The organism is Deltaproteobacteria bacterium, from assembly GCA_012522415.1.
Lineage (GTDB): Bacteria > Desulfobacterota > Syntrophia > Syntrophales > JAAYKM01 > JAAYKM01.
Genome location: JAAYKM010000027.1, coordinates 1 through 41,878 on the forward strand (window position 1 = coordinate 1; position 41,878 = coordinate 41,878).

At 54.8% G+C, this 41,878-nt stretch carries 37 protein-coding genes, 1 tRNA gene and 1 pseudogene; 14 read left to right on the forward strand and 25 right to left on the reverse strand.

The genetic code is table 11. The features are described from left to right. A partial coding sequence (locus tag GX147_02015; GenBank protein ID NLN59484.1) for a response regulator occupies nt 1-2,420 on the forward strand: 2,420 nt, incomplete at its 5' end. A 26-nt stretch (nt 2,421-2,446) separates the two neighbouring features. Here GX147_02015 and rodA read toward each other — a convergent pair. Beyond that, on the reverse strand, nt 2,447-3,550 hold the full coding sequence (gene rodA / locus GX147_02020; protein NLN59485.1) for a rod shape-determining protein RodA: 1,104 nt from the start codon (nt 3,548-3,550) through the stop codon (nt 2,447-2,449). Nucleotides 3,551-3,679: 129 nt separating this feature from the next. Next, a complete protein-coding gene (locus GX147_02025) occupies nt 3,680-4,354 on the reverse strand; it encodes a DUF255 domain-containing protein (GenBank protein NLN59486.1) in 675 nt (224 codons plus the stop codon). A 221-nt stretch (nt 4,355-4,575) separates the two neighbouring features. Between GX147_02025 and GX147_02030 the strand changes: the two genes are divergently transcribed. From GX147_02030 to GX147_02050, 5 genes are all read left to right on the forward strand, one after another. Further along, a complete protein-coding gene (locus tag GX147_02030; protein NLN59487.1) occupies nt 4,576-6,093 on the forward strand; it encodes a DUF1846 domain-containing protein in 1,518 nt (505 codons plus the stop codon). Between the two features lie 129 nt (nt 6,094-6,222). After that, the gene (locus tag GX147_02035; protein ID NLN59488.1) at nt 6,223-6,978 is read left to right on the forward strand and encodes a cytochrome b5; all 756 of its coding nucleotides are present in this window, start codon (nt 6,223-6,225) and stop codon (nt 6,976-6,978) included. Between the two features lie 477 nt (nt 6,979-7,455). Beyond that, the gene (gene queD, locus GX147_02040) at nt 7,456-7,836 is read left to right on the forward strand and encodes a 6-carboxytetrahydropterin synthase QueD (protein NLN59489.1); all 381 of its coding nucleotides are present in this window, start codon (nt 7,456-7,458) and stop codon (nt 7,834-7,836) included. Next, nucleotides 7,829-8,596 (forward strand): GTP cyclohydrolase I FolE2, encoded by a 768-nt coding sequence (locus tag GX147_02045; protein NLN59490.1) that lies wholly within the window; start codon nt 7,829-7,831, stop codon nt 8,594-8,596. The genes queD and GX147_02045 overlap by 8 nt, the downstream gene beginning before the upstream one ends. A 1-nt stretch (nt 8,597) precedes the next feature. After that, nucleotides 8,598-10,667 (forward strand): NAD(+) synthase, encoded by a 2,070-nt coding sequence (locus GX147_02050; GenBank protein NLN59491.1) that lies wholly within the window; start codon nt 8,598-8,600, stop codon nt 10,665-10,667. A gap of 139 nt (nt 10,668-10,806) precedes the next feature. Here the strand turns inward: GX147_02050 and GX147_02055 are convergent, their stop codons facing one another. From GX147_02055 to GX147_02070, 4 genes are all read right to left on the reverse strand, one after another. After that, nucleotides 10,807-11,178 carry an HNH nuclease family protein gene (locus GX147_02055; GenBank protein NLN59492.1) on the reverse strand — a complete coding sequence of 124 codons (372 nt, stop codon included), beginning with the start codon at nt 11,176-11,178 and terminating at the stop codon, nt 10,807-10,809. Between the two features lie 127 nt (nt 11,179-11,305). Beyond that, nucleotides 11,306-11,707 (reverse strand): DUF948 domain-containing protein, encoded by a 402-nt coding sequence (locus GX147_02060; protein NLN59493.1) that lies wholly within the window; start codon nt 11,705-11,707, stop codon nt 11,306-11,308. A 36-nt stretch (nt 11,708-11,743) separates the two neighbouring features. Next, the gene (locus GX147_02065; protein NLN59494.1) at nt 11,744-12,127 is read right to left on the reverse strand and encodes a YtxH domain-containing protein; all 384 of its coding nucleotides are present in this window, start codon (nt 12,125-12,127) and stop codon (nt 11,744-11,746) included. 233 nt (nt 12,128-12,360) lie between these two features. Then, nucleotides 12,361-12,561, reverse strand: coding sequence for a hypothetical protein (locus GX147_02070; GenBank protein NLN59495.1), 201 nt, complete (start codon nt 12,559-12,561; stop codon nt 12,361-12,363). 327 nt (nt 12,562-12,888) lie between these two features. On the opposite strand from GX147_02070, the gene GX147_02075 reads away from it, so the two are divergent. The 3 genes from GX147_02075 to GX147_02085 all read left to right on the forward strand — a co-directional run bounded on the left by GX147_02075 (nt 12,889) and on the right by GX147_02085 (nt 16,022). Then, nucleotides 12,889-13,692, forward strand: coding sequence for a xanthine dehydrogenase (locus tag GX147_02075; protein ID NLN59496.1), 804 nt, complete (start codon nt 12,889-12,891; stop codon nt 13,690-13,692). A gap of 209 nt (nt 13,693-13,901) precedes the next feature. Further along, on the forward strand, nt 13,902-14,816 hold the full coding sequence (locus tag GX147_02080; protein ID NLN59497.1) for a MoxR family ATPase: 915 nt from the start codon (nt 13,902-13,904) through the stop codon (nt 14,814-14,816). A gap of 9 nt (nt 14,817-14,825) precedes the next feature. After that, complete coding sequence (locus GX147_02085) at nt 14,826-16,022, forward strand: VWA domain-containing protein (GenBank protein ID NLN59498.1); 1,197 nt, start codon at nt 14,826-14,828, stop codon at nt 16,020-16,022. 38 nt (nt 16,023-16,060) lie between these two features. On the opposite strand, the gene GX147_02090 is transcribed toward GX147_02085, so the two are convergent. Together GX147_02090 and GX147_02095 are read right to left on the reverse strand one after the other, a co-directional pair. Continuing rightward, on the reverse strand, nt 16,061-16,693 hold the full coding sequence (locus GX147_02090; GenBank protein ID NLN59499.1) for a thioredoxin fold domain-containing protein: 633 nt from the start codon (nt 16,691-16,693) through the stop codon (nt 16,061-16,063). Nucleotides 16,694-16,726: 33 nt separating this feature from the next. Further along, nucleotides 16,727-17,563 carry an EF2563 family selenium-dependent molybdenum hydroxylase system protein gene (locus GX147_02095; GenBank protein NLN59500.1) on the reverse strand — a complete coding sequence of 279 codons (837 nt, stop codon included), beginning with the start codon at nt 17,561-17,563 and terminating at the stop codon, nt 16,727-16,729. Nucleotides 17,564-17,736: 173 nt separating this feature from the next. Here GX147_02095 and GX147_02100 point away from each other — a divergent pair, with 173 nt between their 5' ends. The 3 genes from GX147_02100 (at nt 17,737) to GX147_02110 (ending at nt 21,204) form a co-directional block, all read left to right on the forward strand. Beyond that, a complete protein-coding gene (locus GX147_02100) occupies nt 17,737-19,410 on the forward strand; it encodes a hydantoinase/oxoprolinase family protein (GenBank protein NLN59501.1) in 1,674 nt (557 codons plus the stop codon). Further along, entirely contained in the window at nt 19,407-20,717 is a 1,311-nt protein-coding gene (locus GX147_02105; GenBank protein NLN59502.1) for a histone deacetylase, read from the forward strand. The genes GX147_02100 and GX147_02105 overlap by 4 nt, the downstream gene beginning before the upstream one ends. Before the next feature lie 76 nt (nt 20,718-20,793). Then, nucleotides 20,794-21,204, forward strand: a complete 411-nt coding sequence (locus GX147_02110; GenBank protein ID NLN59503.1) for a 4-carboxymuconolactone decarboxylase — start codon at nt 20,794-20,796, stop codon at nt 21,202-21,204. A gap of 12 nt (nt 21,205-21,216) precedes the next feature. Here the strand turns inward: GX147_02110 and GX147_02115 are convergent, their stop codons facing one another. From GX147_02115 to GX147_02130, 4 genes are all read right to left on the reverse strand, one after another. Then, nucleotides 21,217-22,047, reverse strand: coding sequence for an ABC transporter permease (locus GX147_02115; GenBank protein NLN59504.1), 831 nt, complete (start codon nt 22,045-22,047; stop codon nt 21,217-21,219). A gap of 87 nt (nt 22,048-22,134) precedes the next feature. Continuing rightward, complete coding sequence (genX, locus tag GX147_02120) at nt 22,135-23,061, reverse strand: EF-P lysine aminoacylase GenX (GenBank protein ID NLN59505.1); 927 nt, start codon at nt 23,059-23,061, stop codon at nt 22,135-22,137. A 1-nt stretch (nt 23,062) separates the two neighbouring features. Beyond that, entirely contained in the window at nt 23,063-23,626 is a 564-nt protein-coding gene (efp, locus tag GX147_02125) for an elongation factor P (GenBank protein ID NLN59506.1), read from the reverse strand. A gap of 81 nt (nt 23,627-23,707) precedes the next feature. Continuing rightward, nucleotides 23,708-24,772: a KamA family radical SAM protein gene (locus tag GX147_02130; protein ID NLN59507.1), complete on the reverse strand. Its 1,065-nt coding sequence runs from the start codon at nt 24,770-24,772 to the stop codon at nt 23,708-23,710. 401 nt (nt 24,773-25,173) lie between these two features. On the opposite strand from GX147_02130, the gene GX147_02135 reads away from it, so the two are divergent. Then, complete coding sequence (locus tag GX147_02135; GenBank protein ID NLN59508.1) at nt 25,174-26,319, forward strand: hypothetical protein; 1,146 nt, start codon at nt 25,174-25,176, stop codon at nt 26,317-26,319. Between the two features lie 108 nt (nt 26,320-26,427). On the opposite strand, the gene GX147_02140 is transcribed toward GX147_02135, so the two are convergent. Further along, nucleotides 26,428-26,940: a DUF721 domain-containing protein gene (locus GX147_02140; protein NLN59509.1), complete on the reverse strand. Its 513-nt coding sequence runs from the start codon at nt 26,938-26,940 to the stop codon at nt 26,428-26,430. Nucleotides 26,941-27,071: 131 nt separating this feature from the next. On the opposite strand from GX147_02140, the gene GX147_02145 reads away from it, so the two are divergent. Further along, nucleotides 27,072-27,422 (forward strand): molybdenum cofactor biosynthesis protein MoaE, encoded by a 351-nt coding sequence (locus GX147_02145; GenBank protein NLN59510.1) that lies wholly within the window; start codon nt 27,072-27,074, stop codon nt 27,420-27,422. A 134-nt stretch (nt 27,423-27,556) separates the two neighbouring features. Here the strand turns inward: GX147_02145 and GX147_02150 are convergent, their stop codons facing one another. The 12 genes and pseudogenes from GX147_02150 to GX147_02205 form a co-directional block, all read right to left on the reverse strand. Then, nucleotides 27,557-28,792 (reverse strand): HD domain-containing protein, encoded by a 1,236-nt coding sequence (locus GX147_02150; protein NLN59511.1) that lies wholly within the window; start codon nt 28,790-28,792, stop codon nt 27,557-27,559. Beyond that, entirely contained in the window at nt 28,768-30,960 is a 2,193-nt protein-coding gene (locus GX147_02155; protein NLN59512.1) for a HEAT repeat domain-containing protein, read from the reverse strand. The genes GX147_02150 and GX147_02155 overlap by 25 nt, the downstream gene beginning before the upstream one ends. 544 nt (nt 30,961-31,504) lie before the next feature. After that, nucleotides 31,505-31,579, reverse strand: a tRNA-Gly gene (locus GX147_02160). A gap of 80 nt (nt 31,580-31,659) precedes the next feature. Continuing rightward, a complete protein-coding gene (gene hisD / locus GX147_02165) occupies nt 31,660-32,946 on the reverse strand; it encodes a histidinol dehydrogenase (GenBank protein NLN59513.1) in 1,287 nt (428 codons plus the stop codon). A 1-nt stretch (nt 32,947) separates the two neighbouring features. After that, the gene (gene murA / locus GX147_02170; protein ID NLN59514.1) at nt 32,948-34,198 is read right to left on the reverse strand and encodes a UDP-N-acetylglucosamine 1-carboxyvinyltransferase; all 1,251 of its coding nucleotides are present in this window, start codon (nt 34,196-34,198) and stop codon (nt 32,948-32,950) included. Nucleotides 34,199-34,201: 3 nt separating this feature from the next. Further along, the gene (prmC, locus tag GX147_02175; GenBank protein NLN59515.1) at nt 34,202-35,053 is read right to left on the reverse strand and encodes a peptide chain release factor N(5)-glutamine methyltransferase; all 852 of its coding nucleotides are present in this window, start codon (nt 35,051-35,053) and stop codon (nt 34,202-34,204) included. Further along, a pseudogene (prfA, locus tag GX147_02180) lies at nt 35,050-36,132 on the reverse strand (peptide chain release factor 1). Before prfA ends, prmC begins: the two are co-directional and overlap by 4 nt. A gap of 217 nt (nt 36,133-36,349) precedes the next feature. Continuing rightward, complete coding sequence (gene rpmE, locus GX147_02185) at nt 36,350-36,568, reverse strand: 50S ribosomal protein L31 (GenBank protein ID NLN59516.1); 219 nt, start codon at nt 36,566-36,568, stop codon at nt 36,350-36,352. A 100-nt stretch (nt 36,569-36,668) separates the two neighbouring features. Continuing rightward, nucleotides 36,669-37,916, reverse strand: a complete 1,248-nt coding sequence (gene rho, locus GX147_02190) for a transcription termination factor Rho (GenBank protein NLN59517.1) — start codon at nt 37,914-37,916, stop codon at nt 36,669-36,671. A 903-nt stretch (nt 37,917-38,819) separates the two neighbouring features. Then, the gene (pgeF, locus tag GX147_02195; protein NLN59518.1) at nt 38,820-39,620 is read right to left on the reverse strand and encodes a peptidoglycan editing factor PgeF; all 801 of its coding nucleotides are present in this window, start codon (nt 39,618-39,620) and stop codon (nt 38,820-38,822) included. Nucleotides 39,621-39,777: 157 nt separating this feature from the next. Further along, nucleotides 39,778-40,716 carry an RluA family pseudouridine synthase gene (locus tag GX147_02200; protein NLN59519.1) on the reverse strand — a complete coding sequence of 313 codons (939 nt, stop codon included), beginning with the start codon at nt 40,714-40,716 and terminating at the stop codon, nt 39,778-39,780. A gap of 77 nt (nt 40,717-40,793) precedes the next feature. After that, nucleotides 40,794-41,878: L-seryl-tRNA(Sec) selenium transferase (locus GX147_02205; GenBank protein ID NLN59520.1), on the reverse strand; the 1,085-nt coding region annotated here is incomplete at its 5' end.

The window sequence follows — 41,878 nt, forward strand, 5'->3', positions numbered from 1 at the left end:
GGGTTCTTGACGTACATGCCGGATCACCGGCAAAAGAGGACGGGGACGCAGGATGGACGGAGGCGCTGCCCCTGTTCACGGATGTTTCCGTGGCGGTGAGAAGCGGCCCCCACGTAATCATGGACCTGGCCGGCAATGAGGAAATCTCATCCAGGATAGAAGCGGAAAAAACAGCGGCGACGGAGAGGATCAGCGCACAGGGGACGCGCCTATTCCTGTCCCTGCTGCGTCGGGACCCCCAAAGGGTCAACGGCTCTCCTGAGGGGTGGATTTCGGAACAGGCCACAAAGCTCACGGAAACCGGCGGGGAACTTCGTCATTCCAACAAGCTGAAGGGCCCTTTCATCGCCACTGTGGGCCATGAACTGCGCACCCCCCTCAACGCCATCCTCCGATTTTCCGAACTCCTCCGGGATGATCGCAACGACTCTCTGACGGAAGAACAAAAGGACCATATCGGCCATATTCATGGCGCCGGCACCCATTTGCTCGAACTGGTCAACCATCTCCTGGATCCTTCCAAAATGGAATCCCGCAAGCTCACCCTGCAATACGAGAGGATCCCCTTGGGGAAAATCGTCTCCGACGTGGAAGCGGTCATTCGACCGTTGATGGCCCTGAAATCACAAGAATTTGAGGCCCGCATCGCCGATACGGCTGGTTGCATCCATGCCGACCGGATGGCGTTCATCCAAATTCTTTACAACCTGTTGTCCAATGCCATGAAATTTACAGACCAGGGGGGACACATCACGCTGGAGGCGGACATTCTCGACACCCCGGGGCCTGGTGATGAAGATGGCCCCCCCTCGTTCGAGGGGGAACCGGCTGAAGCATACCTGGTGCTACATGTTTCAGACACGGGGCCCGGCATTCCGGAAGAGGATCGGGAACGCATATTCGAAGCCTTTGAGAGGGGGAACAATACCCAGGACGGCACAGGACTGGGCCTGGCCTTAACGAAGAACCTCGTGGCGCTTCACGGCGGTCATATATCCGTGGCAAGCGAAACGGGCCAGGGCAGCCGGTTCACGATCGTCATCCCGCAACCGACGGGGTCAACGCCCGGAACAACGACGTCACCCCCTGAAATCGACGAAGAAGGGGAGGATGACGGGGAAGAGCCGATGGCAGAACCGGACGATCAGGGCGCCCCGCTGCTTCTGGTCGAAGACGACGCGGCCACGGCTGAACTGATATCCCATTACCTGAATGGAAGCGGATATCGGGTGGAGCATGTCTTTAAAGGCGGGGATGCGCTGAAACGTGCGCAGGACATTGAACCTTTCGCCGTAATCCTGGACATCATGCTTCCCGACAAGGACGGTTGGCAGGTGCTCCGGGAATTAAAAGCCAGCCATATCACCCGGGATATCCCGGTGATCATTCTGTCCATTATCGACAACCCTTCGCTCGGATTCGCCCTCGGCGCCACGGATTATCTGCTCAAACCCGTGAAAAAGGACGTTTTCCTTGAAAAAATCAGCCGACTGAGCGGCACCGGGAAGAGGGAACATCGTTTTAGGGATATTCTTTGCGTCGACGCCAACGAAAACACAAGGGAGCGGCTGAAGGAAATCCTCGAAACGGCGGGATACAACGTTCTGAACACGGCAACCGGCAAGGATGGCCTTGAGAAGGCCCTTCTTTATCGGCCCGACCTGGTTATCCTCGACCTCCTGATACCGGATATGGGCGGCTTCGCCTTATCCCGGGCATTAAAAAGCAATGAGGCGACGGCGGACACCCCGATTGTCGTTTTAACGGAAAAGGACATCACCGTGGGGGAGAGGTTGAGGCTCGCCGGAAACGTCGAGAGCGTCATGCAGAAGCATTGCCTTTCCAAGGAAGACCTCCTCGCCCATGTCCGGGATCTGGAAATCACCCCCCTTGCGGGAAGGGGACTTCTGGATACGGCAAGCGGTCTTTTCGACCGGTCCTATTTCCAAATCCGCCTGGCCCAGGAAATTTACCGCGCCGACCGATACTACACCACCTTCTCTGTCATGATGTTCGATATTGATGATTTCATTCTTTACGCCCAACTGAATGGCGTACAAAAAGCAAACAACTGTATCCGGAAAATGGCGGACTTTCTACGCCAAACCGCCCGCGGCTCCGATGTTTTGGCCCGCTACGGCTTCGGTGGCTTCGCCATCCTCCTATCCAGCACCACGGAGGAGGGAACACGCACCGTCGCAGAACGTTTTCTTTCCTTTATTGAGAGCTACCCGTTTCCTGGGATGAAGGACATGCCGAAAAAGAGCCTGACGGCCAGTATAGCGGTGGTTCACTACAATCGTGTCGGTCCGTGCACGGCGGAGCAGATGATTTTTGAAGCCCGGGAACTGGTCCGAAACGCCTACAGCGCGGGGGGGGCAAACATTCGGATCTACGGACAACAGGAGTCGCCTGAATAAAAAAACCGGACCATCGGATAACGTTGTCAGGGATGAAGAATATAACGCCTCACGCTGATGTTCAGCAGCAAACCCACGGCGGTTAACAAAACCACAACGGCCGACCCGCCATAGCTCATGAAGGGCAGGGGGATGCCGACAACGGGGAAAATACCCAGCACCATCCCGATATTGATCAGCACACCCCAGAAGATCAACATGGATATGCCGAAAGCGACGAGGGTTCCCAAATAGTCACGGGAGTGAAGCGCTATTTTCAGGCTCCAGAGAACCAATAATGAAAAGAGGATCATCAGGACAACGGCGCCGAAAAACCCCCACTCTTCCGCGTAAACGGAAAAGTCAAAGTCCGTTTGCTGTTCCGGCAAAAAGTTGAGTTGCGTCTGGGTGCCCTGAAGAAATCCCTTGCCGAAAAACCCACCGGAACCGATGGCGATCATGGATTGAATGATATGGTAACCAGAGCCGAGGGGGTCTCTTTCAGGAGAAAGAAAAGCCAGGATCCTTTCCTTCTGGTAATTCTTCAGAAAAAACCAGGCAACGGGGACCGAAACGAGGCCGGACGCCACGGCAATACCGATGGATTTCCAGTTGATCCCCACAAAAAGGGTGATGCTCACGAATATGATGAACAGCATCAGCGCCGTTCCAAGGTCAGGCTGGCGAAAAACCAGCACAAAGGGTAAAAGCACCAGGGAAAAGGGAATCAGCAGCTCCCTGAGCAAAAGAGAACGGTTCATCTTGTGATCATCGAAGTATTTGGCCAGGGTAAGGACGATAACGAGTTTCATCAACTCCGAGGGCTGAAAAGAGAAACCGAAAACATTGATCCAACGCTGGGAGCCATGGGTGGCATATCCATAAAAATGAATGGCCAGAAGAAGAAAGGCAACCATACTGTAGATGGTATAGGCGTGCCGGATGATGAAGCGATAGTCGATATTGAAGGCCGCGAGCATGCAGGCTAATCCGATCAGGATCCAGCGCGCCTGGCGAAAACACAAGGACGTCTCCCAGTTTGAATTATATCCCGCACTGTAGAGGTTCACCAGTCCGATGGCCAAAATAAGGCAGACCAGAATCAGCAGGGTCCAGTCGAAATGCAAAAAAAGCCTTCTGTCGAATCGCAATCATCACCTCGTCGAAATGATGGACGCCCATGAATGCCATGGTCCGGATGTTATGTATCGCATCTTATCCCGACTTTCTTCCTCGCGTATCAGCAGGTCCGGCTGTTTCGGTTGTTACAATATGCCTCTTCATTTCTGTTCAATACCCTTCCCGGGGGGAATGGTATGAACCCAAAATCGGCAGTTGATGATGTTACTCTTTTTCTGACTCCACTCCCAGAGGGCAGGGGCATAGTAATGCATGGAAACCATTTTGGCGCTCTGGGTCCAGCTGCTGTCGGGGCATCGATGTTGCAACATGGCGTGGGCTTCCCTCAGGTACCGACGTTCCCCGGTTTTTTTGAAAAGGAAAAATCCCTGGTGGAATATGGCCTCGGGAAGCAAACGGCTTTCTCCGTAGTGTGAAACAAGCCTGCCGACCATCTCCAACGCTTCGTCAAGGCGTCCATTGTCAAAATAATGTTTGCCCAGAGCCAAAAGTAAAAAGGCCATGAGCTCGGGACCATTTAAAAACCCGGTCGATCTTTGTCGCTCGAAGCCCTCGTTACACAGGGTGATCTGGACGGGTGTCGCATGCACGGCGTGGGCGCGGAAAAGGTTGGGCGTTTCCGGGGTGATCCTGCAGGGTATGAAATGCTGATTCAGGAGTTGAATCACATCGCTGCGCGAATATGAAACAGTATCCATTTTCTGACTGAGGAAACAGCCCAGATTAAAAAAATGAAGGAAAAGAGGTTTCTTTTCATGCGGGGCCGAATCGGATATGTCATCGATTCCCCTCCGCCAGGATATCAGATTTGCCATTGTACCTTATCCATCTCCTCTCGCTCAAAAATTAAAATGATTGGCCGGCATAAGTCAAGAACAACCTTTCTCGGTGCCATCCGTCATCGGTCATGTGCCGGACAATCCCCTAATTGCTTGTAAAGTATCCGGCCCCCATGGTATAGGTACGGCCATTCCGAGACACGCCCCTCCGGGACAGGCCTTCTGACGGAAAACACACATCCACCAAGGATCTTGATATGATACGGAAAACAGGTTTCGACAATGAACGTTACATCACCGAACAGACTACAGCAATCCTTGATCGGGTGAGGCAATTCGACAACAAGCTTTATCTGGAGTTCGGTGGGAAACTTGTCTACGACTACCACGCAACCCGTGTGCTTCCCGGCTACGATCCGAACGTGAAGATGCGGTTGATCAAAGAACTGAAGGACCAGGCCGATATCTTGCTGTGCATTTACGCAGGGGATATTGAACGAAAGAAAATCAGGGCCGATTTCGGCATCACCTATGATTCGGACGCATTGAAATTGATCGACGAACTCCGTTCCTGGGGTATCGATATTCTGGGGGTGGTCATCACCCGTTTTGACCAGCAACCGGCGGCCACCCTGTTCAAAAACAAACTCGAGCGGCGCGGCATACCGGTTTTTACCCATCGGTTCACCAAAGGCTATCCCACCGATGTCGACCTGATCGTGAGTGATGAAGGATACGGGGTGAATGATTACATCGAAACGGCCAAGCCTCTGGTCATCGTCACAGGTCCCGGGCCCGGCAGCGGTAAACTGGCCACCTGCCTCTCCCAACTCTATCACGATTACAAAAGGGGCATCAAATCGGGATACGCTAAATTTGAAACCTTTCCCATCTGGAACCTTCCGCTCAAGCACCCGGTCAACGTGGCCTATGAGGCGGCAACGGCGGATATCCGGGACTTTAACCTCATCGACCCCTTTCATCTGGAAGAATATACCCGGACCGCCGTGAACTACAATCGTGATGTGGAGGTTTTCCCCGTTCTCAGGAGAATTCTTGAAAAAATAACAAACGGACCCGCCTTTTACCGTTCACCTACGGACATGAGTGTCAACCGGGCGGGGTTCGCCATCACCGACGACGATGTCACCAAGGAAGCCGCCAAACAAGAACTGATTCGCCGTTATTACCGTTATCGCTGTGAATACGCGATGGGCTTTTCCGATTGGGAGACGGTCCAGCGGACGGAGCTTTTTCTGAAGGACTTCGGTCTGAAGCCTGAAGACCGGAAAGTGGTCCCGCCGGCTCATGATGCCGCCCGGGACGCACAGGAACGGGACAAGGGCAATGAGGGCATTTTCTGCGGCGCCGCTATTGAATTAAAAGATGGCACCATCGTGACGGGGAGTAACTCCGCCTTGCTTCACGCTGCATCGAGCATGGTTCTGCACGCGATAAAACATTTAGCCGATATTCCGGAAAAGATTAAACTTTTACCCCCCCATATCACCGGGGCCGTGGGAAACCTGAAAACAACCATCCTCAATGAAAAGACGGTGAGCCTTGACCTGGAAGAAACATTGATCGCCCTGAGTATCAGTGCTATAAACAATCCTGCGGCCCAACTGGCAATAGAAAGGTTAAAGGATCTGATGAACTGTGAAGTTCATATCACCCATATTCCAACGTCCGGAGATGAGGCGGGCCTGCGCCGGTTGGGCGTCAACCTGACCAGCGATCCGAATTTTTCAACCAAAGATCTCTTTACGCCTTGATATCGTGGCGGCCTTCCCGCTCCGCCGTTACGGCATGGACCTCTCCGATGAGAGGGGTGGATGATCCCGGCGAGACCGGTTTGGCTGAAGTTAAGTGTGCCGTTCTTCCAACACAAAGGGGGGCTGAAAATGGAAAGTTGGGATGAGTCATCGTTGGCCCAGTTCGACGGCCGGGACGGTAAACCCGCCTATATCGCTTATAAAGGGCGGGTCTATGATGTCACGGACAGCAAGCTCTGGCACGGGGGGCTTCATATGAAACGCCACCAGGCGGGCTCCGACCTGACTGATTCTCTCTCGGCGGCCCCCCACGATAACGAGGTTCTGTCCCGCTATCCCCAAGTGGGGCCCTACCAACCCAGAGACGTATCCTCTCTGCCGCCGGGCCTTGAGAGATTTCTGGAGCGTTTCCCCATTGCACGCCGTCATCCGCATCCGGTTGCCGTCCATTTTCCCCTGGTCTTCCTTCTTTCGGTTTTCATCTTCGATATGCTCTATATTCTCACGGGGCGCCTCTCTTTTTATGAAACGGCCCTGTATTGCCTTTATGCCGGTCTTTTGACGATGCCGACCGCCATGATGACGGGTTTCTTTTCCTGGTGGGTCAATTATCAAGCCCAGGCAATGAAGCCCATAGTCAGAAAAATCCAACTTTCATTCCTCGTGCTCATCCTGTCCACGGGGATTTTATTCTGGAGAAACCAGACTGCGGACCTGCTTGAGCCTTTTCGGATTGAAAGCCTTTTTTATCTGATACTGGTTCTCTCCTTGTGGCCCCTGCTGATTGCCCTTGGCTTTATCGGAGGTTCTCTGGTCTTCCCCCATGGCAGGTCAAAACGGACCGGGGGGGGAATGAAACAGAACGAAGAGACCGCGTCATTATAATACACATACGCCAAGCCGGGGATTCAGGCGGACAGGATCGTTCAGGCGCTTCCCGAACAGGCCGCAAAACCAGGATGTTTCTCTTCTTGCCCTTGGAGGGCAAGCGGAAGGTTTCTATAACGTTATCACGTCGTGTAACAGGGTGCACCGTTAATCCCAGGGTATCCCATCGTCCGCCGACAGGGATTTTCCCCTTTACAACCCCCGGTTCGTATTATACAACTAAACGCACAGGATCACTGTGAAAGTTACGCCGGTCATCACAGGCACAGGGAAGGATCACATAATAAACAGGCCTTCCTCGTCGCCTGCGCTCCACGAAATGGCCGCTGTTCCGTTTTCGCCTTTCCCATCCCCCCCCGGGTCAAGGGCGGATGAAAGAAACCGCAGGAGGTTGCCGATCGGGGGCACGGGGGGCAGGGCGTTTTCCCGATCGGAAATCGTTATGCAAACGTATCGTATACAGGAATAACCATCATGTACGAAGTCACGATTAAACGCGCCTTTTCCGCCGCCCATTCCCTGAAGGAAATCGGCGGGAAGTGCGAAAAGCTCCACGGCCACAACTTCACCGTCGAGGTTTCCGTGGCGACGGATCAATTGAACCGGGAGGGGCTCGTGGTTGATTTCCGGGTCATCAAGACCTGGACCGACGAAACGCTTAGGGAACTGGATCACAAATATCTCAACGAGATCAGCATATTTCGGGGCGCCAACCCGTCATCTGAAAACATCGCCCGGCACATCTATGACCAGATCGCCCGGAGGATCACCACACCGGGACTCCGGGTTAGCCGTGTCACCGTCTGGGAATCGGAAAACGCAAAGGTAGCCTATACGGGGCCGGACCATGCTTGACGTTCAGAACCAGAGAGACCACCGGCAGATCAACATCCGCAAGGTCGGTGTGAAGGGCATCAAGTATCCCATCACGGTCCTGGACCGGGAAAACGGCACCCAGCCGGTGAACGCCACGATCAGCATGTACGTCAATCTGCCTCACCGCTTCAAGGGAACCCACATGAGCCGGTTTGTTGAAATTCTCAATGAATTCCGGGGCCAGATAAACATCCGAACCTTCAACCGTATTCTGGAGCGGGCACGGGAAAAACTCCACGCCGAATCGGCGCACATGGAGATCGAATTCCCCTATTTCATCGAAAAATCCGCCCCCGTTTCCCGGGCGAAAAGTCTCATGGAATACCGATGTACCTTCGTTGGTGAAAACACGGGGGAAAAAACGGATTTTCTCGTCGGTGTCGTCGTCCCGGTCACCACGGTCTGCCCCTGCTCAAAGGAGATCAGCGTCGCCGGAGCGCACAACCAACGGAGCATGGTGAACGTAACGCTCCGATTTAAGAAATTTTTCTGGATAGAGGACGTGATTCGCCTGGTGGAGGATTCGGCCAGTGGCGAGGTTTATTCCCTCCTGAAGCGGATAGACGAAAAATACGTCACGGAAAAAGCTTATGATAACCCGATGTTTGTCGAGGACGTGGTTAGAAATATCGCCCAGAGGCTGAACGAAATCGACAACTTTACCTGGTACTGCGTGGAGGCCGAAAATATGGAGAGCATCCATAATCATAGCGCCTATGCCTGCGTGGAGAAGGAATGACATGAAAACGAATACGGGAAAGGCCTTTTTTAATCTCTATCACCACGGTTTCATCCGCGCCGCCGTCTGTGTGCCCGATGTCAGGGTCGGCGACCCGGACTACAACACGGAAAAAACGATAGAACTCATCAATGAAGCGGCCCGGGGTAAAGCCGTTTTCGCCCTGTTTCCCGAGCTGGGCCTCTCCGCCTATTCCAATGAAGACCTGTTCCATCAGGACGCGCTTTTACAGGGTGTCATCGGAAATATCACCCGCCTGCTGGAAGCCACGGCGAATCTTGCCATCGTCACCGTTGTCGGTGCCCCATTGCAGGTCGGAAACCGGCTCTTCAACTGCGGCATCGTGACCTATGGCGGCGCAATCCTGGGTGTCTCCGTCAAGACGTACCTTCCCAATTACCGGGAATTCTACGAACGCCGCCAGTTCAGTCCGGCCGAAGAGGCCCTGATGACGACCATCGACCTCTGCGGTCACAAGGACGTTCCCTTCGGGCCAAATATCATCTTTGAAGTCGAAACGATTCCAAACTTCCGTTTCCATACGGAGATCGGCGAGGACCTGTGGGTCCCCGTGCCCCCGTCAAGCTTTGCCGCCCTGGCGGGCGCCACCGTCCTGGCCAACCTGGCGGCTTCAAATGCCTCCGTGGGGAAAGCCGATTATCGACGGGACCTGACAGCCAATCAGTCCGCCCGCTGCGTGGCAGCCTACCTCCACGCGGCCGCCGGGTACGGCGAATCGACAACGGACCTGGCCTGGGACGGACATGCCATGATTCACGAAAACGGAAAGCTCCTGGTCGAATCGGAGCGTTTTTCACGGAAATCCCAGATCATCTTTGCCGACATCGACCTGGACCGCCTCGCCCAGGATCGCATGCGCCTGAACAGTTTCGGGGAGAGCGCGCGGGTTCACCGGCCAGAGGTGGACTGCTTTCGCAAAATTCCCTTTTCCGTAGAGGTCCCCATGGACAAAGAGCTTCTCCTCGACCGGGAATATCCGAGGTTTCCCTATGTCCCGGCGGATGCCGGAGAATGCGATCAGCGATGCTTCGAGGTCTATAACATCCAGGTTCAGGGGCTGGCGAAACGTCTCGCGGCCTCCCGCATCCCCAACATCATCATCGGGGTCTCGGGCGGTCTGGATTCGACACACGCCCTGCTCGTAGCCGCCCGGACGATGGACCTGCTGGATCGTCCCCGGACCTGTATCAAGGCCTACACCATGCCCGGGTTCGCCACGACGGACCGCACCCTGGGCAATGCAAGAAAGCTCATGAGCGCCCTCGGCGTATCCTCGGGCGAGATCGATATCCGCCCAAGCTGCCGCCAGATGCTCCAGGACATCGGCCATCCTTATCATCTCGGTAAGCCGGTCTATGACGTCACATTCGAGAATGTGCAGGCGGGAGAACGGACCTCGCATCTGTTCCGTCTTGCCAACCACCTGGACGCCCTTGTCGTCGGTACGGGTGACCTGAGCGAACTGGCTCTCGGTTGGTGTACCTACGGTGTGGGAGATCATATGTCCCACTACAACGTCAACGCCGGTGTCCCGAAGACCCTCATCCAGCGTCTGATCCGCTGGGTTGCGGACACCGGCCGGTTTTCGCCGCAGGTTTCCCGCATCCTCACCGACATCCTGGAAACGGAAATCAGCCCTGAACTGATCCCGGGCGAGGGAAACGCGCAGCCAGCGCAAAAGACGGAAGAGGTCATCGGTCCCTACGAGTTGCAGGATTTTAACCTCTTTTACACCATCCGGTTCGGCTATCTGCCGACAAAGATCGCCTTCCTCGCCTACTGTACCTGGCGTGACGCCCAAAGGGGTTCTTGGCCCGACCTGCCGGACCACAAAAAACACGCCTACAGCCTGAAAGAAATCAAGCACTGGCTGGAGGTTTTCATCCACCGCTTTTTTCAGGTGAACCAGTTCAAGCGCTCCTGTGTGCCCAACGGCCCGAAGATCGGTTCCGGAGGCTCGCTCTCGCCCCGGGGAGATTACCGGGCGCCCAGCGATGCTGAAGCCAGGGTCTGGCTGAATAATTGGGAGGATATACCGGATCGGTATTGAGAAACAGGCAAGTCATTGCGGGAAATGGGGTTGGGGGACGATCACCCACAGAGGAGAAGACGGTTTCCCGGCGCAGTCATGGCGGCGTGGGGCAAGCCATGCGCATCGGTCTCCGAAACAATCCGATTTCATCGGACCGCTATTTTTTGCCCCTCCTTTCCAGGACCCGCTTCAATTGTCCCGCCAGCGTGCCCTCAGGAGGGTCCGAATCCCCCGACTGCGCATCATCACGGTAAACAAGCGACGTCTCATGGCGATGATCCGTCTCCGCATAGTATTCGCCCAGCAACCCCCGGCTGTGCTCGTCTTCGTGACAGTAAACGCAGAGGTTTTCCCAGTTGCTGCCGTCGGCGGGATTGTTGTGATGATTTCCGTCCCTGTGATGAACCGTGAGGAGATGCCGGTTTGTCCCGTTAAATTCCCTTCCGCATCGGGCACAGACCAAACCGTGGATACGCAGAGACCGTTCGCGGTAATCCGCTCCCGGGGCTTTCCGGCTGCTTTCCTTCATCTCCCGGACAACGTCTTCAACAGGCCGCATCGGTTGTGAGGCGTCTTTTTTCACCCGGGTCTGGACACGGCCCCACCTGCTGCCGTAACTGACTTTGCTCACTGTCTTCCCTCAAAGACGCCGTCATTTATGAACCGGCCGTTTTATCATCCCCGGAAACCAGGGTCCGGACGAAAACACGCGCCCCCTTCCAGAGGGCCCTCGTGTTCCGGAGTCGCCCCAGAACCTGTGGAAACATCCCCGCCTTCAACTTCTCTTCAATCACGGAAACGGCTCCGATCCACGTCTGGACTTGGCCGACCAGGCGCGTCAGGTGGAGTACCTGGAAATGAACCTGGGAAGAAACGTCCTTGATGTTTTCCGCAACGTCTTCCAAATTCCGGAGAATACTGGGCAGACGCAGATTCAACTGGTCAATCGTCGGCCGCAGATGATCGAGGATTTTCCAAAACTGGACGAAGATAGCCACCAGGGACCCGGCCAGCAGGAGAAAAGCTATACTCAGAATGATAAAGCTGATTTCCAGCATTGTAATACACCCATCAAATTGCCGTTTTTTACGGCGTTATGCTCCCGTTTTATCACTTTCTTCCTTGAAGGCCCCAATGCCCGCATCAAGCGCTTTCTTCAACCGTGTTTTATTTTCCTGAAGGGTCTCTCTTCCCTTTTCGGCCAGATCGCTCACGACGTCTTCCACATCTTCGACCTTTTCTCTGGCCATCAGTTGAATTTCCTTCGCCTTCCTGATCGCCGACTCATAAACCACCTTACTTTTTTCCAGGGCACCTTCATACTCGTCCTTGGCTTTCTTGACGATTTCGTCGGTCTTACGAACAATATCTTTCCGGGTTTTCCTACCGCTTTTCGGCGCAAACAGGATACCGATCACCGCGCCGATCACCCCTCCAATTATAACCCCTCTCAGAAAATCACTGTTTTTTTCCGCCATGGCGCGTCCTCCTTTTCTTGTGCGTGCTGGAACCCGTTTTCCCTGCTGGTCACGCGACGTCCCTGCCTCGTTTCCGTGGAAACGATGACCAACGTCGAGAGGAAAATCCGTCCGCGGCTCGAGAATAGCACACCGCCGATAAGGCCTCAAGAAAATAAATAACGTCAAAAAAACGGGCCGATTATCCGTAAAGTCGATAATCGGCCCACTCGTTCGTTACAAACTGAAGTTTCTTAATTCGCCGCAGGAGCTTCTTCTGGCGCTTCGGGAGCCGGTTCCATCTCAGGAGCCGGTTCCGGAGCTGCTTCGGGAGCCGGAGCTTCGACGGCCGCCTCTTCCGGGAACTGCTCTTCCGCCTTCTTGCAGCCAACGACTGCGAAACAGAACGTTGCTACCAAGAGCATGGAAAGAATAATTGCAAATACCTTCTTCATCTAATTGCACCTCCTTTCGTAAATTTCAATACTTTCGGCGATGTCCCATCGTCTCTTCAGGATCACAACATACACTTTATTTTAGCTCTGTCAAGGTATTTTATCCCGCCTATCCTATCCCTGACAGGCTTAACGCACCGCCGTAACGCATCGAAAAACAAACAACCAAAAATACAAACCAGCAGGACATTTTCTCCAGTTAATACCTATCAAATTCATATTGACAAGGGAGAAGAAAAATAGTGAGTATATAGGTGATTTTTTTTACCACTTTTTTCGTCTTCCGGCTTCGTGCCGATTCAACCACAGACTGCGGGAGGATTGCTGATGGGTGATATCTACGAGGAGATTCTGAAAGTTAAAAACAGGGGAGAATGCGCTGCCCTGGCCACGGTCATTTCGGTAGACGGATCAACACCCCGGGAGCAAGGGGCAAAAATGCTGATCCGCCAGGACGGGACCATTGAGGGGACGATCGGCGGTGGTCTGATGGAAAAAATGGCCCGGGAAGAAGCGGAAAAAGTCATCGAGAACGGCATTCCCAAAATGGTCCACTTCGATTTGACGGGGCGTGAAAAAGACGCCATGATCTGCGGTGGTGTCGCGACGGTTTTTATCGAGGCCATCGTGCCGAAAGCGTCCGTTTATATCATGGGGGCAGGACATATTGGATATCATTTGGCCCGGATGGCCAAGATGGTCGATTTCCGGGTCGTGGTCTGCGACAACCGTCCCGAATACGCAAACCGGGAACGTTTCCCGGAAGTGGACGACCTTCACACGGATGATTATGAACAAATTTTTCCGAAACTTCCGGTAAGTGCTTCTTCCTACATCGTCATTGTCACACACGGCCATGCCCATGACCAGATGGCTCTGGAATGGGCATTGGAGACCCAGGCCCGCTATATCGGCATGATAGGCAGCCGGAAAAAAACCCGTCAGGTTCTGGACAACCTGATTGAAAAAGGCGTTTCCGCGGAGGATATCGAAAAACGTGTTCACTCACCCATCGGCTTGAACATCAACGCCGAAACGCCCGCGGAAATCGCTGTCAGCATCATCGCCGAAATGATCCAGGTCAGCTACAGTGACGGCCCTCCCGTCAAGCACACCTGTTGTTCCGGCTAACTAACTGCCAGAGGCACTTGCTTCAACACCAAGGGATGATTAAAATCATTGAGAGAAGAAGCGGAACGCATGAAACGTTTTCCGAGGAATAAGGCCGCAAGACGGCATAAAGAAGCGCGTGAAGTCGCCCATACGTCGTCTGACCGCCGGAATGCGGAAAAGACGGTGAGAAAATGTTCGGGAACATTTCTTAAAACCAAGGAGAGACCATGCTAAAATCAATCGATGAAGTTCAAAGCGCCATGGAACAGGCCAAATATGTCTGCGAGAGGCCCCTCGCCACATCCATATACCTTGCCCAGGCCCTGGGAAAACCCCTGCTCCTGGAAGGCGAAGCGGGCGTCGGGAAAACGGAGGTGGCAAAAGTGATCGCTCAGATCCTCGGCACCAAGCTCATCCGTCTTCAGTGCTACGACGGCCTTGATTCGAGTCATGCCCTTTATGAATGGAATTATCCCAAGCAGATCCTGGCGATCAAAATCGCCCAGGGCCATGGTGAAACGGCGGGGACAAAGGACGAGGATATCGAAAAGACCATTTTCAGCGAAAAATTTCTCCTGACGCGTCCCCTTCTGGAAGCGATCACCTCCGATTCCCACGTGCCGGTCGTGCTGTTGATCGACGAAATCGACCGGTCCGACGAAGAATTTGAAGCCTTTCTGCTGGAAGTGCTGTCGGATTTTCAGATCACCATTCCGGAAATCGGAACCATCAAGGCAAAGGTTCTCCCCTATGTGATTGTCACGTCCAACGGCACCCGGGAACTTCATGACGCCTTGAAACGGCGCTGCCTTTACCACTGGATCGATTACCCGTCATTCGAAAAAGAACTGAGTATCATGCTGAAAAAGGTGCCGGAGGTGCAGCACGGCCTGGCACAGCAAGTATGCGCCCTCATGCAGAAAATCCGGACCATGGACCTTCTGAAATCACCTGGTATCGCTGAAACCCTCGACTGGGCCCAAGCCTTGGTCGCACTCAACAAGGAGCTCCTTGACGAGGAAACGATTGAGCAAACCATGGGCTGTATCATGAAATACCGGGAGGACATGGAAAAATTCAGGCAACTGTTCAAGGCCACCACGGGAGCCTGCGGCGGCAGCTCTCCCGTCAACCTCGATTAAGGACGGTACATGAACGGAAAGGAAACGCGTGCCTCGGGAAAAAGAGGCTGCCAGAACAGTGCCCTTTTCTTCCAGCACTTCATCAATTTCTGTAGAAAATTGAAAAAAGAGGGCATTAAACTGACGATGCGTCAGGAAATCGATGCCCTGCGGGCCTTGAACTATATCGAAGTCCTGAATTTCAATGATTTCTATGTGACACTGAGAACCAACCTTGTTTCTTATCACGACGACATGTCCGTCTTCGACAGGATCTTCTACAGTTTCTGGGATTTTTCGGAAAAAGAGCAGACGGACGAACGACCTGACGGTCAGGAAAGAACGGCGCAGGAAGAGGCATCCGCCAATTTTGAAAAAAAACTGAAGGAAGAGATCCCTCTTGGTGATTCAGCTCACAACGGCGCGGACGAGGACCTCGAGGAATCGGAAGAGCCCACCTACAGTCCGGCTGAACGGTTAAAATCAAAAGATTTCAGTGACTTCGGTGATGAAGACCTGGAAATGATCAAGAAGGCGATCGCCATAATCACCCAACGGATGAAAGTCCGGGAAAGCCGCCGTAAAAGGGCCAGCAGAAAGAAGGATTTTTTTGACCTGAGACGGACTCTGCGGAAGAATCTCCGCTTCGGCGGCGATATCATCGATCTGGCTTGGAAGACCCGACGGATCAGCCGGACCCACATCGTGCTTCTGTGCGATGTCAGCGGATCCATGGAGCGTTACAGCCGCTTTCTCATCCAGTTCCTGTACGGACTCCAGCAGCGCACTCAGGGGAAGGTGGAAACATTCGTTTTCAGCACGCGCCTCACCCGGATCAGCCATATCCTGCACAGGATGAATTTCGAAAAGGCCCTGGTCAAGATCTCCCAGACCGTGGTTGACTGGTCAGGGGGCACAAAGATCGGGGAATCCCTGAAGATTTTCAACCGCAAGTACTCACCCAGTGTCATCGATCGAAAGACGATTGTCATGATCATAAGCGACGGTTGGGATCGCGGTGACGAAATCACGCTGCAGGAGGAAATGGCAAGACTGAGGCAGAACGCCTATCATCTGATCTGGCTGAACCCTCTCCTGGGCGGCGCACTCTACGAACCATCATGTAAGGGCATGGTTACCGCCCTGCCCTATGTCGATCAGTTTCTGCCGATCAACAACCTCAACAGCCTGATCGATCTGGGCAAGACCCTTTACCGGATCAGTTGAACATACGGGGAGACGCTTCGGGTGTTCCCTCTGCGGTGTCAGTCGTCCTTGTCCCAGAAGTCGCCCTTTTGCTGACGATAGGTCTGCCAGCGGAATAATCCACACGGGTACAGATAGAGGAGGCGGGCCCGTTTCACCCAGATGCTGTCTCTGTAGCGTTCCTGGAGAATTTCGAAAGCCTCCTTGAAATGCTCACGATCCTCATCGGCATGGTATCGGTAAATGCCCCGCAGGAAAAAACCTTCCGGCGCCTGGGCGCTTTCCGGATAATCCCGGGTCAGGGTTTCGACACACTCCCGTCCCTCTTCCAGACAACCCATATCGTAATAGGCTTTTGAAAGGCCAAGAAGGAGAAAGGCCATCAGGCCGTCGGGTTCCAGAAAACCGATCAAGCGTTCCGCCTCATTTCCTTCCGGATTCAGCAGAAGGCATGTGGGGGTAAACTTGACATGGTATCTTTTGAACCAAACGGGATTATCCGGGGAAATGCGGACGCTCCGGAGCCCTTTCCCGAACAGGGCCACAACCTTGTCATGCGTGTAGGCATCCATCTCCATTTTCTGGCAGAAATAGCAGCCGGGCGAGCAGAAAAAGAGAAACAGGGGTTTGTTTTCCGCCGTGCTCCGGGCATGCGCTCCAGTAATATCGGCGGACCACTCTATCTTTTCCATCACGGATGAACCTTTGAGAATGAACGGCCTTTTTTATCCCATGTGCATGGGAAGCGCATACAGGATCGCCTCCAGGGCGGCCCCACCTAAAGCGCGGGCTTTATCGGAAATGGTGAAGCATGATTCCCGCCTGGACCGGTGGTCAATATCTCCCGCCTTCAATCCTTCCGTCACGTTGATCCCTTCCCGTAAAAGTCCCCGAACTACGCCGGCAATCACCGTTTTGACCGGTTTTCCCGCCACCTCGGCAACAACATCCCCCGCTTCGACCCGGTCTCCGATCGCCCGGATATTGTGAAAAATGCCGTCCGCCGGCGCCCGAAGGACCCGTTCAATCCCGTAACCGGCAATATCGCCAGGCACTCCGGTGTTGGGTTCCGCCTCCCCCTCGAAGATGAGGCGTCCCAAATCATGACCACGGTTTGTCTCGATCACGATATGGACATCCCTGCCTGCGGTAAAGCCCGGCCCCAGACCGATAACCAGCGGAGCATCGGTCGTCGCAGTCCCCAGGTTATGTTTCGCTAAAATGGCATCGATGAGAACCCGTGGTTGCAGTGTTTCCCGCACACGGTTTTCCGGATCAACCAAAAGGGGAATCATTCCCTTTTCCCAGGCCGGGTAGATGTCCGCCTGGTCGTGGATGCGAACAGCGGTGACGTCTTCCACGGTTTTTTGACCATCATAAACGGCTTCGCAAAATGAAACCTCCCGCCTGACCGCCAGAGGCTCGGCGATTTCCGTAAAGCAGAGTTTGAATCCCCCTTTGAACAAACGATGGGCGACACCTGTTGCCTGTTCACCCGCCCCCCTGATCAAAACCACGGTTTCCCGAACGTCCCCGAACAAACGCGCCTTCCCACCCGTCATTGCGGTATCCTCCTTTTACCAAGATTGTTCGCCCCCTCTTCACCCCCACCATTTTTTCTGCCCCGAGGCTGAGCATTCATGCTATAAAAGCATACAGAGCTTGTCAACAATTAATGAATCCCAAAATCATCGAAGCAAGAAGCCTGGGAACAGGGAAAGAAAGGAGCCCTCTCTTGATTATCGGCATTGACGTGGGCGGCACCCACACGGACGCGGTCCTGCTCAAGGATCGACGCCTTTTTAAGAAGGTCAAGATCGAAACCCGTCCGGACGATCTGGTCTCATCCTTGCTGGAAGCCGCAGATGACCTCCTGGCTGAGGAGGACGGCAACGAGATCGAGCGCGTTACCGTCAGCACAACCCTGGCCACAAACGCTATCGTCCAGAAAAAGACGGACCGGGTCGCCATGGCCGTCTCGACGGGTCCGGGTCTTGGGGCGTCGCAATTGCCCGGATTCGACAACCTTTATTTCCTGTCGGGATATATAAACCATCGGGGTATGGAAGTGGCCCGTCTTCAACCCGGAGAGCTGGAGGAGATTAGAGACGACATCACAAGGAAGGGAATCCGCCTGGCCGGGGTCGTCGGCAAGTTTTCCTCACGGAATCCCCTGCACGAAATTCAGATCGCCGACTTACTGAAAGAAAAGGTGGACCATGTCTCCCTCGGCCACCGCATGTCGGGAAATCTTAATTTTCCCCGACGCATGGCGACCGCTTATTTGAACGCCGCGGTCTGGCCACTCCACCGGCATTTTGTCCATGACGTGCAACAGTTCATCGCGGAACGCGGCATCAAGGCGCCGGTTTATATCCTGAAGGCCGATGGCGGCACCTTTAGCCTGGCCGCCTCCGAATTCTCTCCCTGTCAGACCATCCTCTCGGGTCCGGCGGCCAGCGTGATGGGGACCTTGCATGTCCTTGCGCCGGATGAGGATGCGGTCGTTCTGGATATCGGGAGCACCACGACGGATATCGCGCTGTTCGCGAGAGGAGTCCCCCTGCTGGAGCCCCTGGGGGTCACCCTGGGTGGCTACCGGACCCTGATCAGGGGACTCCGCACCCGCTCTATCGGCATCGGCGGCGACAGCGCCGTCACCCTGTCGGATAACGGCTTGGCCATCGGTCCGGACCGAAAGGGACCCGCCGCCGCCATGGGCGGCCCGGCCCCGACGCCGACGGATGCCATGATCGTTTCCGGCAGACTCGCCATCGGTCGGCGCGAAGGGGCGGTCCAGGCTTTACATTCCCTGGCCGAACCGCTCGGAAAAACCGTTACGGAGGTGGCGGAAGCGATTTTCAACCTGACCTGCAACTCCATCGCCCAAGCCGTTCGCGATACCATCGAGGAGGTCAATCGCCGACCCGTTTATACCATCCATGAACTGCTGGAGGGAAAAACATTGTCGCCCCGCGCCATTTACGTTGTCGGCGGCCCTGCCGGTATCATGGCGTCTCCCATTGCGGAGCGCCTGAGTTTTGTCCCCCATGTCCCGGGGTATGCCGAAGTCGCCAATGCCGTCGGGGCCGCCCTGGCCCGCACAACTGCGGAAGTTACACTGCTCGCAGACACGGAACGGGGCATTCTGACATTTGGAGAAGAAGGCCTTACCATGACCATTTCTTCCGATTTCACCCGGGAAGAAGCCATGGCTCTTGCCCGTGAAAAACTCAGAGAAAGAGCGCTGGACATTGGCGCAGACCCTGTTGGACTGGCCGTCGAAATCACGGAGGATCAGGTGTTTCCCATGGTGCGGGATTTTTACACCACCGGGAAGAACATTCGTGTCAAGGCACAGATCAAACCGGGGCTGTTGTTTTATCCTGAATTGGGGGTCCCCATATGACACGACGAATCAAAAAAACCGGTCTAATTTTTTTTCCCGCTTTTGATTGGGCTATTTCTCCGACACACCCGGAACGGGAGGAACGCCTTCTTTATACCCAGGACCAGATTTTTGAGGAAGGACTCCTGGACTTCGACAATATCGTGGAATACAAGCCTGGTATCGCCACAGCGGCAGATATCGATCGGACCCATATCTGCGTTCCCGATTCCCGCGCCGTCACGACGGACTCGCATCTCATCTCAACGGGGGGCGCCATCCAGGCCGCCAGAATCGTTCTCGACGGCCACTGCGATAACGCCTTCGCACTTGTCCGCCCTCCGGGACACCACGCCATGAAAGTTGTCCACGGCGCCAGGGGATTCTGCAACGTGAACATCGAAGCGATCATGATCGACTACATCAGGCGCCACTATGGCCCCAAAAGAATCGCCGTTGTCGATACGGATTGTCACCACGGCGACGGCACCCAGGATATCTTCTGGCATGATCCCCACACACTGTTTATTTCCATTCATCAGGACGGACGGACCCTTTACCCGGGAACGGGCTTTCATCAGGAAATGGGCGGACCAAACGCCCTGGGAACAACGATTAACATCCCTTTGCCACCGGGAACCTCGGACGAAGGTTTTCTGCATGCCTTGAATCACGCCATCCTGCCCATTCTCGAGGATTTCAGGCCGGATCTGGTGATCAATTCGGCGGGTCAGGACAACCATTATTCCGACCCGATCACAGACATGCGATTCAGTGCACAGGGCTACGCTGTTCTCAACGAGAAACTCGCCCCGGATCTCGCCGTTCTGGAAGGGGGCTATTCCATTGAAAAGGCCTTGCCCTACGTGAACCTGGGCATTATCCTGGCCATGGCGGGCCTCGACTACAGTCATGTCCGCGAGCCCGACTACGACAGAGCCTCCCTTAGACAGACGCCGGACATCAGCCGGTTTGTGGAAAAATCATCCGAAACGGCCTTGCAACTCTGGCGGGAACGGGCTACCCTGCGCCAGAAGCTGGTGGGACGGAATCGCAGTATGACGCGCCGCAAACACATCTATTATGATACGGACGGCATCAGCGAGGAACAGGTAGAAACGGTTCTGGTCTGTGAAGATTGCGGCGGTATGCTCACCATCGATTCCGAGGCGGACACGGGTCGGCGAATTTTTGCCGTGATTGTCCCCTACCAGACCTGCCCCCGATGCCGAAAGGCGGGGGAAGAGGCTTTCGACCAGGCCGACCGCCTCCGCTACACCGCCGTGTATTTTCAGGACAAAGACCTGGATTTGTATCAGGTAAAGTAATCGCACCGCTATTCTCTTCCCTGTCCTGAAGCCCGGGCTGGAGGAATAAAAATCCATTTCTACGAAGGAGAACAAGATGAGCGACGAGGAAATCATCCGCAAACGCACCCAGGAAACGGCAAAAAAACTGTTCAACGGCGGGGTCAAAATGGATCCGCCCTATATCATGTGGAAGGAATTCGATCGTGACCTGGCCAATGAATTTTCGAAATTCATCACCGGCGGTCTTTATTCCCGGACGGTCTTGACGCTTCCGGAACGCCAGATGGTGGCCTGCGCGATTCTGGGGGCGATCCGGGCTGCCGATGAACTGAAACTACATGTGAACGCGGCACTGAACGTCGGTTGCGATCCGGAAAAATTGACGGAAGTCTTCTTCCAGATGGCTCCCTACGCGGGTATGCCCGCGGTCAATGAGGCCCTTGAAGTCTACCGGGCCGTTCTGCGGGAGCGGGGGGAATGGCCTCTCGAAAAGCAGGGGGGATAAACCCGACGGGCATCAACGCAAACGGGGATCAAAGGAATCCCTGATCCCTTCTCCCAGGAGGTTGTAACCCAAAACGGTGATCAGGATGGCCAAACCCGGATAAAGGGACAGCCACCAGGCAATATCGATGTTGTCCTTCCCTGCGGTGAGGATGTTCCCCCAGCTGGGGGTCGGCGGCTGAACCCCGATGCCGAGGAAGCTCAGAGCCGACTCGGTCAGGATGGCCCCGGCAACGCCAAGGGTCGCCGCCACCAGGACCGACGCCATGGCGTTCGGCAGGATATGGATGAAGATGATTCGGAAGTCGCTGGCCCCGATGGCCCGGGCGGCCAGGACGAAATCCCGTTCCTTCAGGGAAATAAAATCGGCCCGAACCAGACGGGTGATTCCCATCCAGCCGGTGGCGCCGATGATGATCATGATATTCCAGATCGACGGTTCCAAAATGGCAATGACGGCCAGGATCAGGAAAAAAGTCGGAAAGCACAGCATGATGTCAACGAACCGCATGACAATCGTATCGACCCAACGGCCGTAATAGCCGGCAACCGCTCCCAGCACGGTACCGATCAGCACGGCGAGTCCCGTGGCGACGAACCCGACCTTCAGGGAAATTCCCGCCCCCCAGATCATCCGGCTCAAAACATCCCGACCCAACTGATCCGTCCCGAACCAGTGCGCTCCCGACGGGGGCGCCAGAATATTGTGCAAGTCGATGGCGTTCGGGTCATAGGGAGAAAGCCACGGGGCCAGCAGGGACACCAGAAAAAGAAACAGGACAACCACGCCCCCGGCGGCAGCCATCTTGTTTCTCAGAAAACGCTTCCAAAAATCGGATGCCATGACATACTTCCCGTACAGATATAATGGGTATTGTCCGACCGGATTCGATGGTCAACCCTTCCGGACGGTCTTAACCCCGCCTGCCCGCTACAACATCTCCGGCGTGAAAGCGACCACCTGGTCGATCTTCGATGAATCGGTCAGGACCATAACCAGCCTGTCCAGCCCCAGGGCGATACCCGCCGACTCCGGCATCCGTGTCAGATCCTCGAGAAAAGGTTCAGGCAGGGGCAAAGCGGGCTTGCCCCACCGACTTCTTTCGTCAATGGCCCGCTGAAAACGATATCGTTGTTCATCGGCGTCCGTCAGCTCCGAAAAGCCGTTCGCCAGCTCCATTCCGAAAAGATAAAGTTCGAAACGTTCCGCAACGGAGGGGTGGTCTTTTTTCGTTCTGGCAAGAGAGGCCAGGGGCAGAGGATAATCACACAGAAAAGTCGGCTTCCCGAAGCCCAGGTGGGGCTCGATCCGGTCAACGAGGATTTCTTCGAAACGATCCCCGGACAAAGCGTCTTCAGCCGAAACGGCGGCGTGACGGCGAAAAGCCTCCTCAACAGTCAGCCTCTCCCATGGGGGGGACAGGTCCACTTCATGGCCCTGGTAGACGAGATTCCGGGCCGAATTCAGGGAGCGGGCGGTCTCCAGAAACAATTCCTCGCAGTCCGTCATCAACATGGTGTAATCCGCCCCTGCACGATACCATTCCAGAAGTGTGAACTCCGTCAGATGCCTGGTTCCCCTCTCCCCCTCACGATAACACTTGCAGATCTGAAAGACTTTTTCGTACCCGGCGGCCAGAAGCCGTTTCATGCATATTTCCGGCGATGGATGGAGAAACCAGCCTCGGCAGGGGAAGATATCGATATGGGTTTCCGGCGCCGGCGCGGGTACCCGGTTGGGGGTTTCCACGGCCAGGAAATCTCGGTCAATGAAAAAGCGGCGGACCGCCTCCAGGATCGATTGGCGCCTCTGAAGAACAGGCTTTTTCGCCGCCAGTTTCCAGATTGTCCCGTTCACGTCATTCCTTCACCCTCGTAAGATATTCCCCCGTCCGGGTATCAACGCGAATTCTGTCCCCTTCTTCGACAAAAGCGGGAACATTGATCCTGTAACCGGTTTCCAGAATAACGGGCTTGTTATTCCCCGTAACCGAATCACCCTTAATCCAAGGCTCGGCTTCCGTCACCACCATGTCCACGAAATTGGGAATACTGATTCCCAGAGCCTTGTCTTCGAAGAAGAGAATCTCCACCTCCAGGTTCTCCAAAAGGAAATTTGAGGCATCGCCAATCTGGTCGGCTGTCAGGAACACCTGCTCATAGGTGTTATTATCCATGAAACAGTACTTCTCCTCTTCCCTGTAGAGGAACTGCATTTTCTTTTCCTGGAGATCGGCTTCCTCGAACGAATCGACGGAACGGAAGGTCCGTTCAAACTGAGACCCGCTGATCATGTTCTTCAACTTGCACCGGTAAAGGGCCTGCCCTTTTCCGGGTTTCACAAAATTGAACTCTGTAATGATATACGGATCTCCATCAATTTTCAGCCGCAGGCCCTTTCTTAAATCACTTGCATTATACATCCTGGTTCTCCTTTGCCGGTCGATTGTATTCTTAAGCTGCTATTTTACTTGGTCTTTGGAGGTTTGAGACGTTTTTCCATATCATGCAAGACCGCCGGAAGACAAGGAAGAATGCACCGTAAGCGGCACTTTCCCCCGTCCGTCCGCCGTATCGAGGACATAGGCGGGCTGGCAAAGACCGGAACATTCCCGCCAGATTTGTTTCATCATGGCGATCCCGATGTTGATCTCTGTCATGAAATGAGCCGCTCCCGTTACGGGTTCACATTGGAACAGATAATATGGGCGAACGGACACACGCTGGAGTCCATAAAGCAGATCCTTCATGGTCTCGAAAGTATCGTTCACCCCGCGCAGGAGAACGGATTGGTTGGACACGGGTATCCCGGTCTCCAGGAGCATCTCGCAGGCGCGCGCTGATTCCGGCGTAATTTCCGAAGCATGGTTGAACTGTGTGTTGAACCAGACAGGACGATGCCGTTTGAAAATGCGGCAGAGGGCCCTGGTGATCCTCATGGGCATAACAACCGGGATCCGGCTTCCAATGCGAAGAATTTCCACATGAGGGATGGCGCGGAAAGCTCCGAGCAATGCGTCGAGTTTCCCATCGCTCCACATCAGGGGGTCGCCGCCCGAGAAAATCACCTCACGGATCTTTCGGTTGGATGAAACGTACTCCACCATTCGCCCAATGTCTATTTGCTCGACAGAATCCCCCCCCCTTTTCCAGCGCCGCTTCCGGTTGCAATGGCGGCAATGAACCGCACATTGACGGGTCACCATGACCAGACAACGGTCCGTATAACGATGTACCAATGCCGGAACGGGCATCGCCGCTTCTTCCCGCAAGGGGTCGGGTTCACAGAGGATATCCATATCCAGTTCCCGAACCTGGGGAACACACTGAAGGGCGATAGGATCTTGCAGACCGCCCTGCCCCATAAGAGACAGGTAATAGGGCGTGACGCAAAGAGGATAATTCGCCGTGACCCGGGCGATCCCATCCGGCGTCGCCCCCTGTCCCCAGACCTCCACCGGCAGTGAGGCCGGTTCTCTGAGGCCGTGTGAAAGCTGCCATCGCCAGTTGTTCCAATCCCTTTCCGATACCCCCCGCCATGGGGACCCCGCTTCACTCTGCCCTGTCATGATCACCAAACCCCTATTCAATACCGATATTTCAGAGAAACGCTTCCATCAAATGAACACCCGGCCATGAAGGAATGGGATCGGTTCGACAGATTTTCTCTCCGCCAGGTCAATGCACCGTTTATCCCCAGGAAACGGCAATCCCCCCTTCAGAATTAGGGATTGCTTTGTCTCATTATTTTCGTTATTCTGCAAATACTAACATGTGCGATGGGTGCGCGATTGAGGGAAAAAACGTCATCATTAAAATTTCGCACCCAATAATCATAATAAATGACGATGGAAGACCGTGCGAATCCGATCATATGATTCGAAGCGTGAATCCCGTTTATCGCGCTGCGAGTCCACATGAATCATCCGGGCACCACCAATGACTTATTACCAGTGGAGGTAAACGACTTATGGAGACATTGTCCAAAGATGACCTGAATGCATTGATAACCAAGCATAAAGACCTCTGTATCTCTATTTACATGCCCACGCACCGCTCCGGCGTGGAAACCCAGCAAAACCAGATCCGTTTCAAAAACCTGCTCCGGGAGGCGGAAGAAAGATTGGTCTCGTCGGGCATGAAATCACAGGATGCCCGAAACTTCCTCGAAAAGGCCTACGGACTGGTCAACAATGTCCTTTTTTGGCGTCAGCAAAGGGATAGTCTGGCTTTTTTTCTCTCATCCGACCTGTTTCTTCATTACACCCTCCCGGTCAGCATGACGGAGCTTGTCGTTGTCACCGACCGATTCCACCTCAAGCCTCTTTTGCCCTTGTTATTCCGGGACGAGCGGTTCTACATCCTGGCCCTGAGTCAAAACGAAGTCACATTTTACGAGGGATCCAGCCTGAGTATTCATGAAATAGAGATCAACGGCCTACCTCAGGGAATAAACCAGGCTCTCCAGGGGGATGAACCGAAAAAGCAGGTTCGTTTCCGCTCCAGAGGCGGCGTCAGTGAGCGTGGATCCATGATTTCCGGGCACGGTCCGGATATCGAAGACACGAAAGACAACCTGCTTCGCTATTTCCGTCAGGTTGACCGCCTACTGAAGGACACTTTGAAAGATGAACGCCCTCCCTTGATTCTTGCCGGCGTAGATTTCCTGCTTCCCATATACCGGGAAGTCAACACCTATCCGGATCTTTACGAGGAGGCCATCACGGGAAATCCAAAGAGATTGAGCAGGGAAAGTCTCAGGAAAAAAGGATGGTCACTGGTAAACAGGCGTCATGAAGTTGAAATCGAAAATGTCATCGACCTTTACCGACAATCCCAGGGAACGGGACTGACCGCCTCCGATATCGGGGAGATTTTGGTTGCCGCCCACCAGGGACGGATCGGCATGCTCTTCGTGCCGTTGGGCGAGGAACGATGGGGAACCTTCAACAGTGATACCGGGCAGGTCACCTTTTCTGAAACAGCGGTTACGGGGGATGAAGACCTTTTCGACCTGGCGGCGCTTCTGACTTACCTGAATGGAGGCGATGTTTTCGCTCTACCGCCCGAAAGGATTCCCGAAGACTCGACCATCGCGGCTCTGTTCCGTTACTGACAAACATCCATTCACGACCCCCCCAAAAATCCTTTGGGAATACGAATACAACAAAACAGCCTCCTTCTCCGGAGAGGGGCTGTTTTGTTCGGGTCGTCAAGGCGTACTTCAAACCGGACCCCGTCGATGATGTTCCAGGTAACGCCGTCGAGCCAGCTCCTTCAGCATCGCACGCCTCAAGACAATCTGCAATTCCTGATCCCTGACTTCCACGAGGCTTTCCTCGATCATCTTCCTGTCTCTTTTTTTCAAGAGTGTCGCCGTCGGCTGAAAAAAAGTCTTCTCCTGTCCCGCGGTGGGGGCACCGGCCCATTTCCCCACGGAAAAATGAAGCCGATGAACCGGCTCCGCCTGCCAGCGTTTTTGAAATTTTTCCAGAATGTCCTGTTTCAGGAATTGGAGTTGGTGCATCCAAACCGACGTCGAGACCTTCAGAAAAAGTGTCCCGTCCCTTATCCGGTCGGGGTGGGTCTGGGCCGCAATCATAACGCCCACGGCGCTGTTCCAAGCCTCTTTCAAGCGATTGTCTTGAACCGGCAGGCGCATACCAGCTTTTTTGAGTACCCGGGCCAAAACATCCCCAACCTGCTGTAGATGCCTTGCCCCCCTTCTTCTGGCCATAACAACCCTTTTACGCACAGGCAATCCAGCGGTGATGCCCGTTCAGAAAGCGACAGGACCCGCTGTCAAAATGGTTGATCGTTCCAATCAAATGGGATACGATTTTTGAAATTCTCCTCAAGGGGGTTATCATGGGCCTAACAGAAATGATCGGGAAAATCAAGTCACACCCCGATTACCACAAAGTCGGCATGATCCTTTGCCATAACGGGGTGGCCCGGGGGACATCACGGAACGGGAGACCCATTCGCGAACTGACCGTTACGGCGGACCATCGGCGCCTGGCGGAAGTCATCGAAGAAATGAAAGCCCGGCCGGGTATTATCGAATTGCTCGTCGAAATCAACGAAGGGAAATTGGACATCGGCGATGATGTCATGTACGTTGCCGTTGCCGGCGATATCCGGGAAAACGTCTTCCCCGTCCTTATGGATACCATAAACACCATAAAAAAAGAGGTAACACAAAAAAGGGAGGTGTGACTCCAACGAATCGCACTGGCCGGGCAAACCTGTCTTTTTCACGAAAGCGCCCTTTATAAAAACGCCCGATGGATGATGCGGTTTACAGAAATATGCATCCAGGCGTTTATGGCCAGTGGGGGGCTGGCTTTATGTCAATGACCTTGCTCGGGTCCCGCCGCACCGTCGGATATCTTGTTCAGCAGGATCAGGAAATTCCGGGTGAGGAACGGTTCCAGGGTGTTTCCGGACATGTGGCGCATCTGTTCGCAGATGAGATCCATTTCTATGGAGTCCCGATAGACCCGTTTTGTGCGAAGCGCATCAAAATAATCGGAGATGGAAGTCATCTGGCTACAGATATTCTGCCGCCAGCCGGCGGAAACCCCGGGATACCCTGAATAGTCGTAAAGCATGTGGTGCTCATAGGCAACAATGGTCGCCAAGGCGGGTATGCCGGGCCTGCTTAAAAGATATTCCGCCCCTTTCTGCGGATGCTTTCTGACGAACATCCATTCCTCATCGGTCAATGCCTCCGGTTTAAGTAAAATGTCCTCCGGAATAAAGATTTTACCGATATCATGAAGCATGGCAGCCACACCCATATCGTGAAGGGTTTCGTCTTTTACACCGAGAGCCATCGCCTGGGCAATGGTGAGGATGCACACGTTTGTCGAATGGCTGAACGTATACTCATCGAGAACACGCAGAGGCGAGAAATTCAACAGCACCGCCGACCCCTGCCTGATCGCGTTGATGATGTCGGCCACCATCTTCCCGATTTCCTGATCGGGTAAGGCGCCTCTCTTTTTCACCGCGTTGTAGATCCCGACCATCACGTCCATATCCCTCTCTTGGAGGGCTTCGAAATTTTCCGCAACCTGCAGGGATGCCTGTCTGTCACGGTCCCCAGCCCTGTTTCCTTCCTCCGGATCCTCAAATTCCGCCTTGTCTGTTTCATCGGGTTCGTCACTTTCGATATCGTCCCTGTACTTCAACCCGACTTTCCCGAACTGGATGTGGGGAAAGGTTGTGGATTCCTCCGACTCTTTTGATGGGATGAGTAAAAATTCGATGAACGAAGTCATCTCGTCCAGCGTGATGTCACGGAAAAAATGAAGATGCTGGATACCCCTTTCCTTGAACAGTTGGATGAACCGGCTGCTGTGGAGGGTATCCTCCAAGGGTTCCGAATCAACAACCACCCGGTCATCGACAAAAAGCAACGACAGATCCGAATCGTCGCCCATGGCCGCGATAAGATGGTCATACGCGTCCTGGATCGAGGAATGGGTCAATTGGTGTGCCGTTGTATACTGACGGACATGGGTAATTGCGGGGAGAAAGGTACGAATGAAACGGAGAATCAGATCTTGTTTAAAAGCATGCATGATTTGTCCACCTTCAATGATTTCAGGACCTGGAGTGCCCGGACGGCCAGGTCATGGGGGCGGCCGCTGGATATTTTCTGCAGCATGGGTCCGACATCTTCGGCAGCGTAGCTGCTCAGGGAATCGATGATTTCGAGTTTCAGCAGGTGGGCGCGCTGTCTGCGAAACAATACAAAGGACCTCAGAATATGGGACAGGACGGGCAAAACGGAGGGCGCCCCTATTTCGGCCAGGGCATGGACCGATGCCTTTTTCAAGGTAAAACTGTCATGGTCCAATCCCCGCTTTTGTAGAAAACCCACGAGAACCGCGACGACCTCCGGACTTGTGGCTTTTCCGGCCATTGACACCGCTTTCAGACGCCGCTCCTGTTCCGCCGAATTCAATTCCTCCAAAAGGATCTTGTCCGCCTTTGGGTCTCCCAGAACGAGGAGCGTGTACAGTAGCTCCTGCCGAACTCTGGGGTGGGTGTGGTTCAGGAGGCTGTGGAGGGGTTCGAGAATCGACGGGTCGTCGAGCTGCCTGAGTATAACCAACAAATTCCTGACGAAATACCACCGCTTATCCTTCAATCTTCTCAAAATATGATCCCGGATGGAACCACCCATTTGTTTAAGGAGACCTAAATAATAAAGACGGAGGGCCTTGTTCTCCTCCTCGGCCAGCCGGTCCAGAAGGGGATCGACAAAGGCCGTTCCCGTCATCGCGACGAGTTCGGCGATCCAGTGGTGGTGCTCCTTGTCCACAACGTCCATGGAATTGAGCACTTCATATGTAAAATCACTGTCGGCAACAACCTCCACCAGAGTCGCGGAGGAACCGTTCCGAACTTCTTCCGGGGATATGCGTCTCTGACCGATCCTTTCCAGAATCTTGGCGGCTGCCTGAAAATCGGCGCTGCGCGCCAGCGACAGGCAACGATTCCGGAGATTTTGGAGCATTTCCTCTGGAATGGCCTCATCGGCATCGTAATTGGAAATGATTTCAACCATAATGGCGTTCACGCCGGATTCAATATTTTGGGCGGTCAGGGTTTCTTCCAGTTGCGGATAAGAGGCCAACCCCGGCGCAACAATCTCCTCGACAGCGATCATCTTATGCAATATCCGCTTATAATCCGCTGGGACAAACTTGTCGGTCTCATCCTCCTTGAAAATTATCTTCAGCTTATCCAGCAGTTCCTCCCTGGAACCAAGGGAACCGGACATGTCCGCCCCTTCCCCGTTCATACCCACCGCCTTCCTGGCAAGCTTCTGAGAGATTTTCAAAATATTGGGCGGTATATACATGCCCTGCTTTGTGTGCCTTTCCAGGGCTTCCAGAATAATTTCCACGGGCAGATCCGCCAGAATATCCTCGGCCATGCCGATATCGTCAGAAAGAATGGTGAAAAAACTCTGAAGGAAGTGGTCGCGTAGTTCGCTGTCCAGGGATTTGATGAACGTCACCATCCGCTTTACGAGCAGTTCGTCCCCGGACCAGTACAGCCCCCTCAGGTTTTCCATACAAGCTTTGAATGAGGTTCCCCCGTCGTCCATCCCCCCCCTTGAGTACCATTCGTTCAGAATGGAAGCCAACTCCCCCGGGTCCATGTCGAGGCGGTATTTGCTCTCCTCCCCCCCCGACACAAGAGCCCCTTGAAAAAACCCCCTGACGAACCTTTCCCAAAATGTCGCCGCGTGTAACCCATCCGGGGACAGGTCGCTTCCCTCCTCCCCATCCTGAAGAGAGAATAAGCCGTAATCGATCAGGCGGGTTTGAAGGTGGCGGACGTTTTCCCTGGCGAGAAGCGCCTCAATCCCCCCCTCCCGCTGAACGTCATTTCTTTTTTGCGAGATGATGCGGTTGAACGCCATCAGTTCCTCTGTAGCGAGACCCTTTTCGAGGATTAAACCGATGATCCCGTGCTCGAAGAGGGTTCCGGCAAACCGCGCGAAAATCGGGTTCTGCGGGTCCAGGGTCGAGGACCCCACCACGATGGTGTTTTTTCCAATCTTCAGGACCAGGCGGGGCTGAATGGCAAAAATCTCGTCAAGAATTTCTTCGACCTTCTCAAAGGATTCCAGAACAAAGGGGTGTCCGGAGGGATAGGAGGCAAGTTTGCTCACAGCCATGTTCAGGGCATGGATCAAGTCATGAATGATTTTGACATCCATCTGACGCTGCATACAGATCCTTTCCTTACCTCCCGCAACTCCCAGGGAAAAGAGGTATGGCATCAAAAACCGGACGGCACGTACAATCGAATCGTGGAGCCATCCTTAAAGAGCTTGTCGTTTTCATAAGCCGGGCACCGGGAACCCTTTTTTCTGGTTGAGGGGGACGGGCCAGGCAACGAAAATCCTCTCGGCCTGAAAAGCCATGGCGGGGATTTCCGGTAAAGAACCGATCCGCGATCGATAACACATTTCGCTTATGAAGCCGTTTCCCCAGCACCGTTTCCTGACGACGGACCTCGTTTAGTCGCGTCATGTACCCGCCATGGTTCAGTATCGACCAAATTGACGCTAAACTTTAGGATAAAATACTGAAACCGTCGTAAAACCTGTTGGATTTGCTCCCTGAGCGGAATCAATTCAGATTGATATAATGCAGCTGTCTGTAAGAATTGGTGTCAGGAAAGGATAAACTGAAGCGTAACCGGCATTACAGGACCGGCCTTCCCGGCATGAAACAAAAAACGGTGAGACCTGTACCATCCTGGTTCGATTCTGGAGCGGGCGACGGGAATCGAACCCGCGACTTTCAGCTTGGGAAGCTGACATTCTACCGTTGAATTACACTCGCTCGCTATGTTGCCGGCTGTTTTTTGAACCTTGAAATAGAGCTGCCATGTGATTCATCGCGGCTCTTTTGTCAAGACATTTTTACTTCAAGCGGATCGTGACGGCCTTTTCGTGGGCGTCCAGACCTTCCATGGCGGCAAACCGGGCCGCATGGCGGCCGTAACGACCCAAGGCTTTCTCCGTGAAGGAGATGACGCTCATCCGCTTCACGAAATCATAAACCCCCAGGGGTGAGGCGAATCTCGCCGTCCCTCCGGTCGGGAGAACATGGTTGGCTCCGGCCAGGTAATCTCCGAGGGTTTCCGGTGTGTGGTGTCCCAGAAACACGGCCCCCGCGTGGCGGATATCCTTCACAATTTCCCGGGGGTTGCCGACCATCAGCTCGAGGTGCTCCGGGGCAAAGCGATTGGCTATTTCCACCGCTTCGTCCATATCGACGGCGATCATAACGGCACCGAAGCTTTCAAGGGCGCTTTCGGCCACCTCTTTCCTGGAAAGTTCTCCCAGTTGGCGATCCACCTCGTCCGCCACCTTACGGCCGAAATCTTCGTCGGGCGTCACCAGTACGGCACTGGCCATGTCATCATGCTCCGCCTGGGACAAAAGATCCGCCGCCGCATGAGCGGGATGGCCCGTACCGTCAGCGATGATCAAAACCTCACTCGGTCCGGCGATCATGTCGATGCCGCACTGGCCATAAACCATCTTCTTTGCCGCCGTAACATAGGCATTGCCCGGCCCGACAATCTTGTCCACCCGGGGAACCGATTGCGTACCGTAGGCCAACGCCGCCACCGCCTGGGCCCCGCCGATGCCGAGGACCCTGTCGGCACCGCTGATTTTTGCCGCCGCGGCGATCAGGGGGTGAACCCCCTGCCCTTTTGTCGGCGATACCAGGATGATCTCCTTCACCCCGGCAATCCGCGCCGGGATCACCGCCATGAGGACCGTTGAGGGATACGGATTCCTGCCTCCCGGAGCGTAAACCGCCACCCTGTCCAGAGGCAGCACCCGGCTTTCCAGTTCGATCCCTTCGGCATCCCTCAAAACCCAGTCTTCCATGACCTGTCTCTCGTGGAATTTACGGATCCGATCGGCAGACAGTTCAAGAACAGCCCGGTCCTCCCCATCGAGTTTCGCCGCTGCGGCATCCAGCTCGGAAGGGGAAACCTCGATGTTTTCTTCATCGATAACATGATTATCGAATCTGGCCGTGTACTCAAACAGGGCCGCATCACCTCTTTGGGCGACATCATCGACAACGGCTCCAACCTGTCTCCAAAGTTCGGGATCGAATACCTTGCCCCGTTGATGGATCAAGCGGAACGTCTCTTCAAAAGACGGGTCTTTGGTGTAAATCACCCTCATCTTAAGCCGACTCCCTCCTTATTCTCGCCCCAAGGGCGGAAAATTTTTCCTCCATTCTCTGGTAGCCGCGATCCAGGTGGTAAATGCGTGACAGATCCGTTCTTCCTTCCGCCACAAGTCCCGCCAGAACCAGGCAGGCCGACGCACGAAGGTCCGTCGCCATGACCGGGGCGCCCTTCAATACGGGAACCCCCTGGACAATAGCGGCTCCTCCCTGGATAACGATGTTGGCCCCCATCCGGACAAGCTCTGCCACGTGCATGAACCGATTCTCGAAAACCGTTTCCGTCACAACACTGAGACCATTTCCGATGGAGAGCAGAACCATCATCTGGGCCTGCAGGTCCGTCGGAAATCCCGGGTAGGGAGCGGTCTTGATGTCGATACTCCGGATACCGTCCCCACCCCGTACCCGCACCCCGTTCGAAACAGGCTCCACCAAAATACCGGCATCGACCAGTTTGACGATGAGCGCATCCACATAAAGGGGATCGCACCCCCGAATGGTGACGTCTCCCCCGGTAATGGCCGCTCCGATCATGTAGGTACCGCATTCGATCCGGTCGGGCATAACCGTTCCTTCCGCACCGGTCAACCGGGTTACCCCCTCTATGGTGATTGTTTCCGTCCCGGCTCCCGTTATTCTGGCGCCCATGGCGGTGAGCACGTCAGCCAGGTTGACGATTTCCGGTTCCTTCGCCGCATTTTTCAGAACCGTTGTCCCATCGGCCAGACAGGCCGCCATCATGATATTTTCAGTTCCCGTGACCGTCTGGATATCGAAGTAAATCGTCGCCCCCCGCAAGCGCGGAGCCGTTGCCTCGATATAGCCGTCCTGCAGCGTCACGGTAGCTCCCATTTCCTCCAGAGCCCTAATGTGCAGGTTCACCGGCCTGGCGCCGATGGCGCAGCCGCCGGGCAGCGATACCCTTGCCCGGCCCATGCGGGCCACAAGCGGTCCCAGTACCAGAACAGAGGCCCGCATGGTTTTCACCAGTTCATAAGGGGCCTCAACGTGATTGATGTGCCGGGCATCGATCCTGACCGTGCCGGTTCCCTCAACTTCCGCTCCAAATCCACGGAGCAGTCTGTTTGCCGTTCGGATATCCATCAGTTCCGGCACATTATGGAATGTGCAAGGCCCCTCGGCCAACAGGGAGGAAACAAGAATGGGCAAGGCGGCGTTTTTGGCCCCGCTGACCTCGACCACTCCCTGCAGTCTTTCCCCGCCCTCGATGATCATTTTATCCACGAGTCATATCCTCCTGGCCCGGATGACCCTTTCCATTCCGCCGTAATCGGAACGAACGGAAAGGTTTTCATACCGGCCCCGCTTATTGAAAAGCCGACGAAGCGTACCAACCTGTCCCCCATCCATCTCCATCAAAAGCCATCCACCGGCGTACAGGAAGGACGGGCTTTCCTGAATCAAAATCCCGTGGGCCTCCGTCCCTTCCGGTCCGGGCACCAGGGCGCCCATCGGTTCATACTCCCGAATCCCGGGCGGAAGCGAATCATAATCGTGACGGGAAATGTAGGGAGGGTTTGAAACGATGAGGTCGAACCGTCCCGAAACGGGTTCCAGCATGTTACCCTGCAGAAACGTTATGCGGTCCTGCACTCCGTTCGCTTCGGCATTGGCCCGAGCGATCGCCAAAGCCTCCGGGACGACGTCCGTCGCCGTAATCTGAATATCCGGCCGCTCCGACGCCAGCGCCACGGCAACGGCACCGCTGCCCGTTCCAACTTCCAGGACCTGCCAGGTTTTCCCGGCCTTCGACGGCATGCAAGCCAGCGTTTCCTCCACAAGCACTTCCGTTTCCGGCCGGGGAATCAGCACGGCCGGCGTTACCAGAAAGGGAAGAGACCAGAATTCCTTCGTTCCGGTGATATAGGATACCGGCTCGTTTCCGCCTCGCCGTTGCAACCACCCCTTATACCGAAACACGGCGTCCGGGTTCACCTCATCCTCGGGATGGGTTATAAAGAGGAGCCGGTCAAGCCGCAGACAGGCCGCAAGCAACACCTCCGCATCCAGGCGAGGCGTCGGCGAACCCGCATCCGCTAGGAAGACAACGGCTTCGTTCAGAATATCCGCAACCGTCATACTCTCCCTTCATTTGCCGCGGCCTTCAGCATTTCCGTCTGGAAGTGGGTGTGGAGTCCACCCAACACGTCATCTATGGCTCCGTCGAGAAAACCGTCCAGATTGTACAGGGTCATACCGATCCGGTGGTCCGTCACCCGTCCCTGGGGGAAGTTGTAGGTTCTGATGCGTTCGCTGCGGTCCCCTGTTCCCACCTGGCTTTTGCGCGTCTCGGAAATTTCGGAATTTTGCCTGGTCGCGGCAATATCTAAGAGCCGTGCCCGAAGCACCTTCATGGCCTTGGTCTTGTTCTTCAACTGTGATTTTTCGTCCTGACACGTTACAACCATACCCGTCGGCAGGTGCGTGATGCGTACGGCCGAATCGGTGGTATTGACACTCTGGCCTCCATGGCCGCTGGAATGATAGACATCGATGCGCAAATCATTCGGTTCGATGTTCACCTCGATCTCCTGCGCTTCCGGTAAGATGGCCACGGTGACAGCGGAGGTGTGGATCCGCCCCTGCGCTTCCGTCACAGGCACCCGCTGGACCCGATGGACGCCGCTTTCTTATTTCAGACGGCTGTATGCACCCGCCCCGGTGATCATCGCGATAATTTCCTTGAACCCGCCGACCCCGCCGGACGGCGTGCTACTCACAACCTCGACTTTCCACCGCTGGGTCTCGGCATACCGGGCGTACATACGGAAAAGATCTCCGGCGAACAAACCCGCTTCATCCCCTCCGGTTCCGGCGCGGATTTCCAGGAGGACGTTCCTTTCATCATTGGGATCTTTAGGAAGCAGGAGAACCTTCATCCGCTGTTCAAGGTCGGACAACCGTTCCTTGAGTTCCGGCAATTCCTCCCTGACAATCTCGATCAGTTCCCGATCCGTTCCCCGAAGGAGCTCTTCCCCCTCGGCAACACGTTCCTCCACGATCACATAGTCCCGATAGGCCTCGACAAGTTCACGCAGATCCGAGTGTTCCTTGGCATACTTCTGATAAAGTTGCGTTTTTGCGACCACGTCGGGGTTGGCCAGGAGACCCTCGAGTTCCCGATAGCGTTCTTCGATATCCTTCAGTTTTTCGAGCATATGCTTACACTTGTCAGATTATTTCTGGTTTTCAGGAGATCTTGTCCGACCGGTTACGCCGTCACGGAGGTAAAACGGGGCATTTTTCGTAAAGGGATTCTTTTCCCTAATGAAAGGAAAAACCCCGCGTCGAGGGGGGAATGAACCGCGGTGATCAAACACAACTTTCCCCCTACCCGGTCCGTCAGAGATGAAATAGGGGAATCGCTGCAGGGGGTTATTTCTTGGTGTCCTTGTCTTTCTCGGCATATCTCCTTATGAACCGTTCCACCCGTCCCTCCGTATCGACAATTTTCTGTTTCCCTGTCATAAATGGGTGGCACTGGGAACAGATCTCAACCTTGATGTCTTTCCTGGTTGATCTCGTGGGGATGATATTTCCGCACACACAGGTGATGGTCGTTTCCGTATATTCCGGATGAATTTCCTTCTTCATGATCAGTTCTTCTCCTCGTGATTAAGTTTATCTCAGGCTCTCCCCTGTCGGGAGAGGGAAGTTATAATGATTTTTTGAATAATATCAACAAAAAATCACTCTACTGGTTCATTGAATCCAGAAATTCCTGGTTGGTCTGCGTTTTTCGAACCTTATCGAGAATAAATTCCATGGCATCCACGGGATTCATTTCCTGCAGCAACCGACGCAGAATCCAGATCCGGTTCAGGTTGTGTTTGGGCGTGAGCAGTTCCTCTTTGCGCGTACCGGAACGGATCAGATCGAAAGCCGGGAATACCCTCCGGTCGGCGATCCTGCGATCGAGATGGAGCTCCATGTTGCCCGTTCCCTTGAATTCTTCAAAGATGACCTCGTCCATGCGGCTCCCCGTATCGATGAGCGCCGTGGCGATGATTGTCAGGCTGCCTCCGTTTTCGATGTTTCGGGCGGCTCCGAAAAAACGTTTCGGTTTGTGCAGGGCGTTCGAGTCGACACCTCCCGAAAGCACCTTCCCGCTCGGCGGAACCACGGCGTTGTAGGCCCGGGCCAGCCGGGTGATGCTGTCCAGAAGAATGACGACGTCCTTTTTGTGTTCGACCAGGCGTTTTGCCTTTTCGATAACCATCTCCGCGACCTGAACATGGCGGGATGCCGGCTCGTCAAAAGTCGATGAAATGACCTCACCGGCAACACTTCTTTGCATATCGGTCACCTCTTCCGGCCGCTCGTCGATGAGAAGGACCATGAGGGTAACGTCCTTGTGATTTCGTGTAATGCTGTGGGCAATGTCCTGGAGAAGGACGGTCTTGCCGGCTCGGGGTGGGGAGACGATGAGACCTCGCTGCCCCTTGCCGATGGGCGTGAACATGTCCATGACCCGTGTCGAAAGATTCTCCGGATCCGACTCCAGTTCTATCTTCTCCAGAGGATAAAGGGGGGTCAGGTTGTCAAAGAGGATCTTGTCCCTTACCGCGTCAGGGGCTTCGAAATTCACGGAATCGACTTTCAGGAGGGCAAAATACTTTTCCCCTTCCTTGGGTGGCCGGACTTCACCGTAAATGGTGTCCCCGGTTCGAAGGCTGAAACGCCGGATTTGGGAGGGAGAAATGTAAATGTCATCGGGACTGGGCAGGTAATTGTAATCGACCGCCCGGAGAAAACCAAATCCGTCGGTCAGAATCTCCAGGACCCCGGCACCCGAAATTACGCCGTTTTTTTCCGCCTGGCTCTGAAGAATCGCAAAGATCAGATCCTGGCGCCGCATACCGCTGGCACCGGCCACATTGAGATCCTTCGCCAGTCTCGTTAACTCACTGATTGGTTGCCGCTTAATTTCTTCAATATCCATGCTGAAGTTCCTTGTCTATATTTATTATAAAATGCACCCTTTCGGGAATTCATTCAAAGCATTCCGTCCGTTCCAGAACGCCTTGGCTCAGAGCCGGATCCAAAAATACCTGAGACCGAGTCGGGACATGCGCCTGGAGGTCTCGCCCCGTTGAGGGCAAGATCAAAACACTGGAACGCCCGGAAAGCACTTCTTGAGGCGGACAAATTGACAGCGATGGGCAAAAATCGTATTGTTTCCCGGAGATTCGCGGTACGTCCCCCGTATCACCCGGATTTCGACGGGCCGCCTTGTGAGCGAGTTTGTCTGTTTTCGACATAGTATCCCGGCCTTCAATCTGCCGTGGGTTTCCCAAGATGAAATGCAATATCAATATGTTTCGAGCCGGAGAAAAGGTGTTTTGAAAACCCTGCGTTTTCGACACGCAAAAGGGCATCGGGAGGATATTCCTTGTTGCCGGTCGTTTCCTGATTCATTTTTTCGATGAATTTTATTGAATCAAACGTTAAAAACGGCACCACTGATGCACACGAACCATTCGTCTGGGATTAAGTTTAAATACAATGGGTTGCTTCATGAGAACGATTGGATTCTTCTTACGGCAGGAACCTTGCGTGCGCCCATCCAAAGTTGATGAAAAAGCACTATCCGAATCCGAAATATCTGTCAAGCCCTTTTTGAGGGCCATGTCAATCAATGGGTGGGTCCTTTTGTTATCCAAGGCCGCTTCAACCCGCCAAAGATCAATAATCACGCGATGTCTGACGTTTCCAAAAAACTGTTCTCCCCAAATATTTAAAACGTCGATACCCCGTCCCGTCCGCCACGAGGAGAAAGCTTTCCTATAAATAATCGAGCATTCCGCCGCTTATCCCACAACATACCGGGATAGCCTGACATGCGTCATCCCCGAACCATAATGAAGTTGAGCTGGCGTCCCGTCGTTTCACCCTCTCCCCGGTGGGAAAAGAATAAATCGCGGCGACAGGACGTACAGACCCCGGACGTGCCGATCCGGCCTGATGAGACGCCGGCCCCTTCCAGTTGCAGCCGGTTGGCCAGGGCCAGATCCATCATCCAGCGGCCCTTTTTCCCCGAGGCTTTCAGAAATCCATCGCCCTCCGTCCGGTTCCCGAACCGATGGCAAACCCTCTCGTCCACCTCATAACAACAGGGTCCGATGGCCGGACCGATGGCCGCCCAGAGGTCCTCCGGGGCCGAGGCAAACCGTTCCCTGAGTACGTGTACCGCTTTTCCGGCGATGCCCAGGGCCGTCCCCCTCCATCCGGCATGAAGGGCCGCCACGATTTTCTTTCTTTCGTCCGCCAGAAAAACAGGAACGCAGTCCGCCGTTTTAACGCACAGGACCAGCCCCGGCCTGTCGGTGATGAATCCGTCTCCTTCGAACATATCACCTGCAGGGAGGTTATGCCGGGCGGTCAGAACATGAAGGGTGTCTCCGTGAACCTGGCGTCCCAGAATCAGGTCCTCGACGGCAAAACCGAACGACTGCGAGATGAAGTGGAGATTTTGCCGGACATTCGCCGGTTGATCGCCCTGTCCGGCATCGACGTTCAGACTCGCGAAAGGCGCGGGACTTGCCCCTCCCAGGCGGCTAAAAAACGCATGCGACAAAAAATCGAACCGGTTCAGCGCCGTGGATTGAAGATAGACCAAGGCACCCCGGTCACGGAAATGAAACATCTTGCTCCCTTTAGCAAAAGGGGCCGATTACACCCCATCTGATCCTCCCCTCACCCCCATGCCCGCGGCGGGTACAACGAACAATGGAAACGGTATCGACATATGCCGCGCAAACCCAGTAACTTGAAGCCATTTTGACATAAAGTGTAACGAACCATCAGCGGCACTTGGATTCCAAATAGCATAGAATACCTTGCAGATCGTCTGTCAGGGGCGCGCTGAAGATCATCTCCTCGTCAAGGGCGGGATGGAGGAAGGCGATCCGCCAGGCGTGAAGGGCCTGCCGCGGGAAAGCGTCAAGACGCGCCCTGAGGGCCGTGTCCCTGACGGATTTTATCCTTCCGCCGCCGTAAAGCCGGTCCCCCACAACGGGATGGCCTATGGCTGACAGGTGGACTCGGATCTGGTGCGTACGACCCGTTTCAATTTCCACATCCAGCAGGGACACGTCGCCGTAACGTCTCATGACCCGCCAGTGAGACACAGCCTCCTTTCCCCTATGACTGCGGATGGACATTTTTTTTCGGTTCTCCGGGTGCCGTCCCACGGGTAGAGCAATCGTCCCCTCGTTTTCCGCCGGGTTTCCAAAAACCAGGGCCTTATAGGTCTTTTTGACATGATGTCCCTTGAATTGCCTGGAAAGGTGACGATGGGTCTCGTCATTTTTCGCGACCAGCAGAACCCCCGATGTATCCTTGTCCAGGCGGTGAACGATGCCCGGACGGACGACCCCGCCGATTCCCGACAGATCGTCGCAGTGATGCAGGAGCGCATTGACGAGGGTCCCTTCGCGATGCCCGGGCGACGGATGGACCACCATGCCCGCGGGCTTGTTCATCACCAGCAAGTTCTGGTCTTCGTAGAGGATCTGAAGGGGTATGTTTTCGGCGACGACCTCCCAGGGCCGCGCCGGCTGAACGGTGAAATCAACCCGGTCACGGTCACGCAGCCTGGCCCCCGCCTTGTCGGCCTGAACGGTGTTGATCCATACATTCCCCTCTTCGATCATCCGCTTCACCTGGGAGCGGGAAAGTTCGGGGGCTTTCGCCGCGACGAAAAGATCGAGACGGAGTCCTTCCTCCTCCGGGGACACCATGTAATGCCGCCTGACAGCATTTTGTTGATTTGGTCGTGATAACGGCCTTCGCGTTTCCATGGAGGAGTGCGGCAATATCAGAGTCTCCCCGCGGCGATGGTTCTCAAGCCATCGCGAATGACGGAGAATTCATCATCCCGTACGGTGCGCACATCGAAAAGGACGGCGTCTTCATCGATACGGGCGATAACCGGAATCTCCACACGACGCAACGCTTCCTCGAGCCGTACGGAGGTGATTCCTTCACAGGCCACTGCAACGACCATGGTTTCGATCTCCCTGAGCGGCAGGGCCCCGCCGCCGACAGCAGAGACGTTCTTCTGCAGGAACACGGTCAAGCCGGGAATCCCCGACCTTCTCAGCATGGCGGCCAGCCGTTTTGCTCTGGTTGTCACCTTCGACAGGGGCTCCGTCAGGGTACGGAGCGTAGGAATTGCCCCGGCGGCCTGACCGGGATGAAGGTACTGGACGAGTGTCGCCTCCAGTGCGGCGAGGGTCAATTTATCGATCCGGAGGGCCCGGTTCAGGGGATTGCGCATCACGTCGCCCATGATTTCCCTCTTCCCCAGAACAATGCCCGCCTGCGGCCCGCCCAGAAGTTTGTCGCCGCTGATCGTGACCACGTCCACCCCGGTCGCCACAACCGCCTTCACCGTCGGCTCCCCTCCCAGACCAAAGGGCGCGAAATCGATCATGCATCCGCTCCCCAGATCATGCATCACCGGAATCCCGTATCTCGCCCCCATAGAAACCAGGCTCTCCAGAGAAACCTCTTCCGTGAATCCCACAATTTTAAAATTGCTCGTGTGAACCTTCATGATCAGCCCCGTACGTTCAGAAACGGCCCGCTCGAAATCCAGGGCACGGGTCCGGTTGGTGGTGCCGACCTCCCTGAGCAGTGCGCCGCTCCGTTCCATGATTTCGGGAATACGAAACGCCCCGCCGATTTCCACCAGTTCGCCTCTCGATACGATGGCTTCCCGGCCGCGCGCCAGCGTATCGAGCACCAGCAGCACCGCCGCCGCATTGTTGTTGACGACCAGAGCCTCTTCGGCGCCGGTCAGGATGCGGAGCAATTCCCGGACGTGGCTGTAACGAAGTCCCCGTTCCCCTTTTTCGAGATCGTACTCCAGGTTGCAATATGAACGGGCCACCCCGACCA

Excerpts from the sequence above, each read along its gene's own strand:
- GX147_02025 (NLN59486.1), bottom strand. The coding sequence starts at position 4,354 with ATGGCAAATCTGATATCCTGGCGGAGGGGAATCGATGACATATCCGAT.
- GX147_02030 (NLN59487.1), top strand. The coding sequence starts at position 4,576 with ATGATACGGAAAACAGGTTTCGACAATGAACGTTACATCACCGAACAG.
- GX147_02035 (NLN59488.1), top strand. The coding sequence starts at position 6,223 with ATGGAAAGTTGGGATGAGTCATCGTTGGCCCAGTTCGACGGCCGGGAC.
- queD (NLN59489.1), top strand. The coding sequence starts at position 7,456 with ATGTACGAAGTCACGATTAAACGCGCCTTTTCCGCCGCCCATTCCCTG.
- GX147_02045 (NLN59490.1), top strand. The coding sequence starts at position 7,829 with ATGCTTGACGTTCAGAACCAGAGAGACCACCGGCAGATCAACATCCGC.
- GX147_02050 (NLN59491.1), top strand. The coding sequence starts at position 8,598 with ATGAAAACGAATACGGGAAAGGCCTTTTTTAATCTCTATCACCACGGT.
- GX147_02055 (NLN59492.1), bottom strand. The coding sequence starts at position 11,178 with ATGAAGGAAAGCAGCCGGAAAGCCCCGGGAGCGGATTACCGCGAACGG.
- GX147_02060 (NLN59493.1), bottom strand. The coding sequence starts at position 11,707 with ATGCTGGAAATCAGCTTTATCATTCTGAGTATAGCTTTTCTCCTGCTG.
- GX147_02065 (NLN59494.1), bottom strand. The coding sequence starts at position 12,127 with ATGGCGGAAAAAAACAGTGATTTTCTGAGAGGGGTTATAATTGGAGGG.
- GX147_02070 (NLN59495.1), bottom strand. The coding sequence starts at position 12,561 with ATGAAGAAGGTATTTGCAATTATTCTTTCCATGCTCTTGGTAGCAACG.
- GX147_02075 (NLN59496.1), top strand. The coding sequence starts at position 12,889 with ATGGGTGATATCTACGAGGAGATTCTGAAAGTTAAAAACAGGGGAGAA.
- GX147_02080 (NLN59497.1), top strand. The coding sequence starts at position 13,902 with ATGCTAAAATCAATCGATGAAGTTCAAAGCGCCATGGAACAGGCCAAA.
- GX147_02085 (NLN59498.1), top strand. The coding sequence starts at position 14,826 with ATGAACGGAAAGGAAACGCGTGCCTCGGGAAAAAGAGGCTGCCAGAAC.
- GX147_02090 (NLN59499.1), bottom strand. The coding sequence starts at position 16,693 with ATGGAAAAGATAGAGTGGTCCGCCGATATTACTGGAGCGCATGCCCGG.
- GX147_02095 (NLN59500.1), bottom strand. The coding sequence starts at position 17,563 with ATGACGGGTGGGAAGGCGCGTTTGTTCGGGGACGTTCGGGAAACCGTG.
- GX147_02105 (NLN59502.1), top strand. The coding sequence starts at position 19,407 with ATGACACGACGAATCAAAAAAACCGGTCTAATTTTTTTTCCCGCTTTT.
- GX147_02110 (NLN59503.1), top strand. The coding sequence starts at position 20,794 with ATGAGCGACGAGGAAATCATCCGCAAACGCACCCAGGAAACGGCAAAA.
- GX147_02115 (NLN59504.1), bottom strand. The coding sequence starts at position 22,047 with ATGGCATCCGATTTTTGGAAGCGTTTTCTGAGAAACAAGATGGCTGCC.
- efp (NLN59506.1), bottom strand. The coding sequence starts at position 23,626 with ATGTATAATGCAAGTGATTTAAGAAAGGGCCTGCGGCTGAAAATTGAT.
- GX147_02130 (NLN59507.1), bottom strand. The coding sequence starts at position 24,772 with ATGACAGGGCAGAGTGAAGCGGGGTCCCCATGGCGGGGGGTATCGGAA.
- GX147_02135 (NLN59508.1), top strand. The coding sequence starts at position 25,174 with ATGGAGACATTGTCCAAAGATGACCTGAATGCATTGATAACCAAGCAT.
- GX147_02140 (NLN59509.1), bottom strand. The coding sequence starts at position 26,940 with ATGGCCAGAAGAAGGGGGGCAAGGCATCTACAGCAGGTTGGGGATGTT.
- GX147_02145 (NLN59510.1), top strand. The coding sequence starts at position 27,072 with ATGGGCCTAACAGAAATGATCGGGAAAATCAAGTCACACCCCGATTAC.
- GX147_02150 (NLN59511.1), bottom strand. The coding sequence starts at position 28,792 with ATGCATGCTTTTAAACAAGATCTGATTCTCCGTTTCATTCGTACCTTT.
- GX147_02155 (NLN59512.1), bottom strand. The coding sequence starts at position 30,960 with ATGCAGCGTCAGATGGATGTCAAAATCATTCATGACTTGATCCATGCC.
- hisD (NLN59513.1), bottom strand. The coding sequence starts at position 32,946 with ATGAGGGTGATTTACACCAAAGACCCGTCTTTTGAAGAGACGTTCCGC.
- prmC (NLN59515.1), bottom strand. The coding sequence starts at position 35,053 with ATGACGGTTGCGGATATTCTGAACGAAGCCGTTGTCTTCCTAGCGGAT.
- rpmE (NLN59516.1), bottom strand. The coding sequence starts at position 36,568 with ATGAAGAAGGAAATTCATCCGGAATATACGGAAACGACCATCACCTGT.
- rho (NLN59517.1), bottom strand. The coding sequence starts at position 37,916 with ATGGATATTGAAGAAATTAAGCGGCAACCAATCAGTGAGTTAACGAGA.
- pgeF (NLN59518.1), bottom strand. The coding sequence starts at position 39,620 with ATGTTTCATTTCCGTGACCGGGGTGCCTTGGTCTATCTTCAATCCACG.
- GX147_02200 (NLN59519.1), bottom strand. The coding sequence starts at position 40,716 with ATGGTGTCCCCGGAGGAGGAAGGACTCCGTCTCGATCTTTTCGTCGCG.